Source organism: Exiguobacterium sp. s36 (genome assembly GCF_018618345.1).
GTDB classification, from domain to species: Bacteria; Bacillota; Bacilli; order Exiguobacteriales; family Exiguobacteriaceae; genus Exiguobacterium; species Exiguobacterium chiriqhucha.
Window position 1 is genome coordinate 114,873 of sequence record NZ_JACSLW010000002.1, and the last position, 56,352, is coordinate 171,224.

At 52.4% G+C, this 56,352-nt stretch carries 64 protein-coding genes and 1 pseudogene (2 of these 65 running past the window's edge); 13 read left to right on the plus strand and 52 right to left on the minus strand.

The window, feature by feature from the left end:
• From KNP95_RS06030 to KNP95_RS06080, 11 genes are all read right to left on the minus strand, one after another.
• Positions 1–321: the beginning of a S1C family serine protease gene (locus KNP95_RS06030; protein WP_214836118.1), read on the minus strand. Its footprint begins 942 nt before the window's first position; only the first 321 of its 1,263 coding nucleotides appear in the window; its start codon is at positions 319–321; its stop codon lies off the left edge, out of view.
• A gap of 122 nt (positions 322–443) precedes the next feature.
• Positions 444–1,262, minus strand: coding sequence for a fumarylacetoacetate hydrolase family protein (locus KNP95_RS06035; RefSeq protein WP_214836121.1), 819 nt, complete (start codon positions 1,260–1,262; stop codon positions 444–446).
• 54 nt (positions 1,263–1,316) lie between these two features.
• Positions 1,317–1,772 (minus strand): anaerobic ribonucleoside-triphosphate reductase activating protein, encoded by a 456-nt coding sequence (nrdG, locus tag KNP95_RS06040; RefSeq protein WP_214836123.1) that lies wholly within the window; start codon positions 1,770–1,772, stop codon positions 1,317–1,319.
• Positions 1,750–3,594 carry an anaerobic ribonucleoside triphosphate reductase gene (locus KNP95_RS06045; RefSeq protein ID WP_214836126.1) on the minus strand — a complete coding sequence of 615 codons (1,845 nt, stop codon included), beginning with the start codon at positions 3,592–3,594 and terminating at the stop codon, positions 1,750–1,752. Before KNP95_RS06045 ends, nrdG begins: the two co-directional genes overlap by 23 nt.
• Positions 3,595–3,783: 189 nt before the next feature.
• Complete coding sequence (locus KNP95_RS06050) at positions 3,784–4,626, minus strand: formate/nitrite transporter family protein (RefSeq protein WP_029595608.1); 843 nt, start codon at positions 4,624–4,626, stop codon at positions 3,784–3,786.
• Positions 4,627–4,834: 208 nt separating this feature from the next.
• Complete coding sequence (locus KNP95_RS06055; protein ID WP_214719712.1) at positions 4,835–5,503, minus strand: 50S ribosomal protein L25/general stress protein Ctc; 669 nt, start codon at positions 5,501–5,503, stop codon at positions 4,835–4,837.
• Between the two features lie 163 nt (positions 5,504–5,666).
• Positions 5,667–7,469: a DNA mismatch repair endonuclease MutL gene (gene mutL, locus KNP95_RS06060; protein ID WP_214836129.1), complete on the minus strand. Its 1,803-nt coding sequence runs from the start codon at positions 7,467–7,469 to the stop codon at positions 5,667–5,669.
• Between the two features lie 4 nt (positions 7,470–7,473).
• Entirely contained in the window at positions 7,474–9,999 is a 2,526-nt protein-coding gene (gene mutS, locus KNP95_RS06065; protein ID WP_214836132.1) for a DNA mismatch repair protein MutS, read from the minus strand.
• 54 nt (positions 10,000–10,053) lie between these two features.
• Positions 10,054–10,485 carry a YlbF/YmcA family competence regulator gene (locus tag KNP95_RS06070; RefSeq protein ID WP_214836134.1) on the minus strand — a complete coding sequence of 144 codons (432 nt, stop codon included), beginning with the start codon at positions 10,483–10,485 and terminating at the stop codon, positions 10,054–10,056.
• 101 nt (positions 10,486–10,586) lie between these two features.
• Positions 10,587–11,015, minus strand: a complete 429-nt coding sequence (locus KNP95_RS06075) for a GNAT family N-acetyltransferase (protein ID WP_214836137.1) — start codon at positions 11,013–11,015, stop codon at positions 10,587–10,589.
• 15 nt (positions 11,016–11,030) lie between these two features.
• On the minus strand, positions 11,031–12,494 hold the full coding sequence (locus tag KNP95_RS06080) for a phytoene desaturase family protein (protein ID WP_214836141.1): 1,464 nt from the start codon (positions 12,492–12,494) through the stop codon (positions 11,031–11,033).
• A gap of 141 nt (positions 12,495–12,635) precedes the next feature.
• Here KNP95_RS06080 and KNP95_RS06085 point away from each other — a divergent pair, with 141 nt between their 5' ends.
• The 8 genes from KNP95_RS06085 (at position 12,636) to KNP95_RS06120 (ending at position 17,747) form a co-directional block, all read left to right on the plus strand.
• Entirely contained in the window at positions 12,636–13,136 is a 501-nt protein-coding gene (locus tag KNP95_RS06085) for a hypothetical protein (RefSeq protein WP_214832777.1), read from the plus strand.
• 17 nt (positions 13,137–13,153) lie between these two features.
• The gene (locus KNP95_RS06090) at positions 13,154–13,600 is read left to right on the plus strand and encodes a GNAT family N-acetyltransferase (protein WP_214832779.1); all 447 of its coding nucleotides are present in this window, start codon (positions 13,154–13,156) and stop codon (positions 13,598–13,600) included.
• Positions 13,601–13,613: 13 nt separating this feature from the next.
• A complete protein-coding gene (locus KNP95_RS06095) occupies positions 13,614–14,114 on the plus strand; it encodes a DNA topology modulation protein (protein ID WP_214836143.1) in 501 nt (166 codons plus the stop codon).
• A gap of 14 nt (positions 14,115–14,128) precedes the next feature.
• The gene (locus KNP95_RS06100) at positions 14,129–14,479 is read left to right on the plus strand and encodes a VOC family protein (RefSeq protein WP_214719719.1); all 351 of its coding nucleotides are present in this window, start codon (positions 14,129–14,131) and stop codon (positions 14,477–14,479) included.
• A 123-nt stretch (positions 14,480–14,602) separates the two neighbouring features.
• Positions 14,603–15,325, plus strand: coding sequence for a nucleotidyltransferase domain-containing protein (locus KNP95_RS06105; RefSeq protein ID WP_214836146.1), 723 nt, complete (start codon positions 14,603–14,605; stop codon positions 15,323–15,325).
• 9 nt (positions 15,326–15,334) lie between these two features.
• The gene (locus KNP95_RS06110) at positions 15,335–15,889 is read left to right on the plus strand and encodes a P-loop nucleotide/nucleoside kinase family protein (RefSeq protein WP_214836149.1); all 555 of its coding nucleotides are present in this window, start codon (positions 15,335–15,337) and stop codon (positions 15,887–15,889) included.
• A 98-nt stretch (positions 15,890–15,987) separates the two neighbouring features.
• Positions 15,988–16,746, plus strand: a complete 759-nt coding sequence (locus tag KNP95_RS06115) for a transporter substrate-binding domain-containing protein (RefSeq protein ID WP_034777396.1) — start codon at positions 15,988–15,990, stop codon at positions 16,744–16,746.
• On the plus strand, positions 16,743–17,747 hold the full coding sequence (locus KNP95_RS06120; protein ID WP_214832787.1) for a pyridoxal phosphate-dependent aminotransferase: 1,005 nt from the start codon (positions 16,743–16,745) through the stop codon (positions 17,745–17,747). Before KNP95_RS06115 ends, KNP95_RS06120 begins: the two co-directional genes overlap by 4 nt.
• A 33-nt stretch (positions 17,748–17,780) precedes the next feature.
• On the opposite strand, the gene KNP95_RS06125 is transcribed toward KNP95_RS06120, so the two are convergent.
• A complete protein-coding gene (locus KNP95_RS06125; RefSeq protein ID WP_214832789.1) occupies positions 17,781–18,335 on the minus strand; it encodes a maltose acetyltransferase domain-containing protein in 555 nt (184 codons plus the stop codon).
• A gap of 90 nt (positions 18,336–18,425) precedes the next feature.
• On the opposite strand from KNP95_RS06125, the gene KNP95_RS06130 reads away from it, so the two are divergent.
• On the plus strand, positions 18,426–19,349 hold the full coding sequence (locus tag KNP95_RS06130; RefSeq protein ID WP_214836152.1) for a DUF7916 family protein: 924 nt from the start codon (positions 18,426–18,428) through the stop codon (positions 19,347–19,349).
• 41 nt (positions 19,350–19,390) lie between these two features.
• Here the strand turns inward: KNP95_RS06130 and hisE are convergent, their stop codons facing one another.
• The 10 genes from hisE to KNP95_RS06180 are packed head-to-tail and all read right to left on the minus strand — an operon-like array spanning position 19,391 to position 26,338.
• Positions 19,391–19,699 (minus strand): phosphoribosyl-ATP diphosphatase, encoded by a 309-nt coding sequence (hisE, locus tag KNP95_RS06135; RefSeq protein ID WP_214836155.1) that lies wholly within the window; start codon positions 19,697–19,699, stop codon positions 19,391–19,393.
• Positions 19,696–20,028, minus strand: coding sequence for a phosphoribosyl-AMP cyclohydrolase (gene hisI, locus KNP95_RS06140; protein WP_214719726.1), 333 nt, complete (start codon positions 20,026–20,028; stop codon positions 19,696–19,698). The genes hisE and hisI overlap by 4 nt, the downstream gene beginning before the upstream one ends.
• On the minus strand, positions 19,977–20,744 hold the full coding sequence (gene hisF, locus KNP95_RS06145; RefSeq protein ID WP_214836158.1) for an imidazole glycerol phosphate synthase subunit HisF: 768 nt from the start codon (positions 20,742–20,744) through the stop codon (positions 19,977–19,979). Before hisF ends, hisI begins: the two co-directional genes overlap by 52 nt.
• Complete coding sequence (gene hisA / locus KNP95_RS06150; RefSeq protein ID WP_214836161.1) at positions 20,737–21,450, minus strand: 1-(5-phosphoribosyl)-5-[(5-phosphoribosylamino)methylideneamino]imidazole-4-carboxamide isomerase; 714 nt, start codon at positions 21,448–21,450, stop codon at positions 20,737–20,739. Before hisA ends, hisF begins: the two co-directional genes overlap by 8 nt.
• A complete protein-coding gene (hisH, locus tag KNP95_RS06155; protein WP_214836164.1) occupies positions 21,428–22,015 on the minus strand; it encodes an imidazole glycerol phosphate synthase subunit HisH in 588 nt (195 codons plus the stop codon). Before hisH ends, hisA begins: the two co-directional genes overlap by 23 nt.
• On the minus strand, positions 22,012–22,599 hold the full coding sequence (hisB, locus tag KNP95_RS06160; protein ID WP_214836167.1) for an imidazoleglycerol-phosphate dehydratase HisB: 588 nt from the start codon (positions 22,597–22,599) through the stop codon (positions 22,012–22,014). Before hisB ends, hisH begins: the two co-directional genes overlap by 4 nt.
• Entirely contained in the window at positions 22,586–23,599 is a 1,014-nt protein-coding gene (locus KNP95_RS06165) for a pyridoxal phosphate-dependent aminotransferase (RefSeq protein ID WP_214836170.1), read from the minus strand. The genes hisB and KNP95_RS06165 overlap by 14 nt, the downstream gene beginning before the upstream one ends.
• Positions 23,596–24,813: a histidinol dehydrogenase gene (gene hisD / locus KNP95_RS06170; RefSeq protein WP_214836172.1), complete on the minus strand. Its 1,218-nt coding sequence runs from the start codon at positions 24,811–24,813 to the stop codon at positions 23,596–23,598. The genes KNP95_RS06165 and hisD overlap by 4 nt, the downstream gene beginning before the upstream one ends.
• On the minus strand, positions 24,810–25,418 hold the full coding sequence (gene hisG, locus KNP95_RS06175) for an ATP phosphoribosyltransferase (protein WP_214836175.1): 609 nt from the start codon (positions 25,416–25,418) through the stop codon (positions 24,810–24,812). The genes hisD and hisG overlap by 4 nt, the downstream gene beginning before the upstream one ends.
• On the minus strand, positions 25,415–26,338 hold the full coding sequence (locus tag KNP95_RS06180; protein ID WP_214833608.1) for an ATP phosphoribosyltransferase regulatory subunit: 924 nt from the start codon (positions 26,336–26,338) through the stop codon (positions 25,415–25,417). Before KNP95_RS06180 ends, hisG begins: the two co-directional genes overlap by 4 nt.
• Positions 26,339–26,447: 109 nt before the next feature.
• Here KNP95_RS06180 and hisJ point away from each other — a divergent pair, with 109 nt between their 5' ends.
• Positions 26,448–27,260 carry a histidinol-phosphatase HisJ gene (gene hisJ / locus KNP95_RS06185; protein ID WP_214836178.1) on the plus strand — a complete coding sequence of 271 codons (813 nt, stop codon included), beginning with the start codon at positions 26,448–26,450 and terminating at the stop codon, positions 27,258–27,260.
• Between the two features lie 163 nt (positions 27,261–27,423).
• Here hisJ and KNP95_RS06190 read toward each other — a convergent pair whose 3' ends face one another.
• From KNP95_RS06190 to KNP95_RS06250, 13 genes and pseudogenes are all read right to left on the minus strand, one after another.
• Positions 27,424–27,780, minus strand: a complete 357-nt coding sequence (locus KNP95_RS06190; RefSeq protein WP_029595627.1) for a hypothetical protein — start codon at positions 27,778–27,780, stop codon at positions 27,424–27,426.
• A 200-nt stretch (positions 27,781–27,980) separates the two neighbouring features.
• Entirely contained in the window at positions 27,981–28,556 is a 576-nt protein-coding gene (locus KNP95_RS06195; protein WP_029595628.1) for a deoxycytidylate deaminase, read from the minus strand.
• A gap of 52 nt (positions 28,557–28,608) precedes the next feature.
• Positions 28,609–29,838, minus strand: a complete 1,230-nt coding sequence (locus KNP95_RS06200; RefSeq protein ID WP_021067252.1) for a toxic anion resistance protein — start codon at positions 29,836–29,838, stop codon at positions 28,609–28,611.
• Positions 29,822–30,538 (minus strand): 5-bromo-4-chloroindolyl phosphate hydrolysis family protein, encoded by a 717-nt coding sequence (locus tag KNP95_RS06205; RefSeq protein WP_214836181.1) that lies wholly within the window; start codon positions 30,536–30,538, stop codon positions 29,822–29,824. Before KNP95_RS06205 ends, KNP95_RS06200 begins: the two co-directional genes overlap by 17 nt.
• Before the next feature lie 181 nt (positions 30,539–30,719).
• Complete coding sequence (locus KNP95_RS06210; protein ID WP_214836446.1) at positions 30,720–32,072, minus strand: sodium-dependent transporter; 1,353 nt, start codon at positions 32,070–32,072, stop codon at positions 30,720–30,722.
• Positions 32,073–32,205: 133 nt separating this feature from the next.
• The gene (locus KNP95_RS06215; RefSeq protein WP_214836183.1) at positions 32,206–33,084 is read right to left on the minus strand and encodes a diacylglycerol/lipid kinase family protein; all 879 of its coding nucleotides are present in this window, start codon (positions 33,082–33,084) and stop codon (positions 32,206–32,208) included.
• Entirely contained in the window at positions 33,081–34,586 is a 1,506-nt protein-coding gene (locus KNP95_RS06220) for an ABC transporter permease/substrate-binding protein (RefSeq protein WP_214833613.1), read from the minus strand. Before KNP95_RS06220 ends, KNP95_RS06215 begins: the two co-directional genes overlap by 4 nt.
• A 10-nt stretch (positions 34,587–34,596) precedes the next feature.
• Positions 34,597–35,313: pseudogene (locus tag KNP95_RS06225) on the minus strand (ABC transporter ATP-binding protein); the annotation flags it as partial.
• Positions 35,314–35,483: 170 nt separating this feature from the next.
• On the minus strand, positions 35,484–36,197 hold the full coding sequence (locus KNP95_RS06230; RefSeq protein WP_251138499.1) for a 3D domain-containing protein: 714 nt from the start codon (positions 36,195–36,197) through the stop codon (positions 35,484–35,486).
• A 262-nt stretch (positions 36,198–36,459) separates the two neighbouring features.
• Positions 36,460–36,924, minus strand: a complete 465-nt coding sequence (locus KNP95_RS06235; protein ID WP_214799546.1) for a GDYXXLXY domain-containing protein — start codon at positions 36,922–36,924, stop codon at positions 36,460–36,462.
• On the minus strand, positions 36,921–38,114 hold the full coding sequence (locus KNP95_RS06240; protein WP_214836186.1) for a DUF2157 domain-containing protein: 1,194 nt from the start codon (positions 38,112–38,114) through the stop codon (positions 36,921–36,923). Before KNP95_RS06240 ends, KNP95_RS06235 begins: the two co-directional genes overlap by 4 nt.
• A 17-nt stretch (positions 38,115–38,131) precedes the next feature.
• Positions 38,132–38,332 (minus strand): DUF2187 family protein, encoded by a 201-nt coding sequence (locus KNP95_RS06245; RefSeq protein WP_138859537.1) that lies wholly within the window; start codon positions 38,330–38,332, stop codon positions 38,132–38,134.
• 41 nt (positions 38,333–38,373) lie between these two features.
• Positions 38,374–38,952 carry an NUDIX hydrolase gene (locus KNP95_RS06250; RefSeq protein ID WP_483299317.1) on the minus strand — a complete coding sequence of 193 codons (579 nt, stop codon included), beginning with the start codon at positions 38,950–38,952 and terminating at the stop codon, positions 38,374–38,376.
• Between the two features lie 155 nt (positions 38,953–39,107).
• On the opposite strand from KNP95_RS06250, the gene KNP95_RS06255 reads away from it, so the two are divergent.
• Entirely contained in the window at positions 39,108–40,640 is a 1,533-nt protein-coding gene (locus tag KNP95_RS06255) for an FAD-dependent monooxygenase (RefSeq protein WP_353048983.1), read from the plus strand.
• A gap of 35 nt (positions 40,641–40,675) precedes the next feature.
• Here the strand turns inward: KNP95_RS06255 and KNP95_RS06260 are convergent, their stop codons facing one another.
• Complete coding sequence (locus KNP95_RS06260) at positions 40,676–40,924, minus strand: hypothetical protein (RefSeq protein ID WP_021067240.1); 249 nt, start codon at positions 40,922–40,924, stop codon at positions 40,676–40,678.
• A gap of 95 nt (positions 40,925–41,019) precedes the next feature.
• Between KNP95_RS06260 and KNP95_RS06265 the strand changes: the two genes are divergently transcribed.
• A complete protein-coding gene (locus tag KNP95_RS06265) occupies positions 41,020–41,313 on the plus strand; it encodes a hypothetical protein (protein ID WP_021067239.1) in 294 nt (97 codons plus the stop codon).
• Positions 41,314–41,431: 118 nt separating this feature from the next.
• Here KNP95_RS06265 and KNP95_RS06270 read toward each other — a convergent pair whose 3' ends face one another.
• The 9 genes from KNP95_RS06270 to recU form a co-directional block, all read right to left on the minus strand.
• A complete protein-coding gene (locus tag KNP95_RS06270; protein ID WP_214836192.1) occupies positions 41,432–41,704 on the minus strand; it encodes a hypothetical protein in 273 nt (90 codons plus the stop codon).
• Positions 41,705–41,753: 49 nt separating this feature from the next.
• A complete protein-coding gene (locus KNP95_RS06275; RefSeq protein WP_214719746.1) occupies positions 41,754–42,329 on the minus strand; it encodes an NERD domain-containing protein in 576 nt (191 codons plus the stop codon).
• 18 nt (positions 42,330–42,347) lie between these two features.
• Positions 42,348–42,647: a cell division regulator GpsB gene (gene gpsB, locus KNP95_RS06280; protein WP_021067237.1), complete on the minus strand. Its 300-nt coding sequence runs from the start codon at positions 42,645–42,647 to the stop codon at positions 42,348–42,350.
• Positions 42,648–42,652: 5 nt separating this feature from the next.
• Positions 42,653–43,198, minus strand: coding sequence for an SLOG family protein (locus KNP95_RS06285; protein WP_214719747.1), 546 nt, complete (start codon positions 43,196–43,198; stop codon positions 42,653–42,655).
• Positions 43,195–44,352 (minus strand): ribonuclease H-like domain-containing protein, encoded by a 1,158-nt coding sequence (locus KNP95_RS06290; RefSeq protein WP_214836194.1) that lies wholly within the window; start codon positions 44,350–44,352, stop codon positions 43,195–43,197. Before KNP95_RS06290 ends, KNP95_RS06285 begins: the two co-directional genes overlap by 4 nt.
• Entirely contained in the window at positions 44,349–46,598 is a 2,250-nt protein-coding gene (locus KNP95_RS06295; RefSeq protein ID WP_214836197.1) for a DEAD/DEAH box helicase, read from the minus strand. The genes KNP95_RS06290 and KNP95_RS06295 overlap by 4 nt, the downstream gene beginning before the upstream one ends.
• Positions 46,599–46,612: 14 nt before the next feature.
• The gene (locus KNP95_RS06300) at positions 46,613–47,173 is read right to left on the minus strand and encodes a hypothetical protein (RefSeq protein ID WP_251138500.1); all 561 of its coding nucleotides are present in this window, start codon (positions 47,171–47,173) and stop codon (positions 46,613–46,615) included.
• 90 nt (positions 47,174–47,263) lie between these two features.
• Complete coding sequence (locus KNP95_RS06305; RefSeq protein ID WP_214836200.1) at positions 47,264–49,909, minus strand: transglycosylase domain-containing protein; 2,646 nt, start codon at positions 49,907–49,909, stop codon at positions 47,264–47,266.
• Between the two features lie 21 nt (positions 49,910–49,930).
• Positions 49,931–50,527, minus strand: coding sequence for a Holliday junction resolvase RecU (gene recU / locus KNP95_RS06310; RefSeq protein ID WP_214836203.1), 597 nt, complete (start codon positions 50,525–50,527; stop codon positions 49,931–49,933).
• A 353-nt stretch (positions 50,528–50,880) separates the two neighbouring features.
• On the opposite strand from recU, the gene KNP95_RS06315 reads away from it, so the two are divergent.
• A complete protein-coding gene (locus tag KNP95_RS06315) occupies positions 50,881–51,732 on the plus strand; it encodes a DUF3800 domain-containing protein (RefSeq protein WP_021067230.1) in 852 nt (283 codons plus the stop codon).
• A gap of 40 nt (positions 51,733–51,772) precedes the next feature.
• Here the strand turns inward: KNP95_RS06315 and nth are convergent, their stop codons facing one another.
• The 7 genes from nth to dinG all read right to left on the minus strand — a co-directional run.
• Positions 51,773–52,435 carry an endonuclease III gene (gene nth / locus KNP95_RS06320; protein WP_214713755.1) on the minus strand — a complete coding sequence of 221 codons (663 nt, stop codon included), beginning with the start codon at positions 52,433–52,435 and terminating at the stop codon, positions 51,773–51,775.
• The gene (locus KNP95_RS06325; protein ID WP_214836206.1) at positions 52,435–53,022 is read right to left on the minus strand and encodes a DnaD domain-containing protein; all 588 of its coding nucleotides are present in this window, start codon (positions 53,020–53,022) and stop codon (positions 52,435–52,437) included. Before KNP95_RS06325 ends, nth begins: the two co-directional genes overlap by 1 nt.
• A 59-nt stretch (positions 53,023–53,081) precedes the next feature.
• A complete protein-coding gene (asnS, locus tag KNP95_RS06330) occupies positions 53,082–54,383 on the minus strand; it encodes an asparagine--tRNA ligase (RefSeq protein ID WP_214836209.1) in 1,302 nt (433 codons plus the stop codon).
• Between the two features lie 20 nt (positions 54,384–54,403).
• On the minus strand, positions 54,404–55,591 hold the full coding sequence (locus tag KNP95_RS06335) for a pyridoxal phosphate-dependent aminotransferase (protein WP_214832825.1): 1,188 nt from the start codon (positions 55,589–55,591) through the stop codon (positions 54,404–54,406).
• Between the two features lie 21 nt (positions 55,592–55,612).
• A complete protein-coding gene (locus KNP95_RS06340; RefSeq protein WP_235045185.1) occupies positions 55,613–56,056 on the minus strand; it encodes a hypothetical protein in 444 nt (147 codons plus the stop codon).
• Between the two features lie 29 nt (positions 56,057–56,085).
• Positions 56,086–56,271 carry a YpmA family protein gene (locus KNP95_RS06345; protein WP_021067223.1) on the minus strand — a complete coding sequence of 62 codons (186 nt, stop codon included), beginning with the start codon at positions 56,269–56,271 and terminating at the stop codon, positions 56,086–56,088.
• 66 nt (positions 56,272–56,337) lie between these two features.
• On the minus strand, positions 56,338–56,352 hold the 3' end of the coding sequence (gene dinG / locus KNP95_RS06350; protein WP_214836212.1) for an ATP-dependent DNA helicase DinG. The gene runs 2,796 nt beyond the window's last position; the window shows 15 of its 2,811 coding nt (coding positions 2,797–2,811); its start codon lies off the right edge, out of view; it ends in the stop codon at positions 56,338–56,340.

Sequence of the window (56,352 nt, forward strand, 5' to 3'; positions counted from 1 at the left end):
TGCGGTCGCGACCGCATCGGTGACCGAGCTGTCCGCCGTCGTCGATGTCGTCTGGACCGGTGACCCTTCCGACGTCACGTTCGTATCAGACACGTTCGTTGGGACTTGATCGATGAACGGGAAGGCGATGGCCCCAGTCAAGACAGCACCGATTACCCCACCGACAAACCCAGGGAACATCCGACCGACGAATGAAGGTCGGGCCGGTTGTGTTGCGCGCGACGGCTCTTGTCGTTGTTCGGACGAGCCAAGCTCGGTGTCGAGCCAATCCTCGCGGCGATTTGGTTCATTTGATTCTGTTGGACGATCGTTGCGTTCCATGTGTAATCATCTCCTATATGATGTTTCCTCTTTTGTTCTACCCTTAGTATAAGAGGCATAGTCATCGTTGTGCGGAAATGAGACATCGATTACAAGATTCTTCACAATTTGCGTCAATTGGATCAGACGATGACGTTTTTTAACGTCCCGAGTCCCGTGATGCTCACTTCGATCGTGTCCCCGGATTGGAGATAGACGGGCGGTTTCATCCCATGGCCGACCCCCGCCGGCGTACCGGTGGCGATGATATCACCAGCTTCTAGCGTCATCCCTTTCGACAACGTCCGAATCAACTCTTCAATTGGACGAATCATGTCCGCCGTCGACCCGTTTTGGCGTGTCTCACCGTTCACGACCGTTTGAATCGCGAGCGGGAATGAGAGCTCATCCGGTGTGACGATATACGGTCCGAGCGGACAGAACGTGTCGAACGATTTACCGCGGAAGAATTGGACGTGCTGTTTTTGAACGTCCCGGGCCGTGATGTCGTTCAAAATCGTATAGCCGAAAATATGGGCGTCGATGTCGTCGATGTCCCGCCCTGATTTTCCGATAATGACGGCTAGCTCGCCTTCGTAATCGAGTTGGTCGGTCAGTTCGGGATGACGTTCGACGACAGCCCCTGGTCCAACGACCGAAGTCGGTGCTTTCGTGAAGATGACGAGTTTGCCGGCTCCCGCCGTATCCATCTCTTTCACGTGTTCTTCATAGTTCTTGCCGATACAGATGACGTTTTTGAGTGGTCGGTATGGCGCGACGAGCGTGACGTCGGTCAATGCGGTCCGAGGTGCGACGTCCAAATCGACATCCGGTTCAAACTCTCGCGCGATGACCTCTAACAATGAAGTCGTATGTAATTGGTCACTGACGTCATAGACAAACTCCCCCGCCACGACACCGACCCTTTGCTCTCCTTCGACTTGAAAACTACACCATTTCATCAAAATTCCCCCTTTTTTGCTAGTATACAAAAAATCGGGACGCGACGGCCCCGATTACGCTTTGTTCAAGAAAATAATTCGCTGATTGCTCGACCCCCGAAATCGGAGCGACCGGTCCATGAGCGGCTGTTCGAAACGACCGTCGACAAGTACATCGGCACGATCGAGCACACTTGTGACGTACTCATCGTCCATACCTTGTAACTGTTCGAACGTATAGCCTGTATACACCCACACGTTTTTCTGAAGCGCCTTGCACCCGTCGACGAGCCGTGCCAGTGCTTCTGGTTGCAGGAACGGCTCTCCGCCCGAGACGGTAACACCGTCCCACCCGGATTGTTCGATTCGGGTGAGCAAGTCCTCGACTGGAACGTCTTCCCCACCTCGCGGGTTCCACGATTCCGGATTGTGACATCCAGGACAGCGATGAGGGCATCCTGCCGTAAAGATGACCGTGCGAATGCCTGGACCGTCGACGACCGATTCGTTAAGTACGGATAGGACGCGCATGATGCTTCACCCTCGCTCGTTCTTCTTCTCGTTTCGCCGAATTCCATCGGTCCATCGTACCGACCAGATAGCCGGTGATGCGACGAATCCGTTCAATTTGCTCTTCCTCGCCACACGTCGGGCACGCGGCATCAATCGTTCCCTCGAGGCCGCAGTTACCGCACCGGTCGACGGGATGGTTAATCGATCCGTAGCCGACGTTTTCGGTTCGCATGAGCCGGACGATCGCTTCGACCGCTTCCGGGTTATGGGCAAGCGACCCGTCGACTTCGACATAAGTGATATGACCCGCGTCACAGAGCGCATGGTACGGCGCCTCCAAGCGAATCTTGTCACGAATCGACACTGACTGGTACACCGGCACATGAAACGAGTTCGTATAAAAGGCGCGGTCGGTAACACCCTCAATCATCCCGAACGCCTGCTGGTCCTTCAATACGAACTTCCCAGACAATCCTTCGGCCGGCGTGGCCAAGAGCGAAAAATTTAAATCGTGCTGTTCTGCCGCCTGTCTCATCCGATCACGTAAATGTGTGACGATATCGAGTCCGAGACGTTCCGCTTCCCGTGAATCGGCATGCGTGCCGCCTGTGAGCACGCGTAGCGCTTCGGCGAGACCGATGAAACCGACGGACAACGTCCCTTGCTTCAGTACATCCCGTAGCTCTTCTTCCGCCTGGAGTCTCTCGCTGCCCCTCCAGACGTGTTGAGCGTAAAGGAAGCGGAATTCGTCGGCATGACGCTTCGCTTGATAGTCGTACCGTTCGAGCAATTGATCGATGGCGACGTCGACGTAGGCGTCGAGCGTCTCATAAAATGTATGGATGTCCGAAGCGACGAGTGCCATCTTGACCAAGTTCAAGGTCGAGAACGATAAATTACCTCGTCCAATCGATGTCTCGGCGCCGTGACGATTCCCCATCACTCGCGTCCGACACCCCATATAAGCGACTTCTGAGTCATGGCTCCCATCATAATATTGCAAGTTGAACGGGGCATCGACGAACGAGAAGTTCGGGAATAGACGCTTGCCCGTCACGCGACAGGCGAGTCGGAACAAGTCGACGTTCGGGTCGGTTTCATGAAAGTTGACGCCCTCTTTTACTTTAAAGATTTGAATCGGGAAAATTGGCGTCTCCCCGTTGCCGAGCCCCCGCTCGGTCGCATGCAACAACTCGCGGATGAAAATCCGGCCCCAACGGCTCGTGTCGGTCCCGTAGTTGATGGAGACGAATGGCACTTGGCCGCCTCCTCGCGAATGCATCGAATTGGCATTATGGATGAACGCTTCACACGCTTGATAGGTCGCTGTGATTGTCTCGGTCTCAGCGACTTCGAGAAGTTGCTCGGTCGACCATTCGACCGGAAGCTTCTTGAGACGCTCCAGTTGACGTTCATACGTCTTTTCGACGTATGGCGCTAAATCGACATCGAACATCGGGAACGCTTGACCCCCGTGTTGCATATTCTGGTTCGCTTGAAGAATGATCGAAGCGAGTGCCATCGCCGAACGGATGTCCTGGGGTGGTCGAATCGTCCCGTGACCGGTATGAAATCCGTTCGTCAACAACTCGCCGAGCGGGATTTGACAACACGTCGTCGATCCCGTCACGTAATAGTCGGCGTCGTGGATGTACAAAAAGTTGTCTGCGACGGCCTGACGTGTCCTCTCTGACAACAAATACGTTGTCGACAGCTGTTTCGATACTTCCGAGGATAATCGTGCCAGTTTGCCAAGTGGTGATTTCCCGTCAACGTTGGCGTTCTCTTGTACGAGATCTTGATCTGGGAGAACACAGACATCTTCATAAAGCTGGAGCATGTTCACTCCGCATCACCTCACTATATATTGATATGAATCGAGTTATGAACTCGATTCAATTCCATATATAGATTATGTCATGTTTGAGCATGGAGATGTGGAGTCTAAATTGTGAGCGTTGGTTGTGATATAAACGCAAAAACAGCCAAGCCCGCATATGGACTCGACCGTTCTTTCAAGTGACCCAACTTATAATTCTTTAGCTGGTTTCACGATTTTTAATTCAACTTCTTCTTTTTCCTCTGACTCTTGAGCTTCGCGCAAGCCTTTCGCGTTCAACCACGTATAGATCGCACCCATGAACAAGGCGCCGCCGATGATGTTACCGAACGTGGCCGGAATCAAGTTGTGGATGGCGCCGGCAAAGCTAATCGCCTCAGGGTGTGGGACGACGAGAGTGAGCGCAAATAAGACGAAGTTGGCGATGACGTGATCAAATCCTGACGCGAAGAAGACGGCGACGAGGAAAATCATCGAGAAGATTTGAGCGAACTCATTTTTCATCTGTTTTGGTAAGAAAATCGCGAGACAGACCATCCAGTTACAGAAGATGGCACGGAAGAAAATCTCGACCGTCGTATGATGCATCTTGCTCTCGACGACCGCGAACAACCAGTTATCCATCCCGAGTTCTTGGATGACGCCGGTCGGGGCGAGCAACAAGGCGAACAAGACACCACCGAGCGCGTTCCCGACGAAACAAAGTAACCAGACGAGCATCGTGTCACTGAGCGTCGTATAGCCGCGTAACGTCGACGTCGTGAAATACATTGTGTTCCCCGTGAACAATTCGGCTCCGCCGTAGATGATCATGACAAGCGCGATCCCGAATGAGAACCCACCGATGAGTGTCGTGAACGGTGAATCGATCAAGTACATCCCGTTGACGACTTTAAGTGTGAAGATTGAAGCGAATCCGATAAAGATCCCCGCGAGCATTGCCCGTAAAAAGTATTCCATTGGCCGATAATGAATCATTTGCGAAGATGCCTGAGCTTTTTTCCGTAATGATTCGAGTGCATGGATTTCCATTGATGCCATGTCACAAACCCTTCTTTCTGTTTGAATGAACCCATATAATAAGAACGAACATGTGAAATCATTAACAATATAAGCCCGAATCCAATAAATTGCAATCGACCTTGGAACGTGTTGACACATTTTTCACATCGTAATCGTTTACATTTGTCGGATTTGTGACGAAAAAAACGACCCTTCGCAAAGGGTCGTTCGATACAGCTTATTCTTTGTCTGCAGACTTCTCTTCAGACTCCTCAGAAGATGCCTCAGCCGACTCTTCTTCTGTTGCTTCAGCTTCACTTTCTGTCGTTGTGTCTGTGTCTGCTTCAAGTTCTTCAAGAGAGACCGGCTCGTTTACAGATGCGATTTGAAGCTCGCCATCCGAGACGATTTCATAATCTTTGTTCTCTGGAATGTCAGCTACCGTGACCGAATCACCGATACCGAGTTCAGAAACATCTAGTTCAATTCGTTCCGGAATGTTAGCCGGTGTCGCCGATACCGTTACTTTATAAAGCGTTTGCGCCAAGAAGCCGCCTTCTTTGACACCTTTCGCATCGCCGACGAGTGTGACGTCTGCTTCGACTTCCGTCGCTTCGTCCATCTTCACGGCCATGAACTCGACGTGCTTGTATTCGTTCGTGAACGGGTCAACTTCAGTCCCGTGAACGAGCGTGTTCACTTTCTTGCCGTCGATGTTCAACTCGATTAATGCGTTGTCACCGTGTTCGCGGAGAATCTTGCGAAGTGCCATCTCCTCGAATGCAACTGGTGTGCTCTCGACTTTATAGCCGTATACGACACCTAGTACTTTACCTTCTTTACGCAAGTTTGCGCGGACCGAACGTGGTCGTAATTCACGTTTCGTTACTTTAAGCGTGTCTGCCATAATCTTTTCCCCCTACTGGTTTATCGATCATGTCTACATCTTGAGGGTGAGGCAGTGAAAAAGCCACCTCTCAACCTCGATGCGTTGAGTGACATGTGTATATTGTTCCCATAGGCACCCGGACATAAACGTTACAGCCGGTTAAAAAAAGATTACAAGCGTGTCACATAACCCGTTTGAACAACTTCTCAAGTTCGTACGTGCTCCATTTCACCAAAATCGGTCGCCCGTGCGGACATGTATACGGGGACGTCGTCTGATTGAGGTCATTCAGCAATTGCCGCATCATTTCGTGGTTCAATGGATGGTTCGCTTTAATCGACCGCTTGCACGCCATCAAGATTGACGCGTCTTCCCGATATTTGGCGAGATTGACAGAGCGGTCCCGAATCGCCATCTCAATCAAATCGCGGACCGTTCCTTCTAAATCGTGTTGCGGGTACCACGTCGGAATCTCCCGGACGAGGAACGTGTTGCCACCGAACGGCTCCAATTCGAGACCCGCTTCTTTCAAGAGCGGAGCGACTTCTTCAATCGCGAGCGTCTCTTCTTGCGTGAACTCGAGCGTGAGCGGGAGCAGCAACAATTGATATTCCTTGTCCGGATTCCCGAGTTGCTCATAAAACAATTCGTATTTGATCCGTTCCTGAGCGGCGTGTTGGTCGATGACATACATGCCGTCTTCGGAACCGCAGACGATATAGCTCGCATGCAATTGGCCGATGACGTCGAGCGGCGGCAACCGCTCTCCTTTCGTCTCAATTTTGTCCGATTCGATAATCGGGTCGGTCGGTGCAGGCGCTTCATTGACGAGCGGGGTCGGCGACCATCGGCTTGGTGACGTGACAGGTTCACGGGGAATCGGATAGTTCCACGTCGGCGGTTCATCCGTGACAGGTGTCCGTTCGACCGTGAAATCAAGTCGTTCTTGTTCGGTCCGATTAACCGGTCGCTCTTTCGGTTTGACCGATGGGATTAAACGCTGTTCCCGGAGCGTCAGTTGGACCGTCTCGCGAATCAACTGGCACAGCTCTTTCTCTTTCGAGAGTCGGACTTCCCGTTTTGTCGGATGGACGTTAACGTCAATCAACATCGGGTCCATCTTCACTTCAAGGACGGCGATCGGATAACGACCAATCGGGAGTAGCGTGTGGTAGCCCTCGAGCACACTTTGGGTCAGCGCAAAGTTTTTGATGCTCCGTCCGTTCAAGATGAGCGTCACATACTGCTTGTTCGACCGGGTCACTTCCGGACGGACGAGATGGGCGCTCAAGCTATAGTCGTTCGTCTTGCTTGACGCGGTGACGATTTGCGCCGCGACTTGACGTCCGTAAATGGCGAGCATGACTTGCTTGATGTCGCCGTTGCCACTCGTCCGCAGGAGTTCCTTGTCTTCATGGAACGCCGTGAGGCGAACTTCCGGGTGGGATAAGGCGATCCGGTTCAACGTATCGGTGATGCTCGCGAGTTCGGTCGCCGACGTCTTCAAGTATTTAAGGCGGGCCGGTGTATTGTAGAACAATTGACTGACCGCTATCTCTGTTCCGACGTTGGCTGCGGCCGGTGTTTGCGCCGTAACGACACCCCCTTGGAGCGTCATCTCAAATCCGTCCTCTTCGGTCCGGCGTGACTTCAGCGTCACATGACTGACCGAGGCGATGGACGCTAAGGCCTCTCCACGGAAGCCGAGCGTGCGAATCCGGAACAAGTCGTGCTCGTCCCGAATTTTGCTCGTCGCATGACGCAAAAAGGCGCGCGGAGCATCCTCTTCATAAAACCCGTGCCCGTTATCCCGAACTTTAATGAGACGTATCCCCGCCTCCTCCAAGTCGACTTCGATTTTCGTGGCACCGGCATCAATCGCATTCTCGACGAGTTCTTTCACGACCGAGGCCGGGCGTTCGACGACCTCGCCGGCCGCGATTCGGTTGGCCAGTTGCTCCGGTAACTCTTGAATGATTCCCATCGACTCACCCCTTCTTCGCAGATTGTTGGAGCGCATAGAGCGCCTGCATCGCCTCAATCGGGTTCATCGCCAGTAAATCGAGGTCGAGCAGTTGTCGTTTGATATCGTCTTCCGCCTCAAATAGTGACAGTTGGGCCACAGGTTCGGCTGGCACCGGATGTTCCACGACTGTGCGGGCCGGTTTCGGTTCCGTCTCGAGCTCAGACAAAATCGTTCGCGCCCGTTCAATCAAATCAGGCGGCAAATCAGCGAGTTCGGCGACATGAATCCCGTACGACTTGTCGGCCCGTCCCGGGTGAACTTCATGCAGGAAGACGACGCGCCCGTCCCGTTCGATGGCACGGACGTGCACGTTCTCAAGGGCAGGAATCGTGTCCTCGAGCACGGTCAACTCGTGATAATGGGTCGAGAACAACGTCTTCGCGCCGATGGTGGCCGCGATATATTCGACGATGGCCTGCGCGAGCGCCATGCCGTCATACGTCGAGGTTCCTCGTCCAATCTCATCGAGGAGGATGAGACTATCTGCTGTTGCTTCCGTCACCGCCTGCCGTGTCTCCGTCATCTCGACCATGAACGTCGACTGACCGCTCACCAAATCATCGGCTGCCCCGATGCGGGTAAAGATGCGATCGAACAATGGAAGTTCGGCCGCTTCGGCCGGCACGAACGAACCGATTTGATGCAGGATGGCAATCAGTGCGAACTGGCGCATATACGTCGATTTACCGGACATGTTCGGTCCGGTGATCAACAGCATGCGCCGCGTGTCATCGAGCGTCAAGTCGTTGGCCACGTATTCACCACGAGGCAATACCGTTTCGATGACCGGATGGCGCCCACGATCGATTTGGACATTGTTTGACGTTGTCGGCCGGACATAGTCCCGTTTTTCGGCGACAATGGCGAGCGCGAGCAGGACATCTAGTTCACTTAATGAGCGGGCCAGTTGTTGGAGCGGTTTCGTCTCTTGTTTGACTTCTTCACGTAACGTGACGAACAAGTCATATTCAAGCGTACAGCTCTTCTCCTCGGCACCGAGGATGAGCGCTTCTTTTTCTTTTAACTCAGGCGTGACATAGCGTTCGGCGTTCGTAAGCGTCTGTTTCCGTTCATACCGCCCCTCTTCGAGTAAGCGCGCGTTCGCTTTCGTCACTTCCAAATAGTAGCCAAAGACTCGGTTATAGCCGATTTTCAGCGACTTGATGCCGGTCGCGAGCCGCTCTTGTTGCTCGAGATTGGCAATCCACGTCTTCCCGTTCGCTTTCGCCTCGAGCAGTTCATCGAGTTCTGTCGAATAGCCTGAACGAATCATGCCACCTTCTTTAATCGAGATGGGTGGTGTCTCGACGAGCGCCGCCTGAAGTCGTTCCGATAGCGCGTCGAACGTGTCGAGCGTCGCATCGATGTGATGCAATCGTGTTGCCGTGACATTCGCGAGCAACTCTCGTACCGCTGGAATGCGTTCAAGCGTGTTCCGCAACTGAACGAGGTCACGTGCGTTGGCCGTTCCGTATCCTACTTTCGCGACGAGCCGTTCGATATCGTAGACGTGACGTAACTGCTCCCGTAATTGATCGCGGAGCATGAAATCATCGACTAAATTTTCGACGGCATCTTGGCGTTCACGAATCGCCTGTTCCGTATAGAGCGGCTGTTCGAGCCAACGTTTCAATAGTCGTCCCCCCATCGCCGTCGTCGTCTCATCGAGCAGGGCGAGGAGTGATCCTTTCCGTTCCCCGGACCGGGCCGAACGGAACAGCTCCAAGTTCCGGGCCGTATTCGCATCGAGTTGCATATGGGCCTCAACCTCGTAGGCGACAGCGGGCTGCAGGTGATCGAGGGCTCGTTTTTGCGTCCGCGTCAAGTAGGCGAAAAGGAGTTCGAACGCACTTACTTGCGCCTCGTCGCGGGCACCGCTCGACAACGTGCTCGACAATCGCTCCGTCTGTACCGACAGCGGGATGCCGAGTGATGAGAGATGGTCTGCCAACTCGGCGTCATCAACGATGATCTCGCTCGGGACCAGTCCTTCGACTTCGCGTAGGACGGCCTCGCGCGACGGTAAGGTCGTCAACCATGATTCACCTGTCGTCACGTCGCCGCGGGCAATCCCAAAACGGCCTGCGACGTTCACGACCGATAGTAAATACCGGTTCTCTTTCTCACCGAGCGCGGCCATATATGTACCCGGCGTGATGACTTGAATGACTTCCCGTTTGACGAGTCCTTTCGTCGCTTTTGGATCTTCCATCTGCTCACAAATCGCCACGTTGAACCCTTTTTCAATAAGTTGCTCGATATAAATCGCAGCGGAATGATGCGGGACCCCGCACATCGGAATCGGGTGCTCGGCGTTCTTTCCGTTTTTCGCAGTCAATGTCAATTCGAGCTCTTTGGCGACGATTTGAGCATCTTCAAAAAACAGCTCGTAAAAGTCACCGAGCCGGTAGAAGAGAAAGGCGTCTGGATAATCGGCCTTGATTGAAAAGTATTGTTTCATCATCGGGGTTTGATGTATCGTTTCCATTCGTGTTCACCTCTAGAAATTAGAACAGCTGACCAAAGGCCAGCTGTCTGTTTGTTAGTATCCGCAGCCGCCGCGTGATTTCTCCGCTGCCATGCCGCTACCTGTTTTGCCGGCGAGAACGTCACCGTCCGTCGACTCGATAATGCGATCTGTCACCGAGTTGACGAGTGTGACCGTCACGTATTGAAGCAAATCGTTCACTTCGACTTGCGTCTCTTGGAACGCCTGGACGACCGGAATCGAATCGAGTTCGTCCATCGCTTTGTCGATTTTTAGCTCGACTTTGGCGAGTGCTTCCGTCTTTCCGTAGTGCTTGCAGTTGACGGCTTCTTTTTGTAAGTATTTGATACGCTTGATCAACGTTTGAACGCGCTCACTTTCGTTCACTTTCGTTTCCGCTTCTTTGAAGCGGGCCACTTCCGGCGTGCTCGCCAATAAGTCGGCTAATTCTCTCGCTTTTTGAATCACAGTTTGATCAGTCACCATCGTAAACCCCTTTGCTCTCTATGATTGAACGCACGATTTGACGCACGCAAGTATTCCTCATCATTCTACCACGAACTTATGGCAAACGGTACCGCATCGATTCACTTCGAGACGGTCGCCGTCCGAACCATATCGACGTGGGGAATCCCATCCTCTAAGTACTCCTCGCTCGTTCGTGTGAACCCAAAGCTTGCATAGAACGGCTCCACGTACGTTTGCGCTTGCAAATACAAATCGCGATCCCCAAAGTCGGCCACGGCTTCTTGCATCAAGCGCCGCGAATGGCCTTGTCCCCGATGCGTCGATTTTGTGACGACACGACCGATGGCGATTGGCGCTTCATTCTCGAGGACACGTAACGCCGCGATCGGGCGACCGTCTGCCTCAATCCAGTAATGGACGGCCGTCACATCTTTCCCATCGACTTCTTGGTACGGGCAATCTTGTTCCACGACGAAGATTTCAGTGCGGAGCGCCAATAACTCATAGAGCTCTCTCGTCGTCAATTCGTCAAACCGTTTTTTCTGCATCTCAACTTGTCCCCCTTATAACGTCGAACCGAGCGCTCTGGCGACGTGGAGCCCGCTCGTCATCGCCCCGATCGTCCCGGCACCTGGAAACACCGTGTCGCCGCAAACGTAAAAATTCGGTAGGTTCGCCCGATAGCTCGCCGCATGGAATAATGCTTGTTGCGGTGTTTGGGCATATCCACCGACCGCACCGTGCGGACGTTTCGTATATTTCACCCACGCCCCCGGTCCACCCGGAAGCAATACCGACGATGTGCCGGTCCAACTCGGGAACGCCCGTCGCACTGCCTTGACGAGGCGCTCGGTCCATTCTGCCTCTAGTTTCTCATAGGTTGCCTTGTCCTTCCAAGCCTGCCACTCCGACAAATCGATATGAGTCGAGACGGTCAAGGTTCGTTCCGGCAGTTCGGTCCGGCGTGTATCGTCCGCAGCCGACATTGAAATGAAGGCGTGACCTGACGGCAAATCGTCACTATACACTTGTTGGAAGAGCGGACGTCCCGTACACACCGCTTCCGGTAACGTGATATACAGACTGAACGTTCCCCATTGCATCCGTTTTAATTGACGGCCGTACTGTCTTTTAAACTGTCGTGCCGCTTGTCCCGTGACCAACTGAGCGGTCGCCTCGAGCGGGATTGCCGACACGACGACATCGACGAGGTCGAGCCGACCACGGCGATCGGTTAACAACCAGCCGTCCGCGACTTGCTCGACTTTCACGATTTGCCGGCCGAGGAGCGTCATCCCCCCGTCTTGCCGAATCGCTCGTTCCAAGGCGTGGCCGAGCGTATACAAGCCCCCATCGACGTAATACGCGCCCTCATGATAAATCGATAACGCGACGGCCGCGAGCAAGTGGCTCGCTTCACGGGCACCTGTCTGCAAGCTATCGAGCAAAATCCCATCGATGACCCGCTCGAACGTAGTTCCGTTTAATCGATGCCGTTTTAACGTTTTACCGAGCGGTCGATACAACTTCCGGAACGCCCGAAGTTGTTCCGGTCGAAACGCACGTATCGCGAGCGTGGCGTCACGAATCGTCCGAATCGGCAAGGCCGGTAGCGTCTCAAACAAAGGACGAATCGTCTCGAAATCGGCCCACACCTCATTCAAGAAGGCTCGAATCTGCGGAGCAAGCTCCGGAAACATCGTCTCGAGTTCTGCTAAAAATTGATTCCGGTCTTGATGATAGCGGACCGTCTTTCCATCTAGATGAATCTGCATCACCTCAGGTAATGGACGAACGTCAATCGTTTCACCTAAATAAGATAAGACCCGCTCATGCAGGCCCCCCGGTTCAAATCCCATCCCGAGCGTCGCCCCGGCCGGGAATCGATAGTCCCCCCGTTCGAATTTCCCGGCACAACCACCCCATTCTCGTGACGACTCGTATACGGTCACGTCATGGCCGATTCGGCTCGCGAGCGCACCCGCCGTCAATCCGGCAATTCCCCCACCGATAATCCCGATTCGCATAGTAATCCCCTCCTGCCTTCATCATACATGCCTTCCCGAAATCCGAGACATTTCAACCTGTCGTATGAACATATTTCATCCGCCAGGCAGGGTTCTGCCGGAAGATGGCGAAAAAAATCGATAAAGGACAGGTGAAACCATATGCGAAGTCGGGTCATCATTTATCTGCTCATTCCGATCTTGATTTTTATCGGTATTTTAATCACACCCCCATCCGAAGAATCACAAAAAGTCGCCACCATGACGGCTGTCAACATTCAAGAGATGATTCCGTATGAACGCGAGTACACAGCCCAAAAAGTGTTACTCGAGGAAGTGAATGATGGCCGGGAGGCAATCATTGAGGAATGGCGGCTCGAACGCGGGGCCCGCACAACATATAGTTATGTGCTCCGACTGCAAGGGTTCGAGACGGTGCTTCAAGTCGATGCCGGGGCGGCCAACACGCGCTCGGACGGCTATTATGCCATGCAGGCGCATAGCCCAGTCTTCGAAGCGGACGAACCGCTATCAATCGGTTATCCGATTGTGCTGTTCGCTAGCGAGCAACGGCTAGTCCTAAACCAGATGGAAGTACGCATCCTGTACGAAGAGGACGGTGTCATTGAGAAATGGCGAATCCTTGAATCGAAAGACTCCTAATTAAAGGCGGAATGGATATGAATCTCACGTTTCAACGAGCCACCGAATCACAACAAGCCGAAATTTATGCACTCGCGGGCACCAATCGCGAAGAAGCGACTGCTCACGTCTCGCCCGATAATCAGGAAAAGATGATCGAAGCGTACGAGCATTCCGCAAAGTTTGGCGCTTATTTTCTCTGTCTAGTTGATGGCGATACACTCATCGGCTGGACGCAAATCGACAAAGCATTTGATTATTTGACTGGCGAGGAGGTCGGCTGGATCAACGACCTGTATGTGAAACCGACATATCGGGGCCGCGGTTATTCGAAACAGTTAATGCGAGAAGCGCTCAATACGTTCAAACAAATGGGCTATACCGACGTACGCTTGAACGTATATGCCCACAATCAAACGGCGATGCACCTATATGAACAAATCGGCTTCACTGACGTCAGTAAATTTATGAAGATTACTCTATAAAAGGCGGTATTCGATGCAAAAAATACTTCTCATCGGTTCGGGTGGTTCAGGCAAATCGACGCTCGCCCGCGAGTTAGGAACTCGACTCGGCATCGACGTCCACCATTTGGCTGCCTTGTTATGGAAACCGAATTGGACACCTGCCACGAGACAAGAACAAATCGTCATTCAGTCCGAGTTGATTGAACGTGATTCGTGGATTATCGACGACAATTACGGCGGCACACTCGATTTGCGAGTAGATGCTTCCGATACGGTCGTATTTCTTGATTTGCCGCGCATCGTCTGCACGTATCGCGTCTTGAAGCGCATGCTGTCCTATCACAGCAAAACACGTCCGGACATGGGCCCTGCTTGTGAGGAACGGTTTGATCCGAAGTTCTTGAAGTGGGTATGGGATTATCCAAAGTCGCAGCGACCAGCGATTTTTCAACGTTTACACAAACTTGAATCCGAAAAAGACATCATTGTCCTGCGTTCACGGGCCGAAGTCCGTCGTTTCGTAGCGAATTAACTGGAGGCGAATAAATGAATCCAATTCTCGCAGAAATCGGGACCGTCTTTATTCCCGTCAGAGACGTTGCGACGTCACGGGACTGGTACTGTCAGCTATTCGATTTACCAGCAGATGGGCAGATTTTGTTCGGTCATCTCTATGTCGTTCCGCTCGACGGACCGAATCTCGTGCTGGATAGTAAGATATTTTCTGAAAGGAACGTCCTGAAAACTCCACTGTTTCATTTGAACACAACGGATATTCATCAGGCGTATGCGCACATGGAGCAACGACAAATTGACATTGTAACCCCGATTGAACACGACCATTGGTTTAATTTCAAAGACCCGGATGGAAACGTCCTGATGATGTGCCAATGCTGACGGGGGCTACGTAGGTTTCATGAATGGCTTGTCCGATGAGGAGGCGAATGCCTATTGGAACAGCGTGTTATCGCCGGACGTCCATTTGTTGATTGCCGCACTTCTACTTGAAAGGAGTCCATAATGCCTTCTAAAATTGACCCGCTCGAAGCGGCGCATCACTTTATCTCTACACATTTCCCCTACTGTCAGGCCGCGTTGCTCGCCGGGAGTGTCGTCCGTGGTGAGGCGACCGAGACGTCGGATTTAGACATCATCATCTTCGACGACACCCTCGTCTCGTCTTATCGAGAATCGTTCATCGAGTCCGGATGGCCCATCGAACTATTCGCCCATAACTTGACGTCGTATCGTACTTTCTTCGAACAGGATTGCCAGCGTGCCATTCCATCGTTACCGAGAATGGTCATCGAAGGCATCGTCTTGAAGGACATAGACATCGTCGAAGACATCAAACGTGAAGCGAGAGCGTTGCTCGACAGCGGGCCGGAGGCTTGGTCGGACGAGACGATTGAGTTGAAACGATACTTTCTGACCGATGCACTCGATGACTTGATTGGATGTACCCGTCGCTCGGAAGGACTGTTCATCGCCGCAAAAATCGGTGAGCTCACGGCTGAGTTCATATTGCGTACGAACAAAAAATGGATTGGTTCATCGAAATGGACTTATCGTTCGCTTGAACAATTTGATGTGTCAGCCGCACGTCAACTCACTGGCGCCCTTGAGGCGTATTATCAAACGAACGAAACCGACGCGCTCATCCGTTACGTCGATGAGACGCTCTCCCCGTTCAGCGGCCGGTTGTTCGCCGGATTCAGCCGCGGGAAATCAAACGAAACGTGAGGGGCCTCCATGTTCTATCTACAAATGTCCGGTTTTCCCGGATCAGGTAAGTCGACGCTGTCTCGGGAAATCGCCCGACGACTGGATGCGGTCATCGTCGATCACGATGTCACGAAGACGGCACTGCTCGAATCAACCGCACAACATTCGCTCGACCCGGAGCTGGCCGGAAGAGTCGCCTATAATCTCGACTGGGCGCTCGTCGAGTTCCATCTGTCTTTAGGACGGAATGTCATTCTAGATAGCCCCTGTCTGTATGGCGTAATGATTGACCGCGGCCTGGCGATGACGGCAAATAGCGGAGCCACGTATCGTTGCGTCGAGTGTCTCGTCGACGACGTCGATGAAATCAATCGTCGCTTGCGCGAGCGCGAGCGAAAGCTCAGTCAAATCAGGAGCGTGTCACCAGAAGATTTTTATCGGACTGTCACAGCCAGTAAAAGACCTGCACATATGCATACGCTTACAATCGATACGAATCGCCCCCTCGAGACGTACTTGCCTGACGTCATCGCCTATCTTCAAGGGATTGATAGACCACCTGATGCATCCTGCGACTTTTGACCGGATGCATTTTTTTAAACTTTTTTGTATTTTTATGCTTTACAATTAATAATCATACATATACACTTAGTCTCATATCTTGAAGGAGGAATTCATACATGAAAAAGTGGGTCATTACAGGGGGATTAGTGGCAAGTGCATTATTAGCAGGATGTAGCCAAGAGACGACGGGCGAAGAGAAAAAGACACTCGTCATGGGGACGAGCGCCGATTACTTCCCGTATGAGTTTGTCGATACGGCGAACGGGGACGAGATTGTCGGATTTGATATCGAGATTGCCGAAACGGTCACGGAACGCCTCGGCTACGAACTCAAAATTGAAGACATGGACTTCGGTAGCCTGCTCGGGGCACTAAACGCCGGACGTGTCGACTTCGTTATGGCCGGTATGACGCCGACCGAAGAGCGCAAAGAAAATGCCGCCTTCTCGGATATCTACTTGTCGGCGACGAACTTAGTCATGACGAAAGATGAGTCACTCGAATCGATCGAAGCGCTCGCCGGCAAGAAAATCGGTGTCCAAACGGCTTCGATTCAAGAAAACATCGCCAAAGACCAAGCTCCGGAGGCAGAGCTCGTCTCATTGAATAAGATTCCAGAGATCGTCCAAGAGTTGAATACGGGTCGGATCGACGCGATGGTCATCGAGGACACGGTCGCCCAAAAATACTTGGATCAAGACGCAGGGCTCTATACGTTCGCGCTTAAAGAAGATGGCGAGAAAGGTTCTGCAGCCGCCTTTAAATTGGAGGATGACCTTCGCGATCAGTTCAACGAGGAGTTGAACAAGATGATTGACTCAGGTGAAATCGACAAACTCGCCAAAAAATGGTTCTCGATGGAGCCGACGGAATGAGACCAGTCTCGTTGCCAATTTATCCAGTCACCTATCCAGAAGGTTACCGTTTGAATCAAAACGAGAGTCAGTTCCCGGTGCCGTCCCGCCTGTATGACCAGCTCGCGACGATCTCGTTCCAAGACTTACATGAGTATCCGGTCCAACCGATTGACGAGTTGTTCACCCGTTATGCAGCCTACGCCGGTGTCGAGCCGAATCAATTGCTAGTCGGTTGCGGCAGTGACGAGATGATTCACGTCGTCACCCAGGCGCTGTTGGCACCGGAAGACGTCGTCTTGTCACCGAGCCCGGATTTCGCACTCTATCCGATTTTCACAACGATCGCGCACGGTCGTCACGTGCAAGCCGATGACCTGTCGTATGACGCACTCGTCCAGGCGATCACGAAACACACACCGAAGCTGTTGCTGTTGTCGAACCCGAACAATCCGACCGGAAAATTGTGGAGCGTCGCTGAATTGACCGAACTAGCGGGACTCGTGCCGTACTTGATCGTCGATGAGGCGTATATCGACTTCACGCCGGCGTCGAGTATGGTGGCTCACCTTGATTCATTCACGAATGTGATCGTGTTGCGGACGTTATCGAAGGCGTTTGGCCTGGCCAACGTCCGCCTCGGTTTCATGGTGACGACGACTGAACTCGTCGCTTACTTCCGTCAGTTCGTCCCGCCGTTCAACATTAGCGGCGTCAGTGCGAAAATCGCCAACATGTTCTTACAAGATGTGACGTATCTCGATGAGGCCATCGCTTGGCACGCCGACATGCGTGGACAGTGGACCGACTTGTTCGCCACGATTGGACACGTCCATCCCGCCGAGGCGAACTTCATTTACGTCACGCTCGATGAGCCGGAAGCCGTTTGGGCTCACCTCGCCGCGCATGGGGTTCACACGTCCCGGCAACCGAATGGGATTCGCATCACCCTCGGCAGTGAATCTGCTCTTGAAGCAGCACGTCAGGCACTAGTCACCTACGCGTCACAACCGACAGTATAAACAAACGACCCGACATCACGACGGGTCGTTTCGTCATGGTATGAACTTGAGCACTTTTGCTGGATTCCCCCCGACGACGGCACGAGCTGGCACATCTTTCGTCACAATGGCGCCAGAGGCGATAACGGCATCGTCACCGACCGTCACCCCTGGATTCAAGATGGCTCCGCCGCCAATCCATACCCGATGTCCGACCGTTACCGGCTTCCCGTATTCAAGGCCCGAGATTCGTTCGATCGGGTCGAGCGGATGCGTCGCCGTATAGACGTGCACACCTGGACCAAGCATACAATCGTCACCGAATGTGATCGGACAGATGTCGAGGAATACGCAGTCAAAGTTGGCGAAGAACCGTTCTCCGAGATGAATGTTATAGCCGTAGTCGCATTTGAACGTCGGTTCCAGATAAAACGAACCTCCGGTCGACCCGAACAGCTCCGCTAACAAGGCTTTGCGGATATCCAGTTCATCGATGCCAGACCGATTGAACCGTTCCGTTAAACGTCTGGCCTGACGCCGGTCGGCGACGAGCTCGTCGTCCCCGGCCATATAAAGTTCGCCTCGAATCATCTTTTCTTTTTCTGTCATCTGCTTCTCCCCCTTTTCTTTTTTTAGTATAGAGGAATTTCTGACCAAATGGGGAATAGGAACATGACGAATTAGAGGAGGAATAGACAGATGAAACGAATTCTTGATTGCAGAGCCAGTGATTTCTTGACGTTCAATCGTTCGGATTTGATTGGATCGATTCGGAAAGCCGAGGGGCGGACCGTCCTCGCCGAGGTCATCCCGACCGTGCAGCCGCTCTATCCAGAAGTGACGAACGCCGAACTCGCTCGAGCGTTCGGAGCCGATATGATTCTATTGAATATGCTCGACGTGTTCCACCCGTACATAAAGGGTCTCGAAAGCCACGCCTTGTTCGGTAACGTACCGGGCGAGACAATGTCTGACAATCCGATAATGGAATTGAAGCGGCTCGTCGGTTTGCCGATTGGGGTCAACCTCGAACCAGTCGACTTCTCCGAGAAATCAGCGGACATGTATGACGTGAAACAAGGACGGCTCGCGACACGGGAAGCATTCGCCAGAGCGTCCGAGCTTGGCATCGACTTCATTTGCTTGACCGGAAACCCGAATACCGGGGTGACAAATGAGGCAATCGAGCAAGCCATCATCAACGCGCGCCAAGAGTTCGCTGGGGTCATCATCGCCGGCAAGATGCACCAAGCCGGTGTCGGCCGAGTGCTCGATCAAGAGGCGTATGTCCGCTTTGCTGAGGCCGGGGCCGACATTATCTTGATTCCAGCGCCCGGCACCGTTCCTGGCGTCCGCGAAAATGAATTCTATGAAGTCACGCGCGAGATTCAGGCGTTGGATAAACTCGTTCTCGCCGCCATCGGTACCTCGCAAGAAGGGTCAGATGAAGCGACGATTCGTGACATTGCCTTGTCCTCGAAACGCGGCGGGACCGATCTGTTCCATATCGGCGATGCCGGATTGTCCGGAATCGCCACGCCGGAGAACATTCAGGCGTTATCAATCGCCATCCGGGGACGGCGCCATACGTATATTCGCATGGCCGCCTCGGTCAACCGCTAATCAAAAGGAACGAAGCCGCTTGTGGCTTCGTTCCTTTTGTGTTACCAGTCCGTGACGTCACGGCGTGGTTTAGCCGGAGTCGTCGTCCCATGTCGTTTGGCGAGGATCGTCTCGACGTCTTGTAATGATACGCCTTTGGCGGCGAGCAAGACGAGCAAGTGGTACAAGAGATCGGCCGACTCTTCGACTAAATCTTCATCGTTCAGTGCCGCGATGACGACTTCGAACGACTCTTCCCCAAACTTCTTGGCAATCTTGTCGACACCTTGGTCGAATAGATAAGACGTATAAGACCCTTCTTTCGGTGACGCCTGTCGTTCTTGAATCAACTTCTCTAATTCGTGAATCATCCTTCCACCTCCGTGAAAAAGCAGCTTCGATTTCCCGTATGACACGTCGGTCCATTGGCACGGACACGGACCAAGAGTGCGTCTTGGTCACAATCGACGTGGATGCTTTCGAGCTCGAGCGTATTTCCGCTCGACTCCCCTTTCATCCAGAGTCGCCCTTTCGAACGTGACCAGAACGTGACTGTGTTCGTCTCGAGCGTCTTTTGAATCGCCTCATCGTTCATATAGCCTAACATGAGGACGGCGTCGTCCGCTGTCGACACGATGATGGCTGGAATCAATCCGTTTGCGTCGTAACGAACCGCATCGGCAAGTTGTGCTCGTTGCATACGTGCTTCACCTCTTCCACTGTCGTTTTCCGGTCATGCAAAATCGAGGCGAGTAGCGCCGCATCGACCTTCTCGAGCGCGTCGACGACATGATTCGCGTTCCCGGCACCGCCAGAGGCGATAATCGGAATATCGACGGCGTCCCGCAGCAAATCAAGGATTCGCAAATCGTACCCGCTCTGCTTTCCGTCCTGATTCATCGACGTGACGAGCAGTTCACCCGCCCCAAGTGCAGCCACTTGCTTTGCCCAATCGACGGCCCGCAACTCGGTCCGGTTCTTCCCACCATACGTATAGACGAAGTAATCGTCGTCTTCGAACTTGACGTCGATGGCGATGACGATACATTGTGACCCGAACCGCTCGGCCGCTCGTTTAATCAAATCAGGGGATTCGACGGCGAGCGTGTTGAGCGACACTTTATCGGCCCCGGCTTTTAAGAGCGAGGAAATATCCTCAAGCGACCGAATACCGCCACCGACTGTGAGCGGAATGAACACTTTCCGGGCGACGGCACTGACGACGTCGAGCATCGTCTGGCGGCGTTCCGTACTCGCGGTGATATCGAGAAACACAAGTTCATCGGCACCCGAGGCATCATAATATTTAGCAATCTCGACCGGATCGCCGATATCGCGGAGTGCCACGAACTCGATTCCTTTGACGACACGGCCGTCTTTCACATCAAGACAAGGGATAATGCGACGTTTAAGCATGGCGCGCCTCCCACTCAATCAAGTCATCGAGGCTGACTTGTCCGGAAAGTAGTGCCTTCCCGACGACCGCTTCGTCGATACCGGCCGCTTGAAGTGCTTCGACATCAGCCTCGGTCGTCACACCTCCCGAAGCGATAATCGTGACTGAAACAGCCTCGCGCAACGCCTTCATCCGCTCGAGATTAGGTCCGTTCAACTTCCCGTCCGACCCGATGTCCGTATAAAGAATCGTTTTGACACCACGGTCAACGAGCCCTTTCGCGGCATCGATATCTTTTAAGTCGGTCGCTTCTTGCCAGCCGTTGACGGCGACGATGCCATCATAGGCATCGAGGGCGACGGCGACACGATCCCCGTACTTCGCGAGCGCCCGGTTCAAGAAATCCGAGTCTGTGAACGCTTTCGTCCCGAGCAAGACCCGGTCCGCACCGGTCGCCATGACCGCATCGAGCGCTTCCTCGGAACGGATGCCCCCGCCAGTCTGAACGAAGAAACCGCACGTTTTGGCAAAGCGGACGACATCGAGATGTCTCGGTTCACCGGCTTTCGCCCCTTCGAGATCAATCAAGTGAAGCATCGGGACGCGCCCTTGCCACTCCTTCAATTTCTCATACGGGTCTCCGTACTGTTCTTCTGTATTGAAATCGCCTTCTGTCAAGCGGACGATTTTTCCGTCAATCAAATCAATGGCCGGTAGTAATCTCACGTTCGACCGCCTCCTTCCATTCTTTCAATAAACTGAGTCCAAACGCGCCGCTCTTCTCCGGGTGGAACTGCATCCCCGTGACGAGCCCTTTTTGCACGATGGCTGGCACGTCTTCACCCATATAATCGGCAGAGGCGATTACATTTACCGGGTCGGTCATGACGTGATACGAGTGAACGAAATAGACGTCCTCGTCTCGTAAAATCGAGTTCCAGCCGACGTGCGGCAGACGTTTCGCACGCATCCGTTCAACGCGGCCTTCAATCAAACCGAGTCCTTCTGTCGGGATCCCTTCCGTGCTCGACTCGAATAAGAGTTGCATGCCAAGGCAAATGCCAAGGAACGGCTTCTCCTGTGCCGAGTGCTTTAACAACGGAATCAGTCCCGTCTCGTTCAGCGATTGCATCGCCTGCGGGAATGCGCCGACGCCCGGAAGCAAGATGGCGTCAGCTGCCTCGATGTCGACAGGATCGTTCGTGATGGTAACGTAACAGCCGATGGCTTGGAGCGCCCGTTCGACATTGAATACGTTGCCCATTCCATAATCGATGACCGCGACCTTCATCCTTCGATCAGTCCTTTCGTCGATGGGAGTCGATTCGATCCGTCTTGCCCGATTGCTTCAGCGAGGGCGCGACCGAACGCTTTAAACAGCCCTTCAATCATATGGTGCGAGTTCGACCCGTAGAGCACCTCAAGATGAAGCGTTAAGCGGGCGTTCATCGCCACGGCCCGGAAAAACTCTTCGGCGAGCTCGGTATCAAAGTCCCCGAGTTTCGGATTTTTGATTTCGGTCCGGTAGACGAGAAACGGACGGCCGGACACGTCGACGACGGCACGCGCGAGCGTCTCATCCATCGGCAAATAACTCGTGCCGTAGCGGCGGATACCGATTTTGTCACCGAGCGCTTGATTGATCATCTGCCCGAGGGCGATTCCGACGTCTTCGACCGTATGGTGAGCGTCGACCCACGTATCCCCTTCGACATGGACCGTCAAATCGATTTGGCTGTGGAACGCGAACAGTGTCAGCATGTGGTCAAAGAAGCCGACGCCTGTCTTAACGTCACTCTGCCCCGTCCCGCTCAAATCAAGCTTGAGCTCAATGTTCGTCTCTTTTGTCTCTCGTTTCGTCTCAGCTGTTCTCAAGTGAAGTCACCTCTTCTATCGTTTGTTGAAGCAAGCGGTATGCCTCGTCCGTACCCGCACTGACACGAAGCCCGTCTGCGAACGCGCGAACGTGCACGTCTTTTTCAAGGAATCGGGCGGCCCAGGCTTCGCTGTCCGGTGTCTCGACGTATAGGAAATTAGCACGACTTGGCAAGACGTTCCCAATCGGTGCGAGCAACGTCTCAAGCTTTTGTCGCTGCGTTTGATGGAAGTTGATCGACTCATCGATATAAGCGGAGTCGTTCAAGACGACCGTCGCCACGGCCGCACTCAGCCCACTCACATTGAACGGCGAGCGGAACCGGTCAATCTTCTCGATTAAGCGCTCGTCGGCAATCATGAAGCCGATGCGCAGATTCGCGAGTCCGAACGCTTTCGATAACGTCCGGAGAATGATGACGTTCGCGTGATCCGCTAGGCGGTCTTTGAATGAATCTTCCATCGTGAAATCGATATACGCTTCGTCGACGACCAAATACGGGACTCGACTGGCAATCGTCTCAAGATCATCGATCGACCACATCTTTCCGGTCGGATTGTTCGGGTTCGATATGAGGACAAGTTTCGGCCGTTCCGCCTCAATCGTCTGCATGAGCGCCTCGAACGACAATCCGTCCGTATCCGGCTGTACGAAATTCCCGCGGGCGATGTGCGTATAAATTCCATACATCGAAAAGTCTGGAATCGGTGCGGCGACGACATCGTTGGCATCGAGAATGGCCTGACAGAGAATCGCGAGCAATTCATCGCTGCCACTGCCGACCATGAGTTGCTGCGGGCTCACACCGGCATACGCCGCATAGCTTTGTTTAAGCGCCGTCAACTCGTCGACCGGATAATGGCTCAAGTCGAGCGGAAGCTCTCGGATAGACGTCTTTAAGCGCTCTGGGAAGACATATTGGCTTTCGTTTTGATTCAACGCGTGCCCTTTGACCGCATGCGGAACGTAGCGTGGAATCGTCTCATAGTTCAGTCTCATACGTCCTCCAATCGGACCGCCATCGCCCGGGCGTGGCCGTCAAGTTGTTCTTGTTGCGCGATTCGAATCGCGGCACGCGTGATGCGCTCATCGAGTTCTGTCATTTGCAGGAACGTCTGGCGTCGGTAAAAATCATCGACCGAGAGACCGCTCGAGAAACGGGCCGTCCCGCTCGTCGGCAGGACGTGGTTCGGTCCAGCGATGTAATCCCCAAACGCCTCCGCCGCTTCATGACCGAGGAAGAACGATCCACCGTGACGGATGGCTTGCATGTAATCTTCCGGGTCGGCGACGGCGAGTTGGACGTGTTCAGCCGCCATCTCGTTCGCATAACGAATCGCCTCATGCTTCGTCTTCACGAGGACACCCCCGCGCTTCATCGCCTCTATCGCAATGTCACGCCGCGGTAATTCAGCCAATTGTCGCTCTAATTCTTGTCGAATCGCTACTGCCAATTCGTCAGTCGTGACGAGCGCAAGTGCCGTCGCTTCGACATCGTGTTCGGCTTGGGCGAGCAAATCAGCGGCGACCCATTTCGGGTTGGCCGTCTCATCGGCGATGATAAGCACCTCGGACGGTCCAGCGACCGAATCGATGCCGACGATGTGGGAGACGAGCGATTTTGCCGTCGCGACATAGGCATTCCCAGGCCCGACGATTTTATCGACCGGTTGAATTGTCTCGGTGCCGAACGCCAAGGCGGCCACGGCTTGCGCCCCGCCGACGAGATAACATTCATCCGCCCCTGCGATTTTTGCCGCAATCAATAACGACAAATCGATGCCGTCTTGTTTCGGCGGCGTCACCATGACGACTCGCTTCACGCCTGCCACTTTCGCGGGAATGATGTTCATCAACACGCTCGACGGATAGACGGCCGTCCCGCCTGGTACATACACACCGACCGAATCGAGCGCCATGAAACGACGTCCAAGCCTGAACATGCCGTCTTCGTACACGTCATCTTGACGTCGCTGGCGTTCGTGAAACGTGCGAATGCGTTCGGCGGCGAGCGTCAACGCCTCGGTCAGTTCGGCGTATGCTTCAGGCGGCGTAAAGGTCGTCAAATCGACCGTCTCAATTTTGTCGACGCCGTCAAATTTCTTCGTGAATGCGAGGAGCGCCTCGTCCCCGTTCGACTCCACGGCCTCGAGGATTGGTTTGACCACTTCAACCCAGCTTTCCCGCCGGGTCCGGTTCGTTTCAGTGCTCATTGGGCATCCTCCTTGCTCAAGCGACGAATCCACGCCTTCAATTCATCAGGATTGTTGGCGAGTGCCGCCTCACTCGTGATGAACTTGGCGTTCACCGTGAAAATCGTCTCGTATTCTTCAAGGTCGTTCGCGCGGAGCGTCGCCCCCGTCTCGACGATATCGACGATGCAATCGGCGAGACCTGTGAGCGGTGCGAGTTCGACCGATCCGTTCAATGCAATCACTTCGACGTTCTGTCGTTTCGAAGCGAAATGAGAGATGGCGATATTCGGATATTTGCTCGCGACTTTCAATTTTTTCGTTCCATTCTTCCGTTCTTTCGGTCCGCAGACCGCCATGCGGCAACGGCCGAACGGCAAGTCGACGACTTCAAGAACCCCCGGCGTTTTCTCTCGCAAGATGTCTCCGCCGACGACGCCGACATCAGCGGCGCCGTGAATGACATATTTGTAGACGTCATCCCCTTTAACGAAGATGAACTCATGCCCATCGACTTCGACCGTCAGTTCACGGCCGCGCTTTTCAGGCCAAACGGTAAGTCCGACTTGTTCGAAATAGTCTCGGGCCGCTTTTTCAATGCGCCCTTTTGCGATGGCTACCTTCATAAAATCACCTCACTTAACTGTTCTAAATCAAGGGACAGGCCGAACGCTCGTCGAGATTGTCCAAAATGTCCGTATAATGAATCATAACGACCACCCGAGAGGACGCGCCGTCCGTCGATGCTTCCTGTCACCGTCAATCCTGAATAGTAATCAAAATCACCAGTCTGACCAAAGTCGTACGAGACATTCAAACCGATGGACCGTAAATGTTCGACCGCCCGTTCGACTTCATCGATTGCAGCCGTCAAGCTTGACTCCGCGACTTCACGTAACTCATCAAGTGCAGAGTCACCAATCAAGAACGGTAATTTCGCGATTAACGGGTATTGATACGTATCGGCGAGTTCTCGAAGCGATTCCAAGTTACGGAGCGCCAAATATTGGCGTAACGTCCGTTCTGGGATACCGGCTTCGTCCGCCACTGCAGCGACCAAGGCAGCCGATCCAACTTGAATCCGGAGTCCGTCTTGCGGCAGGACACGCTCGGTCATACTGAGGAACGAGGCGATCAACTCCATATCAGGAGCGTCCCCGTCAATCCATTCGAGACCGAGCTGTTGACGTTCATGCGGCTGTCCCGAATGCTTCGGGGTACGTCGGTAGACGGCACCGGCATATGCGACACGCATCGGCTCATGACCGTCCGCGAGTTTCCGTGCAATTTGTAACGTATAGTCTGGACGCATGACGAGCAACTCTCCGTCATTCCCGAACAGACGATAATAGGCCGACTCATCAAACAAGGCCAAGTCTTGATAGTGCGAATAATATTCTACGAGTGGGGGTTCGATCACGCTGTAGCCGTTCGATTCGGCTCGTTCGAGAAATGATAACATCCACTGCTTCGGACGCAGAACGTCCTCCCCTTGCAATTCGTGCCATCCTTCCGGGATGGATCCTTTTGTATTGAACCAAATCATCGATATCACCCTTTATCTTATTATCACTTTACCAAACTAAAGTAGTGTGTTAAATTTATCAAACCAAGCCGGTGCTGTCAACCGGCGAACTCGAAAGGAATGTCGCCTGATGATTGACTTTACCCGTGATGGTCACCTTCACACCCCATTTTGCCCACATGGCTCGACAGACCCGCTCCAGGCGTACGTCGAGCAGGCGTTAGCCCGTGGTATCAAGACACTCACGTTCACCGAACACGCTCCGCTCCCGGCCAGGTTTCAAGACCCGACACCAGACAAAGACTCGGCGATGGCGTTCGAGTTGCTTCCGGATTATATCGAGGCCTTGCAGTCGTTAAAACGGAAGTATCCGGCACTCGACCTTCGCCTCGGTTTAGAGATCGACTACTTGCCCGGCTATGAAGCTGAGACGTTGGCGTTGCTCGAGCCCTATGCCGACGTATTAGATGAAACAATCTTGTCTCAACACTTTATACTCGTTGACGGTGAGCTCCTGCCTGTCGACTTCTCGCTCGAGACGTTTCATGTCCTCGTCGAACGTATCGGCTCGTTCGAGGCCGTGATGAAACAATATTATACGGCGCTTGCTGCCGGCCTCGCATTCCCATGGGAGCGCCTGAAAGTGGACCGCATCGGGCATATCGATTTACCAATCAAATATCAGTCCAACTATGTATGGGACCGGTCCAACGTCCAGGCCGAACAGTCGCGCCTGCTCCAGACGATGGCTGCCCGTGGCTTCGGGATCGATTTGAATACGGCCGGACTCCGCAAACCCGAATGCGGACAGCCGTATGCGATCGAGGTCGCGTCTGATGCGGCCGGACTCGGCATCCCGTTCGTGCTCGGTTCGGACGCCCATATTGCCAAAGATGTGGGTGCCGGATTCGAAAGCATACAAAAAAAAGCCACGTTCCTATGAACGTGGCTTTTTCACAGCGATCTAGCTATCTAGATCCCCATTTTTGGTTGTCGATAACGATATGGCGTTCCATTTCTTCATCTATTGACAATAATACCATACTGATTCGGCAATGCAACCTGAAAATGAAAAAAAGGATGACGGAGTTGTCATCCTTTGTTATTTAGACCGCCATTTCAGCGTATAAACCTTTTAATTCCTCTGTAGACGCCTCGTCCATCTGTAACGCCACGAGTTCGACGAACTGAAGTGCAGGATCTTTGTCGCCAGACATACGAACGATTTCGGCTGCCGCATCATCGAGCGCGAGCAAGATGCCCGATACACCTAGCGTCGGATAGTAACGGAGTAGCGCGCGGACGTGCTTCATTTCTGAAATATCATTTCCATTGATCTTAAGTGCTTTGACTGCCAACTCTTTATGCGTTCCAATCGCGAACTTATCTTCCCACACCTCTTCGAGTGTGATCAACGCTTCCACATCATAGGCACCATCTGTGAAACGAACTTGTTTTTCCATGTAACATTTCCCCTCTCGTTAATCTACTTTCATTATAAGAAAGAAACCCCCGAAAAGATTGTGAAATGTTGAACATTTTGTGGAATTTTTGTCTCACCTAGTTGTGAACATAAAAAAAGGTCCCTCCGAGGAGAGACAAATAATGGAAGAGTAAAACACCATTGGCAGTACATTAATAATATAACACCGAATGTAAACGTTTACAATGTGTTTTTAAAACTTTTTTCAAGTGGCATATGTACCACGTCAATTCCGCTCTCGCGCATCAAATCGAGACCGTCGCCATGTTCATAACCAACCGCATAGACGACACGAGCGACGCGGGAGGCGATCAAAGCGAGCGAGCAGGCGTGGCACGGCGAATGGGTCACATAAGCCGTCGCCCCGAAAGCGTTCGTCGAATCGGCGGCGAGCTTTCCGATTGCGTTGATTTCAGCATGAATCTCATGTTGTTTCGACCAATTGTGATGATCGTACGGGTCAGAGCATTTGATATAAGTCACACCGTCATGAATGAACGAGACCGGCGTCTCAAGCAAGTCGACCGCATTCGCGGATACGTATTCAGCACGCTTATAAAATCCATCATCCCGCTTTAAGAAGATTTCATTGCAGTTCGTATGCCCCGGCGGCGTGCCGTTCAGGCCAATCGAAATCGGCTTCTCATCTTTGACGATGACGCAAGCGACACTTTTAGAAGCACACTTCGAATGACGTACCGCCATCATATCGGCAAACTGTAACCACGTCTCGTCCCATAGGTGTTGTTTATCCATTGTTGATCCTCCTCGAAGAAAAGGAAAGTCTGAATGCTCAGACTTTCCCCGTTCAATATCCAGTCTCTTTTGGCAACTCTTTGTTTTTCGAAGCAATCTCGATGACTTTTTCTTTCAACTCGTGCTCCATCCGATCGAGTTCACGTTCCGCCTCACGACGCTTCTGACGTCCCTCTTGTTGAATCCGGAGCGTCTCATCGAGCGTCGAAAGCAAGTTCTCGTGTGCCACTTTGAGCGACTCGACCGAGACGATGCCTTTCTCGTTCTCCGTGGCAATCTCGATTGACGAGTCTTTCAACATCTTCGAGTTCTGCTCGAGCAAAGTATTCGTCGTCTTCGTGACGTCTTGCTGCATCCGGAGCGCAGTCTTTTGCCGCGTCAAGCTGAGCGCGAGCACGACTTGGTTTTTCCAGAGTGGAATCGTATTGACGACCGCCGACTCGATTTTCTCGGCTAGAATCTGGTTGTTCTGCTGGATGACCCGGATTTGCGGGGCCATCTGTAGGCTGATCGTCCGGCTCAGTTTCAAGTCGTGCAACTTCTTCTCAAACCGGTCTGCGAGTTGAATCATGTCGTTCAACTGTTGCAGTTTGACCTGGTCTTTCGACATCTCGACTTCTTGACGAAGCGGGGCAATCTCATAGCTCCGTACGTGATCAAGCTTCGTCTCCCCAGCGGCGATATAGACGTTTAGTTCTTCGAAGTAGCGTTTGTTTTTGTCGTACATTTGATCGAGCATCGTGATATCCTTCATCAAACCGAACTTGGCTCGGTCTAGATTATGGATGACCTCTTCTAAATAGACGCTCATCTTTTCAAACTGTAACTTATAGTTCTCGGCTTTCTTTTTGGCCCGGCCAATGAGCGGCAGGTTGTCCATGAAGCTCTTCTTTTCCGGTTGCAACATGTCCGGGTCCATCTTGCGAACGTTCTGCATCAAGTCGGACAACAGCTTGCCGGCGTCTCCGCCATCTTTCATCCGGACCTCAGTCAAGATTTGGTCCGAGAATTGCGATAGTTCACGTTGTACGTTCGAACCGAACAGCATGACGGAATCCGTCTTTTTAATATCAATCGACTCCGCGATGCGCGTGATGCGTTCCCGGTGCGCTTGTGGGACGTCGGCATTCACTTGAATGGCCGGCACCTCATGTTTCTCGGTCATCGCTGACCAGTCCACGGACGGGTCCGAAATCGCATCGGTTTCCGTCTTCGTTTTCGTTTGGGAAGTAAGTTCTTCTTCTGGCCATGACTGCCAGTTCGTTTCATTCGATGAAGTCATGCTTTTTTCTCCCTTCTGGTTGATCGGCCAATACTCTCTCCATCATGATCAACTCTCGTTCAAAATCGACCGCGTCATCTTCGAGGAGACGACTGCGCTGTTGTTTGAACTTGTCGACGATGAGCCGCATATTGGTCATCAACTGTTCACGTGTCTCTTCTTGAATGACGACCCGTTTTCCTTCTAGTTCTTTGAATTTCAATACGACCGATACGAGCGAGTCCAAATAGAACGTGAACAAGTCACGGACATGCTTGGCATCTTGAGGATTCTCGAACAGCTCAGCGAACAGTTCGTGTGCCTCTTTCGAGACCGCCTTCATCTCACGCCGCACCTCGATGTCATTAATCTCAGGCAAGACGCGGTCAATCTGTTGTAACTTCTCATAGCCTTGTTCAATCGTCCGCTGTAAAAATTGAAGCTCTAAATCATCTGTCGCTTCAAATTGGCGCACCGGTGCCGCTTCTTCGAGCGGTTTCAAGATGCGTGAACCGACGAACGGTTCGTCCTCATCGAGCAACAATTTCTTTTTGGCCCGCTTGGCGACGGGCGCCGGTGAGCGCTTCCGACGTTTGCTGTTCGACCACACTTCGTTCAATACGAGCGCCCCGACGATGATAAACAACCAAGAGAAATCAAAAACGCTTATGGCAAAATATAGGATTGCCCCGGTCAGGGCCCATTTCATCCATGTTTTCATCCGTTTCACCTCGTCTCATGATACTTCTATTGTACCTTACGTGACCCTTCAAAAAAAGTTTCGTCATCTTTATAAGCTTAGCATAACGTTCCCGCGCGCTCTCTCGGTCGCAAGAACGAAAAGTATTGCCGATAACTATACAAAAAACCTCCTGATTCAACGAATCAGGAGGTTGCTTCCGTTATAATCTGACCCACGTCGTCACCATAACTACGGCGACCGTCACCGGAATGACGTACCGGATCAAGAAGTGCCAGATCGGGTACAACTTCACACCGATGTCTGACGTTTGAATCTCTTCTTTCAAAATGCGTTGATCGACGATATATCCGACGAAAATCGACGTCAAGAGCGCACCGACCGGCATTAATACGTAGCTGACGATGTAATCCATCGAATCGAAGAACGTGCGACCGTCTAAGAACTGCATCTCGCTCATGACACCGAACGAGAGTGCCGATGGAATCCCGACTGCGAAGACGATGGCCGCTGACAACAGGGTGACGTAACGCTTCGATATCGTTTGTTTCTTCTCGTTCAACTTGTCCGTCACACCTGCTACGACGACTTCGAGCATCGCAATCGACGATGTGACCGAGGCGAATGTGAACAATAAGAAGAACAACACCATGAAGAATCCACCGAGCGGTACTTGGTTGAAGACGGCCGGCAAGACGACGAAGAGAAGCGCCGGTCCCTCTGCCGGGTCAAGACCCGAAGCGAATACGGCCGGGAAAATCGCGAGGCCTGCCAATAGCGAGACGGCGATATTCAAGAGAACGATCATGTTCGCTGAACGATTAAGCGTACCTTTCGTCTGAATGTACGAGGCGTACGTCAACATGGCCGCGACACCGAGCGATAGCGAGAAGAACGCTTGACCGAGGGCGAACAAAACCGATTCACCGGTCAAGGCCGAGAAGTCAGGCTGCAAGAAGAAGCGAACCCCTTCCATCGCACCGTCGAGCGTCAACGAACGGATGACGAGCACGATGAAACTGACGAACAAGAGCGGCATTAAAATCTTACTCATGCGCTCGATGCCAGCCTCGACACCTTTCAAGACGATTAAAAGCGTAATCAATAAGAACAAGAACTGACCGAACACGGCGATGCCTGGAGATGAGACGACATCTCCGAAAACGACACCGAACTCGTCGGGAGAACGTCCGTTCAATGTCCCGCTCAATCCGAGCCCGACATAGATTAAAACCCAACCGCCGATGACACTGTAGAATGAGAGCAATAAGAAACATGCGATGACGCCGAGGTAGCCGACGAGTGTCCAACGCCCGTGGCCTAATTTTTTGAAAGCGAGCAGTGCCGTCTTTTGTGTCGAGCGTCCGACGATGAATTCACCAATCAATAGCGGTAACCCGAGTAAGAGCGTGAACGCTAAAAACATGAGCAAAAAGGCGCCGCCTCCACTTGTGCCGGTGACATACGGAAATTTCCAGATTGCACCGAGACCAATCGCAGACCCTGCGGCCGCTAAGATGAATCCAATTTTTGAGGCGAACGAATTTTGCGCCATTACCATCCCTACTTCCTGTTTTCATATCTTTTTTCATAATAATAGTGAAATACTAACACGGTTCAGAAATGAGAACAACTAAAAACAGAGAAAAGTCTGAATTCTTTTCTCTGTCAGCAATTTTTATAGATTTTTAGTGTGACGGGACAAGAAATGACAACTCGCCCGGCAAGACATCGATATCCAACCGTTCAGCCTCGAAGTGCTCCCCATCGACGTCGATGATTTGAGATTCACTCAAATGGACGGTCAGTTGAGACATCTGTAGATGCACCCATTCCGGAGACGACTGTTCGAGCCCGAGCTGTTGGGTCAACAATTGACGAATCATCGGGAAGCCGATGGCGGAACTATGGACGACCTCGACGAGTCCGTCCGTGAACGATTGGGTCGGGAGCTTCGTCGGTACTGTCCCGAGATAAGCCCCGTTCCCTACATATAAGAAGCTGACTGGTCCATCGTGGACGACTTCCCCTCCGTGTTCGATGCGAACGTCGAACGGATCGAGTTCACGAAACTGCCGGATTGTCGCTAAAAAGTAACCGATTGACCCGAGTGATTCTTTTTGGAGCGGATCGATTTGTCTCGACGCGTCTGCGATCAGGCCGACCCCGATGAAGTTGAGCCCGTACCGTTCGTTGACTCGCATCACATCGACCTTTTGCGCGTAACTCATCTTGAACAAACGGGCCGCCTCGATCGGTTCGACCGGTAGAGCGAGGGCACGGGCGAAATCATTACACGTGCCGGCCGGAATCAGACCGATTGTCGGCCGTTCATCCCGCGGAAGCTTCATCAAGCCATTGACGACCTCGTGAAGCGTCCCGTCCCCGCCGATGACAATCAAGTGCTCGTAAGCCCCGCTCTCTTCGGCGAAACGACCGGCGTCTCCTTGCGCGAGCGTCTTCCGAATCAAAATCTCATCGTATAACGATTCAATCGTCCCGACTACCTCACCGAGCATCGTCTCGTTCCCGCCAGACGTGGGATTGGAGATAATCAATGCTCTCATAATAAGCCCGCCTGCTCCAAGAAATCTTTCGCGACGTCATACGCCCGTTCATTCCCGTACGCGACGCGACGGTTCAATTCAGACATCTCTTCGTCAGTAATTTTACCACCCAATTGGTTGAGGGCATCCTCGATTTCCGGATGTTCATCGAGCGTCTCTTGTTTCACCAACGGAGCTCCTTGATAAGGTGGGAAGAACTGTTGATCGTCCTCGAGGACAAGCAATTCGTTCTCAGCGATATCCGGGTCGGTCGCATACGCATCGACGAGGTTGACGTCTCCACGTGCGATAGCACGATAGCGCAACTTTTGTTCCATCGAGACGACCGACGGGAAATCGAGTCCATACGCTTGTTGCAGTCCCGGGTATCCGTCTTCACGGTCCGTGAACTCGAGCGTGAATCCGGCTTTAATATCCGATTGAACGTTTCGTAAATCCGAGATGGTCGTGATGTCTTCTTGCTCGGCATAGTCGCGTGGGATCGCGATGGCGTACGTGTTGTTGAACTGCATCGGTTCAAGCAACGCATAGCCGTCATCGGCGAGCGCGTCCCGAGCCTGTTCATACACTTCACGGGCATCGTTCGAGTTCGGTGTCTCTTTCACGAGACTCGCGAGCACCGTTCCTGTGAATTCTGGATAGATGTCGACATCACCAGATTGTAACGCGCCCCAGACGAACGTCGTCTCTCCGAAGTTCGGACGGACGGATACAGACAAGTCAGTCTGATCTTCAATCAACAGCTTATACATGTTCATTAAAATCTCAGGCTCTGGCCCGAGTTTCCCCGCGATGACAAGGTCGGTCTGTTGCGTCCGACCGAAGGCGAGCGGGGCCGCGACGATGAGTGCCAACACGGTCGAGACGGCAATCAATTTCGTCTTGTTCCGGGTTGCCGTCGCCCCTTCCATTTGGCGAAGCAAGAAATCAAACAACAAGGCAAGGATGGCGGCCGGGATTGCCCCGAGCAGAATTAAGTAATTGTCGTTTCGGTTGATCCCGAGAAGGATTAACGTCCCGAGCCCACCAGCGCCGACAAGGGCGGCGAGCGTCGCCGTTCCGACAATCAGCACCATCGCCGTTCGAATCCCGGCCATGATGACCGGTAGCGCGAGCGGGAGTTCGACTTTCATCAAACTTTGGTTCGGTTTCATCCCACAAGCCCGGGCCGCTTCGATGAGAGATTTATCGACCTCGTTCAGCCCGGTGAATGTATTTCGTAAAATCGGGAGCAAGGCATATAGCACGAGGGCAATCGTCGCCGGTAAGGCACCAATCCCGACGAGCGGAATCATAAGACCGAGTAACGCCAAAGAAGGAATCGTTTGAATGATGGCGGTAACGCCTATTGCGGTCTCGGCCACTTTCTTGCGACGCGTCAACCAAATCCCGAGCGGAACGGCGATTAAGACGGCTATCAAGAGTGATACGACGGAGAGCTGCAAGTGCTCAATCAGCGCCTCGACGAGTTCGCCACGCCGGTTTTGAAATGTCTCAAGCATCTACCTCACCTCTTCCACGTTGGGTAAAGTCGAGGACGAACGGATCCGTACTCGCTCTGATTTCATCTGGAGTACCGATGACGACCAATTCGCCATCACGCATCAAGGCGATGCGATCCCCTAGTTTCATCGCTTCTTGCATGTCATGGGTCACGAACAGAATCGTCTTCCCGAGCTCATCGTTCAAGCGTTTAATATCATCTTGAAGCTGACCTCGGCTAATCGGATCGAGCGCCGAGAACGGTTCATCCATCAAGATGACTTCTGGGTCGGCTGCAAGCGCCCGCAATACGCCGACGCGTTGTTGCTGTCCACCGGATAGTTCCGTTGGCTTTTTCACTCGCAAGACCGGATCCAGCCCTGCAATGTTCATGAGTTCGGTCACGCGGTCCTTCGTCTTCTGTTTCGGCCATTTCAATAATTCGGGAACGACAGAAATATTTTCCTCGACCGTTAAATGAGGGAATAAGGCAATTTGTTGGAGCACATAACCGATGTTGCGTCGCAACTCGTATATATCGAATTGATAAATCTCTTTCCCGTCGATGAGGATTTTTCCATCTGTATGGTCAATCAGTCGATTCACCATCTTCATCGTCGTAGTCTTCCCGCACCCCGATGGCCCGATTAAGACAAAAATCTCTCCTTTACGGACTGTCAAATCCAAGTCTTTGACGGCTAGCGTCCCGTCTTCGTAGCGCTTGGACACATTTTGAAATTCTATCAACTCTACCCCTCCTCGGCTCGTAACTTTTTCATGAAAGTCAAATATTAGTTTGCCCGTTTCCAACGTTTGTTAAACAATCGGACGTGCTATCTGGTGCGTATGACCACTGCCGATAAGTAAAATCATGAAACAAGGCACAAAAAAAGGTCCTCCTGAAGGAGAACCTGCTGTTATGGAAGTGTAATCGTGATGTGGCGACGACCCCAGTTGATGGCCTCGTCTTTCGTATCGACGAGCAAGTCGACGATATTTCCTTTGATGCGTCCACCCGTATCCAAGGCGATCGCTTGACCGACACCTTCGATTTGAACAATCGTTCCAAGTGGAATGACAGCTGGATCGACGGCGATGATACGCATGCCGTTATAGAAAATCGAATCCGTGACATCATGACCGGTTGCCGTCAAGACGCGGCCCCCGTATGAGCCGTTATCGGCTGCATCGTTCGTGTACGCCGTCGACTCGGCTTGAATGGAGCGTCCTGTCGTCGAGACTGGAGTTGCAGTCGTTGTCGACACCGTCGATTGCTTTTTCGAAGTTGCGGCTTGACGTTTCGCTTCTTCTTGTCGTGCCTGCTCGGTAGCGACACGTTTTTCTTCGGCCAAACGTTCTGCTTTTGCTTCACGCTCTGCCTGCTCTCGCTCGGCTTTCTCTTCGGCGGCACGTTTTTCTTCCGCAATCCGTTTCGCTTCAGCCACACGTTTTTCTTCCGCGATCCGTTTCTGTTCGGCTAGTCGTTTTTCTCGTGCAATCTTTTGTTGGCGTTCTTGCTCGATCGCTTTTCGTTCCAATTCAAGTGGGTTTTGGACAATTTTTTGTTCCGTCCCAATCCCGATTTGGGCGGCATCCGCCGTCGCGGCAAACGCGAACGTTCCCACCGCCATAAGTAGGACAGTCATCATATATTTTAAGGAATGCATAATCAATAGGTCAGCACCTTTCTCGTCATCTAACGAACAGGAGTTAATTTACCATGTCCGTCCGACCCCGAGAAGGGATTTTGATGAAGTGAAATATTTCTGACACATCGACTCTCTATCGGTTACAATCTGTAACATTTACGTGGAACATAGCTCTACCAAGCGTTTTAATAAAAAATTACAGATTCGTTACAACATATAGTGTAACAAATCTGTAATCTGATTGTCATTCTGTTTCAGCTTCGGTCGAGCGCAAATCGTGAGGTCTTACCATGCCCCAAGGTGCCACGTCGACGTCCACTTCGAACGTCTTCGCTCCTTCGATTGCTGATGTCTCTTCCTCAGCGACACGATACGAACTCATATCATCAATATATACTTGGCGGTCGTAATAGTTGGCCCGAGTGCCTCCGAAAAACGGCCGTGAACTGACCCGGTCAATGGTCGCATATCCATCGTCCCCCGTTTTGAATGAGACGTATACTGTCCCTGACTCGACATCTTGTCTTCCTTCGAACGAGTCATACTCCAAATAGACGAAGTCTCCGAAAAACGGGTCGTACGGTTCGTAGGAAGTCGCTTTGAACGTATATGTCTCACCGAACCAGGAGACCGCATAGACGAGCAGTATAAACCCGACGGCTATCAACACTTGCACAATCGGTACTAGCCAAGGCGTCAATCGTTTCATGTCTGAGCATCCCCTCTCGTAGTACGACTACGGCTGCGCCACCACAAGGCGAGCGACAATGCGAAGACGATCAATGCTCCGATGAGGAAGAAAAGTGAAATATCGAGTTTATCCCAAACATAGATGAAGTAGATCGTCATTTGAACGAGCAAGAAATAGATGAAGGCGAGCACGATCGGTTTGCGATTATGGTCTTGATAGACGAGATAAGCGAGGGCGACCGCTTCAAGCAGGATGGCCAGCAAGATGCCCGAATCCTCGAACAATGAGAAGGGGATGACGGCGAGCAGGCTGACCCACATCAAATCTGGACGTCGGTGCAACAAATAGACGGCGACGAGGACGACCGAAAGGATTGTCGCCTCGATGACCGACGGCGTTCGTTGCGACAACCAGCCTTCCGTCGCATTAATCAAATAGCCGATTGATAGGACGGCTGCGACGAACAGGTACAGATAGTTCCATTGGGCCCGCTCCTGATAAACGAGAAACAAGACGTGTAGCGCAGCGAGTGTCCATAGCGGCCAAAAGCGGCCTTCATAGTCGGCGTACTGACCAATCGTGATCAATAGGCCGTAGAAGCCGAACCAGGCGAAAATGCGATCGAGCTCGTTGTCCCCATAATGGAACCAGACCCACGTCACGATCAATCCGAACGCAATCAACGTGATGCCGATGCCTTGAAAACTATTCGTGATTGCCAAAAAAGCAGCGAGTGCGGCCAAGAACGTGAAAATCGGATGTTTGAAAATCAATTTGTGCATGACGGCGACGGCAAGGAATAACCAGAATAAGAACGGAATTTGCGAGGAAAGATTATACGTCGAGAAAATGACGATCATCGTGGCGACGAAAAAGGCGACGCCTAACAGTCGGAATAGCGTGACATAGCGTGACGCTTTCACTTGCAGGCGTTCGGCGGTCACATACATCCCGACCATAAACACGAGGAAAATGGCGACTTTCACAAGATCAGGAATCGCTTGCCAATTGGCCGCGACAAAACTGAATAGACTAAGTGCGAGCAAAATCGATCCGATAATCACAAGAATAGGCGGTTTGTGCTCACGTTTGTCACCGACCGCCAACTTCTTATGTTCATACTCGACCAAGCGCTGACCGGTCACTTCATCCAGTAAACCGGCCTCTTCCCATTCACGAACTTTTTTGTCAATGGACACCTGAATCATCCCTTTCGATTAAAAGGTCAGCTGGCGCGTTCGATCAATTCCAAATCTTTTTTCAGTAAAACTTGCTTCTCGAATTCGAGACCAAGCTGTTGAAATTCTTCCATGATGGAAACGTCCCCGATGACCGTATTGGTCAATACGGCAGTCACTTCTGCGACCCAACCTTCACGAGTTGACTTGACGATATCACCCACAACGAATTCTACAGACACAACCATTCACTTCCAATCTTAAATTTGTTTCTATCATTATAACGAAATTATATCGGTTTGAATACGTTTTCTTTAAGCCGTTTAATAAATTGTGTCAAAATTTTCCCAGTCAATCCCCAAATAATGTAGTGTTCATGTTCATAAAAAGGTTCTCTCATTTTAATTACCCGTTTTTCGTACGCTTTAGCATTCGCCATCCGGTCAAACGGAATATTTTGATCAGGATTCATCGTCCATTCCATTTCGCCGTGGAACGGGTCGAGCAACAGCAACGTCTCGACCGGGATTGAGAACAGATGGTCGACTTCATCGGTGTGACGGACGTCAGGGATTGTCGGAATCACCCCCACGAACGGATAGATCAGTTGCCGATGTGGCGTCGCGAGAGGTTGCAGGCGACCGATCACTTCAATCTCTTCCATCGCGAGCAATAGCTCCTCACTCGTCTCACGAATAGCCGCTTCGACCGGGGTCTCGCCAGGATCGAGACGGCCGCCCGGGAATGAGATTTCTCCAGGCTGGCGCCGCATCGTATGGGCGCGCACTTCAAAGATGACATGCCACGCTCCATCGACCTCGACCAAAGGAATCAACACGGCAGCCGTCTGTTCATAATTCTCTTCCATCGAAAAACTGTCACGCAATTGTTGTTCCGTGATCCACGATTGTTTCATGTTCTCCACCTCATTCTCTATGTTTCTACAGTTCCACCGTTGTCTCCTCGTTTAAACGCATCAAATGTCGGAAATATCATTATTAATGATAGGAGATGGTAGATGTGGTGGACAAACAAGTTGATGTATTGATTGTCGGGGCGGGCCCGACCGGACTCACGCTCGCGCTGACGTTAGCCAGATATGGAATCTCATTTGAAATCATCGATCGCAAGACGACACCGTCGAACAACTCCCGCGCCATCGGGATTCAACCTCGGACGATTGAAGTCTTCTCTCGTCTCGATGTCGCCAAAGAAGTGCTCGACCGGGCGCGGACCATCGAGAAAGGAAATCTATATTTTTCAGGACAATGGACGGCCAAGCTCGAATTCTCCCGTCTCGTCACGCCCTATCCGTTCGTGACGTTGCTCCGTCAAAACGAGACCGAAGCAATTCTCGAGGCGGCGTTAAACGAGCACGGGCATTACGTACAGCGTGGCGAAGCGCTCGTGTCACTGACTCATTACCCGTCTCGTGTGCTCGCACATTTGGAGTCAGACTCAAACCGGACAATCGAGGCCAAATATGTCGTGGCGGCCGACGGAGCGAACAGTTCGATTCGACGCATGCTCGCTCTGCCGTTCAGCGGAAAATCGTTCAAGGAATCGTGGGTGCTCGCCGACATGAAAGCCAAATGGAACATCTCGCGTGAAGAGGTGCATATTTTCTTTTCGGACCGCGGTGTATTGGAAGTCTTCCCGCTCACGGACGACACGATTCGCATCACCGGCAATCTCGCGAGCGATGAGTCGTTCAGCGAGGCGGAATTGCGTGAGTTGATCGAACAGCGCAGCCATATGGATGTCGAAATCGACGAGGTCGAATGGTTCTCATTGTTCCGGGTCCATAACCGCATGGTTGACTCATTCATTCACAATCGCGTCATTCTCATGGGTGACGCCGCCCATATCAATTCACCTGTCGGCGGACAAGGGATGAATACCGGCATCGCCGATTCGTTCAACCTCGGCTGGAAGCTGTGGCTTCATTTGAAGGCGGGTGCCCCGTTCCGCGTCGTCGATTCGTATCGCGATGAGCGCGAGCATGTGGCCCGTAACGTCCTGCAGACGACGAACGTGGCGACCGAAGTGTTACAGACAACGCTCCCAGTCCTCCTGCCGTTCCAAGCACTCGGCGCCGACGTCTTCACGCGCGTCAATCTCATCAACCAAAAAATCACGGAACGGATTGCCCAGCTACACTTGTCGTATCCTGGACATTCCCGCGTCCCGTTTTTACGCGTCACCGAAGGCAAGATCTTCCCGGAGATCGAGATTATCCGGACGGACGACGGACTCCGCACGAAGATTTCAGAAGTCGCCGACGGTCGCTTCCAAGTGCTCGTGCTCGACGACGATAAACGGGATGCGAGCGCGTTGTATGACTATTTGAACGATTATCAATCGTTCTTCCAAATCATCACGCTGTCGAAGACGAGCCGTCCCTTCTTCGATCAAGGCAACGAGCTCGCGAAATCGCTGTTCATGAAACGCGGCGTCCTCGTCATCCGTCCGGACGGTTATCTGCTCCACAAGCAGCGGCATCTTCGCCCGGAAGCGCTACAAGCGACAATGGCAGCATGGTTGCCGTCCCTATGACAAAAGCTCCACTCGGATTTGAGTGGAGCTTTTGTTTACGCTTGATTGTAATAAAGCGTCCCTGGTTTCGACAGCGTCAAGTCATAAAACGCCTCGAACGCTTCGATATCTTCCAACTTGCGAAAATCAACTTTGTCCGTCTCTTCATTCGGGATTGCGACGATGATGCCATCATCGGTTTGTTTGATCATCCCGGTCTGTCCATTATGGATGCGAATGTAGAGCACGTGCTTGTCTTCTAGCAGCGTCACGGCTTCGCGACGCGATTGAATCGTTGTTTTCATAGTCATCCCCCACTTTCTTTTGAGTATACCGGTCCATCGTTGTTGCTTTCAAGCGGTTGCGCCCTTAAAATTATGTAAAGAAGGGGTTGAACGCTTTGAATTTGGAAACTATTTTAATTATCGTCTTAGGCATCACATTCGTTGTGCTCGTCTCAATCCGCGCCGTCCGCAACTTGCAGTGGGTCCGCTTCGGTGAGGCGTTTGGCAAACAAGGCGAGGCGCTGTTGGACGACTATACGTACTTAACAGAACAAGGCATCACGTGTCGCGTCGAGCACGGTTTGCCGACCGGCCGCCTGTTCCGCCCGCTCGCCAAAAACTTGGACGACCGGGTCGCCTTGTTCGTCCATCGCAAAGACGAACAGAAGGCTCGACAATTATTGAAATGAAAACGACGCTGAAACTACAGCGCCGTTTTGTCAGGCTGTAGACATAAACATCGTCTGCAGCCTTTGTATTTGTCCGACCGGGCACAAGGAGTTTGTATTTTTACCACTTTCTCGCTTCCTATAACTTTTTGTTGTCGGCTTTGTCCCCCAGTAATCGTTCTAAAATTAATACGTAGACCAAAGCAACCAGGATTCCCAACGTACCTGGCAGAACAGCAATAATGGAGTCAGCTAGATATGCTACTGGGATTAAGGAAGTCAATAGAGATTTCACACCGAACAGCACCATCAGGGACGTAAGCAGAACAAGGGTCACCGTTCTCTTCTGCGTGCTCCCAAAAAATTGACGTCCCTTCTTCTCTCCCTTCGTCATCCCCAGCCAAGATAACATTCAGAAAACCTCCTACAATGAAAACGGCGCTGACTCTTCAGCGCCATTTTCATTTATGTACTTGCCGCTCCGAGCAATAGTAGGCGATGTGTTTAATCGTCGCCTCAGACAACAGCTCGAGCTTCGTCTTCGTGATGACGTCGTCAATCACATCGAATGTCTCGGCACAGTTCGCTTTGATGCGTTCCACTTTGAGACGTGGTGTCTCCGGGAATATTAAAAATGACGTGACGGGGACAGCTTGTCCGCATTGCCTCTTCAAGACGCTCCGGGCATGCTTCGTCATCCGCTCAAGCTCTTCCATCGGATGCGGATAGATGTTTTTCCAACCGAGCGGTGTCTCGAGACGACAATCCCGGTTCGTCATATGGACGGCCGACGTCGTCCGGTTGATGCGGACTAAAAAGACGCCTTTCGGTCCGACCAACACATAATCGAGAACGTCATCGCCGAGCTGGACGTGTTCAATCATCATCCAATCAAAGCGACACGTATGACGAATGATCTCAACGATCTCGTCCGTGTACGATTTCGGTGGTGCGATGACTTCTTCTTTCGTGCGGAACAAGCCTTTCGTCTGTCGTTTCTCAGGTTCTTTCTTGACGGCCGTCAATACTTGTAACATCTTCTCCACCTCCTCCCTTTATTCGCTTGGACCGACCTGTTTTCCGAAGACGGCCTTTTCTAAATTCGAGATGCGTCGCAACATGTCATAGTTCGACGCGACAGGCTGGGCCGGTTTGACCGGTTCTGCTGCTTGTTCGTTCGAACCGCGACGAAGCGACTCGTTCTCTTGGCGCAACCGTTCGATTTCTTTCGTCATCTTCTCGTAATCGCGGATGACGACGTCCAAAAACTGGTCGACTTCTTCTTGTGAGTAGCCACGGAGGGCTGTCTTGAATTCTTGTTTATAAATGGCTTCAGCTGTTAGTTCGGTCTGCATGATTTTCACTCCCAATGTTGTTCCCATTGTTTTTCTTCTTCGATTACACGTAACTCTTCCGGCGTAATCAAGAATAACTCCATCTGGTGTTTTCGTTTAGCCCCTTCGACGAGAAAACGAGGGCTTCCCCCCGTCTCTTCGTCATACAGCGTGATTAATCCTGCTGCTTTGTCCAAAAAGAAGGCGGTTTTTGCGCGCAATTGGCTCGGGTCCTCGTACGGACGTTGGGTCAGCGGTTCAAAAAAGTCAGCCTCGAGCTGCAAGCGGATGAACAGTTCTTGTTCAAACGGCTTGTACTTCTCTTCCATCTGTAAAAAAGGTGGAAACACGGCAATTTTGATTGGATAAGATTCTCTTAACTCTAACAATACTTCTCCAGCCCACAATTCACAACCGTTCGTGCCACTAAAGATGAACCATTCGGCCCCACGCTCGATTGCTTCCATTATTTTTCGCTCGTAAGCTTCTTTGATGATATCGATGCCAGGATGGTCGGCTTTGAAGATGCCGAGCTCATGTGGACGATATCCTGTGATGGCGACAACTTTCATGACCGCTTCCTTTCTAACCGATTCATCCGATGACGGAGTGCCCGCATCTCGGTAAAGGCGGTCTGTCGAAGTACCGTCTCTTTCCGTTCCGAGAGCGTCAGCGCCTGCTCGGTGAACGTGATGGCTCGGTTGATGTCTTTTTGATGATGTTCGGCATATTTCGCGAGCTCGACGAATGCCTCGACCGTACCGACCTGTTCGAACAGCGGCAACGCCTGCTCCATCTGGCCGGTCCGTTTCAACAGCAGGGCTTGACGCATCAAGGCACGTTTCGTCGGCTGTTCAAGCCGCTCATATTCTTGAAGCGCCGCCTCGGCATTACCGAGATCGTTCAACCAGTGGGCCCGCTCTTCCCCGAACGGCGTCTCATCAGCTTCGACGAGATGACAGAGCCGTTTATAGAGCGAGACGAGACTCAAACAGTCGGCATGGTGGTGTTCGATGACGGGCTGGATGATATCCGGTTCCCGTTCTTTCACGTATTGAAAATAGTGCATCGGCGCCAAAAAGCCGGGCATGTCGTCCGTCCGGGCATGACCGAAATGGGCCTCGACCGCTTTGAGCGAGACCGATTCAAGCGTCGGTTTCAACAGACGACGTGAGGCATGCAACAAATCGACGTGGCCGACGGCCGGGAGCGCCTTCACTTTCGAACGGACGAACGTATGCCTTGTTTTGATTTGGGGCCAGTCGAACGACTTGCCGTTATACGTCACGAAACGAACCTCGTCGCCGATGTCATTCAAGAAGTGATAGTAGAACGCGGTCTCGAATGCCGGGTGCGGCAACACGTACTGAATCATCTCCAGATGATCGTCTTGGAAGCGCGCGAAGCCGATTAAAAAGATTGAGGTGCCGGAGCCGCGAAGCCCGGTCGTCTCGGTGTCCATGAACAATACCTGTTCGGATGGCACATCGACTTGAAAGAACGGATGGGTCGATGTCGCGAGCGAGGCTTTCGCCTCTCCGAACGTATAATCATGATACGTCTCATCGAGTGGATAAATCTGTTTCAAGCGGACGCACCACTCTTGTTCGAACGTCAAAATCTCTCCGCCTCGGGCCCGCCATTTCGCTTGCTCGACGTCGTCCGGCGTCACGGTCACCTGTTTCGGTTCATTCGTTTTAATGAGTCGTGATAGTTTTGCTTTCATATCGTTCCTTTCAATGCTTGCAACTGTCTGACGACCTGCTGTTTAAAGTCACCGTAGCCAATCATTCCGACACAGCGCGGACAACCGCTCTCGCACGGACAATCGTCGACCGTTCGAATGGCCGCATCCAAGACCTCATCGGCGTCGCGATAAAGTGCTTCGCTCAGCCCGATGCCGCCCGGATAACGGTCATATAAATAAACGGTCGGTTTATTCGTATGGGTCGCTTTCATTTGAATCGTCGTGAACAGATCAAGCGTGTCACACATCAAATAGAGCGGGGCCAGGCGTCGCAACAGATCGCTGACCGCCTCGAGCTGGTCTTCCATGTCGGCCTCTGAATAGGCGAACCGTTCGTCGAGCGTAAACCATGTCGCGGTCGTATGAAGTTCCCGCTCCGGCAAGTGAATCGGTCCGGAACCGATATTCTCATGCGTCCCGAACTTGATTTTCTTGAACAGGGTCGCCATCGCGATGACCGACACTTCCCCAAACGTCTTCACGCCGGTCGTCTTGTTCTCTTCCAACACTTTCAGTTCGACTGCCAAATTGGCGTCCGTATAGTAGTCGACGTCGACGCGTCGGACGTACGCTTTCTTCTCTTCGAAGTCGAGACGTTCGACTTGATACTGCTCGGCGCCATGTAAATAGATGGCTTCGTCGTGGAGCAATGTCATCGCGCTGAACGTATCCATCTCACCGATGACTTGGTTCTTCGCGGTTTGATCGACGATGACGACGTTCTCTTGGTCACTCGTCCGAAGCGAGATGTCATGGGCGGGGAACGCATCGGTCATCCAATAATATTTATCGGCCCGTTCGTGCAAAATGTGGGCGTCCGTCAAAAAATCGAGAATCTCTTCCGTCTCGACTGTGCCGAACCGCTCCCCTTTCTGGAAAGGCAGTTCGAAGGCGGCACATTTCATATGGTCGACGAGGATGATTAAATTGTTCGGGTCGAGACGAGCCGCTTCCGGAGACCGGTCTAAAATCAAATCGGGTTGTTCGACGACGAGTTGGTCGAGCGATGACGATGAGGCGACGAAGATGACGAGCGCCTCGGAATGACGGCGTCCGGCCCGGCCGGCTTGTTGCCACATCGAGGCGACCGTGCCCGGATAACCGTTCAACACACACGCTTGCAATTGGCCGATATCGACGCCGAGTTCAAGCGCATTCGTCGAGACGACGGCCTTAATCTCCCCGTTACGGAGCCGGCGTTCGATTTCGCGACGCTCCGATGGCAAATAACCACCCCGGTATCCGACAATCGATTTAGGACCAAGCTCGCGCCGCGTCAATTCTTGTAAATACGTCAACAACACTTCGACCCTGACGCGTGAGCGGGCGAAGACGATCGTCTGGATGTCCGCCTCGACCAGTTTGGAAGCGATACGCTTCGTCTCGAGCGTGGCACTCCGGCGAATACCGAGCGCTTCATTGACGACGGGCGGGTTATAGAAAATCAAATGCTTCTTGCCTTGTGGCGCCCCGTTATTGTCGACGAGGACGACGTCTTCTTCCGTCAACAGTTCAGCCAGCTCGACCGGGTTGGCAATCGTCGCCGACGTCATAATCCATTTCGGATGACTCCCGTAATAGGCGCAAATCCGTTTCAGGCGGCGGAAGACGTTGGCGACATGGCTGCCGAACACGCCGCGATACGTATGAAGCTCATCGACAACGATATACTCTAAATTCTCGAACAAGCGAATCCATTTCGTATGGTGCGGCAAGATGCCGGAATGTAGCATATCTGGATTCGTGATGACGATATTGCCGGCGTCCCGTACTTTCGTTCGGGCTGCCGGTGCCGTGTCGCCATCATAGGTGAAGCAACGCAAGTCGCCCTCGAGCGCTTCGACCATCTCCATCAAATCGCTGTTTTGGTCTTGCGCGAGCGCCTTCGTCGGATACAAATAGAGCGCCCGGGCGTTCGGTTGTTCAATCATTTTCGACAGGACGGGCAGGTTGTAACAGAGCGTCTTCCCGGATGCGGTCGGTGTGACGATGACCGTCGAGTTCCTACGCGACGTCTGCTCGATTGCTTCGGCTTGATGAGTGTACAGTTGTTCAATTCCCCGGCCATGCAGCACCCGGACGAGATCTGGCGGCAGACTCGACGGAATCGGTGCGTAGCGGGCCGGTTTCGCCTCGACCGTATGCCAATGTGTCACGTTTTGAGAAAAGCCCGGGTCGGTCTTGAGCGTATGGATCATTTCTTCCACGGAACGTTTTTTCCGCATGAGGTTCACCTTCTTTACGATTTCGAAGGTGCGAGTCGCTCCACGATAGCTTTCACTTCGCCGATTCGTTCATCGCGTACGAGCCGATGGACAGCAGGTAAGCGCAGCACAGCCATTTCTTTGAAGGCGTCGGCGACATGTCCATTCTCTTCTTCGAGACGAATGATCGCATCGTCATACAACCGTTGCGTCGACCGTCCGAACAAGACGATGGTATGTAGCTTTGTGCATTTCGAATGGACGGCTTGCAAATGTTTCGTGTAACGCTGCACCGCTTTATGGTAGTCTTCATGCGTTGCGAGCGCTTGACGCTTGCCCCGCAGAAGTTCTGGATAGAATGGTTCGTCGCCGAGGAACATCGTCTCGACGCCGATTCGTTTCAAATAAGGATGGCCACTGGCCTCGGCTATCGCTTGATCATCAATCAAACGTCCGAACGGAATCGACTCCTCGACGAGCAATCGGCTCATTTTCAAGCCGTTGATACCGTGTAACGGAAAACCTAAATCATCGTCTTGCAGTCGGTCGATCACAAACAACACTTTCATCTTGCGTTTCAGTGAGAGTTGTACCATGTGTCACCATCCTATTCGCTTTCTTTTCATTATAGCAAACGAAACAGAAAAACAGGGCGCTGATGTCGCCCTGTTTCCTGTGAATCTGTTTTAGTCACGACCACCGTTGCCATTCCCGTTGCCGTTACCTCGGCCATTCGAGTCTGTCGATTGACGGCTGACGTCTCCGTTCGAATCCGTTTCGCCATCAGTCTCGTCTGCTGGCGGTTCTTCTTCGGTCGGTGGTTCCGTGTTCTCGTCTTCGGTGTTCGTGTCGTTCCCGTTATTCTCATTGTTACCATTATTGTTATTACCGTTATTGCCATTATTATCGTTGTTCTCATTATTTTGACCATCGGTTTGATCGCCTTCTTCTTCAGGCGACGTCTCTTCCGTGGCTGGCTCTTCTTCCTCTTCGGCCGGAGGCTCCTCGCTTCGTTCGACGGTATACGTAGTCTGAAGCGGGCTCGATTGTTGATCTCCGACGAGCGCGTTCGTCGCGTTGGCGACAATCGTGAACGTCGTCTGCCCTGAAGCGAGATCAGCGATGGCGATGCTCGTGTCCTCGGTTGTCCCGACGACACGCTCGCTTCCGTCCGGACGTTTTTCGGTCACCGTGAACGAAAGTCCTTGGTAACCTGCAGCCTGCACCCCTTGAGTGTCATACGACCACGAGAGTGTACCCGTTCCAGTAGGCACATCATAGTCAATCGATGCGCCGGTCGGAGCGGCCAATTTATCCGGCTGTAAGTCTTTCGGTTTCGTTCCTTTGACGTACAGCTCGTTGCCGAGCGAGAGCACCGACTCCGGTTGCTGGAAGCGGTCCGGTTGACCCGTCGCGTTCGTCACTTGCTGCATCATATACTCGAAGTAGTACTGGGCGTAGTTCGGTTTAAACAACGATACTGGTACGTCATTTGCACGGCCCGTCCATACCGAAATCGAGTAATCAGTCGTATAGCCGGTGAACCATTTATCCTTCTCGTCGCCTTTATCATCGTTCGTCGTTCCGGTCTTACCGGCGACGTCCCATGGGAACGCGCCAGGCTCATACGTCCCGTTCGAACCGCTGACGACGTCACGGAGCATGTCCGTCAACATATACGCCGTATAGTCTTCCATCGCCTGCTTCGCCTTGATCGGCGAATTGATCGTCGAGCCGTCGTTGAACTCGATTTTTTGAATCAAGTGCGGCTTCGTGTACATCCCGTTCGTGCCGAGCGCAGCGTAAGCGGCTGCCATTTGCGTCGTACTTGCTTCCGCCGTTCCGAGTGCGTTCGAGGCGTTCATCTCGTCGCCTGACATCGATGGCTCGATGCCGACGTTCTCGACGAACGATTGAATCGCTTCTTGACCGAACTCGTCCCGCACTTCATAGAAGGCACGGACGGCCGGTGTGTTACCGGAAATCGTCAAGTAGTAGCGCATCGTATTGGCACCGCGGAATCCTGTGTAATAGTTTATAGGTTTATAGTTATCGCTGTCGTCAAACGCTTTATCGATTAACACTTTCCCGGTCGACCATTGTGCGTTCTCGATCCCTGGACCGTAATCGAAGAACGGCTTCGCCGTCGAACCGATTTGGCGTTTCTCCCGTGAATAATCGCGGTAGGTTTTATCGCCTTGTTTCGCTTGTTCACTGTCGATGACGGCGACGATTTCACCCGTCTTCGTGTTCAACACCGTCGCCCCCATGCGGAGATCTTCTGGGAACGCACCATTCGGAAGGTTTACGTTATCGTTCTTAATGTCGCTATTGAACTTCGTGTGCAAGTCTTTATTGATTGACGTGTACACTTTCAAGCCAGTCCCGTAAATATCTGCCTGCTCGAGACCGTAGTCTTCTTCGAGCTCGGCTTGGACGCGGGCGTAAATCGAACGAGTATACGTCTCTTCTTCTGTTTCTTCACCAGGCGAGATGACGTCGGCGATCTCGACGTCAAGCGCCTGGTTGTATTGTTCTTCCGTGATGTGACCGTCACGCTTCATCGCCGAGAGCACTTGCTCTTGACGGTAACGCGTGAGCTCCTGGTCCCCGTTAATCGGGTCGTAGGCACTCGGACGTTGCGGGAGACCGGCCAAAATGGCCGCCTCTTGATAGTTCACTTCCGATACCGGTTTATTGAAGTATCGTTTCGAAGCCGTTTGGACCCCATATCCACCTGAACCGTAGTAGTTCTTATTCAAGTACATCTCTAAAATCTGTTCTTTCGTGTACTCGCGTTCAAGCTTGATGGCGAGCCACTGCTCTTGCAGCTTGCGCTTCAATTTCTTGTCGGTCGACAAGAACGATTGTTTGACGAGCTGTTGCGTGATCGTCGAACCACCTTCGGCCCCGAAGCCGTCGGTCACGTTCGCGAGCACGGCGCCACCGATGCGACGCAAGTCGACCCCGTTATGCTCATAGAAACGACGGTCCTCAATCGAGATGACCGCTTGTTGCATCACTTCCGAGATATCGTCAATCGAGACGTACTCACGAATTTGACCGCTGCCTTCAAGCGGCTCACCTTCAGCCGATAACAGCTGAATCGGGTACGTATCGACCAATTTCTCTTCATCGAGCGGTGGTGCTGTCGCAATCGCATACGCGGTGTATGCGCCGCCGGCGATGACGCCGATGATGAATAAAATCCCTAAAATCGTTATGATGCGTCGAAACTTCGACTTCTTCGCTTTTGGTTTCGGCTTTTTAGCCGCTGGTTTACGTTTATTGCTCGTCGTGTCTTGCCGACGTGCCATCCGACTTCGTTCCATTCATGCTTCACTCCTTCTATTTCAATCGAGCCATGCTTCAATCGCCGTCAAATAATCGATGGCCGGCATCGCTCGGGTTGGAACTTCAATTGCTTCTTGCTCGATATAGGAGAGCGGAATCGACTTGCGTCCCGATTCGCGCTGTTCCCACCAAACTAATAATTGCTCCGTCGATAACACATATTGCGTATTATAGCGGCTAAACCGAATGATGACAAAACAAATCCCTCCATGCCGCTCACACTCACGCATGTGGTGGATTTGGTGGTCGTGGAAGTTTCCGAGCGGAAACGACGTCTTATTGTTCGTCTCTTTTGCCTCGAAATCGATATACTTGCCGCGATACACCCCATTATAATCGGTCGTCGATGCTTGCTTGAAATACGCCTCGGTCACTTTCGCCGCGCTCCGTTTCGGATAATCGACTTTCACGATTTGCAGCGGCGTCGGTTTCTTATGGATGACCGCCCGACTGTGGAGCCGATAAAACTCGTTCGTGTCGTTCAGCAGCGTCTCGAGGTTCATGCCTCGGTTCGCATACGTCTGCGGATTCGATCGGGCCGGCCCAGCCGCAGGTTGCGGCTTTTTTCCGTTTGGATAATGGAACAATGTCGTCACCCCTAATATCTAGTTTAACAGGTTCGCCCAGCCGTTCCTTCCGTCTGAAGTCTGATTGTCGAGTTCTGTCGCTCGACTCCTGTGTGGATTTTCCGCAACCCATATCGTACCAAACTCCCGTATGTTAAACTAGTATGTAGTGCATTGTGTAGTCAAATTGACACGACCTTGTTACGGAGAAGCTATTTATTTTTCTGAAATAAGTCTTCTACTTATTAGCCATAATCAGGGCGGAGTAAACGCAGATTGACGGAAGTTTCTAAAAAGTGTGCAATAAATAGTGTAAACCAAGGTTGATAAACAATTAGCAGGCCCGCTTTTATAAGCAGTAGAGCCATGGTTGGAGGAGTAAGATGGAAACACAAAAGAAGTATGTCATGTTCGTCGACGAGACGGGGACGCCAAAGGGAAACACGCAATTCAACCTGACCGGTGTATTGATGGAATATAAATATGCGATTGATGCCGACGAGGCCGGCATGCCTTGCGAATTGAAGCGTCGGTTACACGCCTTCAAACGCGACGTGTTCAAGACAGAAAATATCCCGCTCCATTTAAAAGAGATTTTAAAGGCTGAGCACCCTTACGGGAAAGAGGATGGCATCACAATCGATATGCTCCGTGATTTCTGGAACAAGTTGCCTGATTTCTTGCGCGATATCGACTGCACGATCGTCAGCGTCGAGGTCGATAAACAAAAACTTCATGACTTCTACTCGACACCGAAAGACCCGTACGTCGTCGCGTTCGCTCACTTGATGAAATCGTTCTATGCGTTTTTGGAAGAGACGGAAGCCGTCAGCGCCCGCGTCGTCTTGGAGTCACGGGATGACTATCAGAACTTGCTCATCCAAAAAGCGTTCTTCGATATCTTCAATTCGGGGACGGTCCATCTCGACGTCGAGAAGAGCCGTCAAAAAATCAAAGGCTTCATCTTTTCAGAGAAGCAGAACACGGTGTATCAGTCGGGTCTCGAAATCGCTGACCTCGTCTGCCTCCCGCTCTCGCGCGTGCGCCGCGGCGTCATCGAAGTAAAACCACGGTTCGTCCATTATGGGGATGAGAACCGCATCTTCAAAGCCATCAAGGACAAGATTTACATTCGTAAAGAAAGTCCTGACCAAGATTTCCGCAACTGGGGATTCAAAAAAGTACCGATCACGAAAAAGCGCCGCGAATGGAGCGACCATCCGTGGAACCACTAAAAACTGCCTTGCCGATTATTCGGCAAGGCAGTTTTTTCGTTCATTGTCCGGTCGCTTGCTTGGACTTCATTCGTTTTTTCCCTTCGCGGCACATATCGAGCAGCGGACATGTCTCGCAAGCAGGACGTTGCGCTTTGCAGTGATACCGGCCGAAGAAGATGAACTGGTGATGGAGCTGTGACCATTCTTCGCGCGGGAACTTCTTCATGAGCGTGTCCTCGACTTGACGGACGTTATCTTTCCAACGACAGATACCGAGACGTTTCGAGACACGCTCGACGTGCGTGTCGACGGCGAATGCCGGTTCGTGAAATGCGACGGACAAGACGACGTTCGCCGTCTTCCGTCCGACGCCAGGCAACGCCTCGAGCGATTCGCGATCCGACGGGACGATCCCGTCGTGACGTTCCACGATTTGCATCGAGAGCGCCTTCACGTTTTTCGCCTTGTTCCGATATAGACCGATGCGCTTGATTAACGCCTCAATGTCGGCGACGTCAGCAGCGGCCATCGATTCGACGGTCGGATACGCCTCGAACAGACCAGGCGTCACTTTGTTGACGAGTGCATCGGTCGCCTGCGCCGATAACGCCACGGCCACGACAAGCTCGAACGGATTACGGTGCGTCAACTCACAGTGGGCGTCCGGGAACATGCGACGCATCGTGTCAGACACTTCGGTCAATTGGGCTCTCGTCAACATCACTTTTTCCTCCGTTGATAATCGACGAGGTCCTCGAGTGACTCGACGTTGTGGTCTTGCCACACTCTGAGAATCTTGTCCATATATTTAAAGTTGCGTACGTTGCGAAGCTTTGCTTCCCGAAGCGCGGCCATAATCAGCTCTTCACTGAAGCCGTCCTCGGTCAACCAACCGACAATCTGTTCGATCTCGAACGGAGTGATCGTCCCGAATTCGCGCTCAAACGTATGAATGATGCTCTCATTCAACGAATGGGTCGACGTTTCCGATGTCGTCCCGCTCTCGAGCGCAAGGAACAACGGGAGCAGACTGTATCGTTCAACCTCGGTCGACGCATCGATGGCGATCAACTCTTTTTGGAGCAAGCCGAGCAAAACGGAACGAGCCTCGCTTTCGGCCACGTTCATTCGGTCTCCGAGTTCGCTCGGAAGCGGCATCTCAATACCTTCCCCTGTCATCTCAAGCAAGTGGATGACGAGATTGAACTCGACCGGACTCAAGTTGAGGCGACGCGCCTCCGTGAACAGTTTTCTCGGAACGACGACTGGATTTTGTTCGAACAGCTTGATTAGATTATGTGCATCCATGTCGCACATCCTTTCTAGACAAATCAATCGGGGAAGACGAAGTCATCCCCGATTGGCGATTATGGGTGAATGCGGTTCAAGAGGCGTGGGAACGGAATCGCTTCGCGGATATGCTCGATACCGCTAATCCAGGCGACCGTACGCTCAAGGCCAAGACCGAAGCCAGAGTGCGGGACCGACCCGTATTTGCGGAGTTCGAGGTACCAGTCGTACGCGTCCGTCTCATCGAGACCTTCTTTGATGATTTCTTCTTTCAACCGGTCGTAATCGTCTTCACGTTGCGAACCGCCGATAATCTCGCCGTAGCCTTCCGGTGCGATCAAGTCGGCACAGAGGACGAGTTCCGGGTTTTCCGGATCGACTTTCATATAGAACGGCTTGATGTCTTTCGGCCAATGTGTGATGAACACCGGGAGGTCATGCGCGTTGGCGATGGCCGTCTCGTGCGGGGCACCGAAATCGTCGCCGTACTCGATGTCGTCGAAGCCTTCGTCTTTTAAGAACTTGATCGCATCGGTGTAACGGACACGCGGGAACGGTGCTTGGACTTTCTCAAGTTTCGACAAGTCGCGTCCGAGCAGTTCCAATTCGTTGCGGCAGTTTTCGAGCGCCGATTTGGCGATATACGAGACGTAGCGCTCTTGGAGCTCGAGGCTCATGTCGTGGTCGAAGAATGCCATCTCCGGCTCGATCATCCAGAACTCGATCAAGTGGCGGCGCGTCTTCGATTTCTCGGCCCGGAACGTCGGTCCGAACGAGAAAACTTTGCCAAGTGCCATCGCGGCAGCTTCCATGTATAGCTGGCCCGTTTGTGACAAGTAGGCCGGTTGTCCGAAGTAATCTGTCTCGAACAACTCAGTCGTTCCTTCCGGTGCACTCGACGTGATGATTGGTGGATCGATTTTCACGAAACCTTCTTGGTTGTAGAACTCATACGTCGCCCGAATCAATTCGTTACGAACTTTCATGATCGCGTGCTGGCGACGCGAACGGAGCCAAAGGTGACGGTTGTCCATCAAGAACTCGGTACCGTGCTCTTTCGGTGTGATCGGATAGTCGATTGATTCTGCAATCACTTCCATCGCCGTCACTTCGAGCTCGAAGCCGAGCGGCGTGCGCCCGCCGTCCGATTTGACCGTACCGGTGACCCAGACCGAAGTTTCTTGCGTCACGCCTTTAGCGAGCGCGAACAACGCTTCGGCTACATCGGCTTTGACGACGACGGCTTGAGCGAAACCGCTCCCGTCACGAAGTTGAAGGAAAGCGATCTTTCCACTCGAACGTTTGTTGGCGATCCAGGCTCCGACGCGGACCGTCTGGCCTTCGTAATCTTTAAATTGGCTGATTGAAATAGTTGTCATATCCATATCCATCCTTTCGCTTATCGAGCTTTACGTGTAATGAAGTCTTCTACTCGATCGAGCGCTTCTAATACCCGTTTCAATTCTGTTGCATAAGACAAGCGGACGTAGTCGTCCTGTCCGAAACCTGAGCCTGGAACGAGGGCGACAAACGCTTCGCCGAGTACGGCCTCACACCATGCGTCGACCGAGTCATATCCGCTCATCAATGCCGCCTCTTTGGCGTTGGCATATAAGTAAAATGCGCCTTGCGGCTTCAAGCATGTGATGCCTGGGATGGCAATCAAACGCTCATAAACGATCTCGAGTCGTTCCGCGAATGAGACACGCATCATCTCGACGTCGTCTTGTGGTCCGTTATACGCTTCGACCGCCGCCGCTTGGGCGATTGACGTCGGGTTCGATGTCGAGTGCGATGCGAGGTTCGTCATCGCCTCAATAATCGTCTTATCGCCGACCGCATAACCGATGCGCCATCCGGTCATCGCGTGTGACTTCGAGACGCCATTGATGATGATTGTCCGCTCCAACATCCCTGGAAGCGTCGCGATTGAGACGAACTCCGCATCGCCGTAGACGAGTTTCTCATAAATCTCGTCACTGACGACGAGCAAATCGTGTCGTTTGATGACGTCCGCGAGTGCCGACAGTTCGGCCTCGGTATAAATCATACCGGTCGGGTTCGACGGACTGTTCAAGATGACCGCTTTCGTCCGTTCCGTGATGGCCGCCTCGAGCAACTCTGGCGTCAATTTGAACATCGTCGACTCATTCGTATCGACGTACACCGGGACACCGTCCGCGAGCTTCACTTGCTCCGGATAGCTGACCCAGTACGGTACCGGGATGATGACTTCGTCGCCTTCATCTAAAATCGCTTGGAACAATGTATAGAGGGCATGCTTCGCACCTGAGGCGACCATGACCTCCGCACGCGTGAACGTCAAGTTGCTGTCGCGCTTCGTCTTCTCGATGATCGCGTCTTTCAATTCGACCGTCCCGCCTGATGGCGTATACTTCGTGTCACCATCGCGCGCGGCCTGACAGGCTGCCTCGATAATGCGTTCCGGCGTATTGAAGTCCGGTTCCCCGGCGCCGAGGCCGATGACGTCTTGTCCCGAAGCCTTTAACGCTTTCGCTTTCGCTGTGATGGCGAGTGTCGTTGAAGGTGTCAACTGCTTTACACGTTGTGCCAATAGATGTTCCACAAAAACTCCCCCTTGGTTTCGTTACGAGTCCGTCAATTGGACCCGTCGAATAAATTCGCCCGCTTGGAGCGTATAATACGAATACGTATACGATGCGCCCGATTTCGTCACGACCTCAATCAAGGCCCGTTCGTCAAACCCGTATTTACAGCTGACGAGTGACCCGCCCGTTTCTGCGACCGATTCGGCACAGACTTGATCTAAGTCGACCGACGCGATGTCACGCGTCACAATCGGCAACTTGTCATCGACTGGCACGAACTGGACTTGATCCGTCTCCTCGAAGACGACGTACGGTTCCGTCCCGTTATACAGCTCGGCCCGTTCGATGTTGACGGACGGTTGCTCGGTCTCGAGACGCTCGCGTGCCGCCTCGATCATCTTGTCTTTCGTGCGCTCGGTATGACCGACCGTGAACCAATAGATGCCACTAAATACGATGACGACACCGATGAGTGCCGTCATGAACGCAACCACTACTTTGGTCTTCCGTGTCATTCCGTCCGATAGATGGTGAACACCATCTCTTCTTTCTTCGGATCATTCACTTTTTTCTCTAAAGCAAGACCGAACATTAAATCTTGGCCCTTCAACGTGCGGTTTAACAAGTCGACAATTTTGTATACATCTGCCGTCGGCTCGATTCGAACCGTCGCCAACGTCTCGATATTCGAATTCATGATTACTCCTCCTTCAAAAAACACTATACCCATTATTATAAAACGATAATATCACGATGCCTAGCGTTATCTCTGATTTCC

Coding starts and splice junctions, on each gene's coding strand:
- KNP95_RS06260 (WP_021067240.1), bottom strand. CDS start 40,924: ATGAAAACAACGATTCAATCGCGTCGCGAAGCCGTGACGCTGCTAGAA.
- hisE (WP_214836155.1), bottom strand. CDS start 19,699: ATGATTCACGAATTAGAGAAGTTGATTCAAGAACGACAGGCGTCACCG.
- KNP95_RS06105 (WP_214836146.1), top strand. CDS start 14,603: ATGCCTTCTAAAATTGACCCGCTCGAAGCGGCGCATCACTTTATCTCT.
- KNP95_RS06115 (WP_034777396.1), top strand. CDS start 15,988: ATGAAAAAGTGGGTCATTACAGGGGGATTAGTGGCAAGTGCATTATTA.
- KNP95_RS06345 (WP_021067223.1), bottom strand. CDS start 56,271: ATGAATTCGAATATCGAGACGTTGGCGACGGTTCGAATCGAGCCGACG.
- hisJ (WP_214836178.1), top strand. CDS start 26,448: ATGATTGACTTTACCCGTGATGGTCACCTTCACACCCCATTTTGCCCA.
- KNP95_RS06180 (WP_214833608.1), bottom strand. CDS start 26,338: ATGATTTGGTTCAATACAAAAGGATCCATCCCGGAAGGATGGCACGAA.
- KNP95_RS06215 (WP_214836183.1), bottom strand. CDS start 33,084: ATGAGAGCATTGATTATCTCCAATCCCACGTCTGGCGGGAACGAGACG.
- KNP95_RS06240 (WP_214836186.1), bottom strand. CDS start 38,114: ATGATTCAGGTGTCCATTGACAAAAAAGTTCGTGAATGGGAAGAGGCC.
- KNP95_RS06325 (WP_214836206.1), bottom strand. CDS start 53,022: ATGGATGCACATAATCTAATCAAGCTGTTCGAACAAAATCCAGTCGTC.
- KNP95_RS06250 (WP_483299317.1), bottom strand. CDS start 38,952: ATGGAAGAGAATTATGAACAGACGGCTGCCGTGTTGATTCCTTTGGTC.
- KNP95_RS06110 (WP_214836149.1), top strand. CDS start 15,335: ATGTTCTATCTACAAATGTCCGGTTTTCCCGGATCAGGTAAGTCGACG.
- KNP95_RS06220 (WP_214833613.1), bottom strand. CDS start 34,586: ATGCTTGAGACATTTCAAAACCGGCGTGGCGAACTCGTCGAGGCGCTG.
- KNP95_RS06285 (WP_214719747.1), bottom strand. CDS start 43,198: ATGAAAGTTGTCGCCATCACAGGATATCGTCCACATGAGCTCGGCATC.
- KNP95_RS06340 (WP_235045185.1), bottom strand. CDS start 56,056: ATGACGGCACTCATCGGTGTCGTCATCGTATTTAGTGGCATCTATTGG.
- KNP95_RS06190 (WP_029595627.1), bottom strand. CDS start 27,780: ATGGAAAAACAAGTTCGTTTCACAGATGGTGCCTATGATGTGGAAGCG.
- KNP95_RS06070 (WP_214836134.1), bottom strand. CDS start 10,485: ATGGTGACTGATCAAACTGTGATTCAAAAAGCGAGAGAATTAGCCGAC.
- KNP95_RS06045 (WP_214836126.1), bottom strand. CDS start 3,594: ATGCTCCAGCTTTATGAAGATGTCTGTGTTCTCCCAGATCAAGATCTC.
- KNP95_RS06210 (WP_214836446.1), bottom strand. CDS start 32,072: ATGGCGCAAAATTCGTTCGCCTCAAAAATTGGATTCATCTTAGCGGCC.
- hisI (WP_214719726.1), bottom strand. CDS start 20,028: ATGCAACGAGCACAACTTGCCGATGCGGTTCGTTACGACGCAAACGGA.
- KNP95_RS06230 (WP_251138499.1), bottom strand. CDS start 36,197: ATGGCGGTGGGAACGTTCGCGTTTGCCGCGACGGCGGATGCCGCCCAA.
- KNP95_RS06200 (WP_021067252.1), bottom strand. CDS start 29,838: ATGACTTCATCGAATGAAACGAACTGGCAGTCATGGCCAGAAGAAGAA.
- KNP95_RS06300 (WP_251138500.1), bottom strand. CDS start 47,173: ATGGTACAACTCTCACTGAAACGCAAGATGAAAGTGTTGTTTGTGATC.
- gpsB (WP_021067237.1), bottom strand. CDS start 42,647: ATGCAGACCGAACTAACAGCTGAAGCCATTTATAAACAAGAATTCAAG.
- KNP95_RS06195 (WP_029595628.1), bottom strand. CDS start 28,556: ATGGATAAACAACACCTATGGGACGAGACGTGGTTACAGTTTGCCGAT.
- KNP95_RS06090 (WP_214832779.1), top strand. CDS start 13,154: ATGAATCTCACGTTTCAACGAGCCACCGAATCACAACAAGCCGAAATT.
- KNP95_RS06095 (WP_214836143.1), top strand. CDS start 13,614: ATGCAAAAAATACTTCTCATCGGTTCGGGTGGTTCAGGCAAATCGACG.
- KNP95_RS06050 (WP_029595608.1), bottom strand. CDS start 4,626: ATGGAAATCCATGCACTCGAATCATTACGGAAAAAAGCTCAGGCATCT.
- KNP95_RS06085 (WP_214832777.1), top strand. CDS start 12,636: ATGCGAAGTCGGGTCATCATTTATCTGCTCATTCCGATCTTGATTTTT.
- nth (WP_214713755.1), bottom strand. CDS start 52,435: ATGTTGACGAGAGCCCAATTGACCGAAGTGTCTGACACGATGCGTCGC.
- KNP95_RS06075 (WP_214836137.1), bottom strand. CDS start 11,015: ATGCAGAAAAAACGGTTTGACGAATTGACGACGAGAGAGCTCTATGAG.
- KNP95_RS06125 (WP_214832789.1), bottom strand. CDS start 18,335: ATGACAGAAAAAGAAAAGATGATTCGAGGCGAACTTTATATGGCCGGG.
- mutS (WP_214836132.1), bottom strand. CDS start 9,999: ATGGAAACGATACATCAAACCCCGATGATGAAACAATACTTTTCAATC.
- KNP95_RS06120 (WP_214832787.1), top strand. CDS start 16,743: ATGAGACCAGTCTCGTTGCCAATTTATCCAGTCACCTATCCAGAAGGT.
- hisH (WP_214836164.1), bottom strand. CDS start 22,015: ATGAAGGTCGCGGTCATCGATTATGGAATGGGCAACGTATTCAATGTC.
- KNP95_RS06275 (WP_214719746.1), bottom strand. CDS start 42,329: ATGTTACAAGTATTGACGGCCGTCAAGAAAGAACCTGAGAAACGACAG.
- KNP95_RS06165 (WP_214836170.1), bottom strand. CDS start 23,599: ATGAGACTGAACTATGAGACGATTCCACGCTACGTTCCGCATGCGGTC.
- hisG (WP_214836175.1), bottom strand. CDS start 25,418: ATGAAGGTAGCCATCGCAAAAGGGCGCATTGAAAAAGCGGCCCGAGAC.
- KNP95_RS06305 (WP_214836200.1), bottom strand. CDS start 49,909: ATGGAACGAAGTCGGATGGCACGTCGGCAAGACACGACGAGCAATAAA.
- hisF (WP_214836158.1), bottom strand. CDS start 20,744: ATGCTTAAACGTCGCATTATCCCTTGTCTTGATGTGAAAGACGGCCGT.
- KNP95_RS06055 (WP_214719712.1), bottom strand. CDS start 5,503: ATGGCAGACACGCTTAAAGTAACGAAACGTGAATTACGACCACGTTCG.
- KNP95_RS06295 (WP_214836197.1), bottom strand. CDS start 46,598: ATGCGGAAAAAACGTTCCGTGGAAGAAATGATCCATACGCTCAAGACC.
- KNP95_RS06290 (WP_214836194.1), bottom strand. CDS start 44,352: ATGAAAGCAAAACTATCACGACTCATTAAAACGAATGAACCGAAACAG.
- KNP95_RS06205 (WP_214836181.1), bottom strand. CDS start 30,538: ATGAAAACATGGATGAAATGGGCCCTGACCGGGGCAATCCTATATTTT.
- KNP95_RS06035 (WP_214836121.1), bottom strand. CDS start 1,262: ATGAAATGGTGTAGTTTTCAAGTCGAAGGAGAGCAAAGGGTCGGTGTC.
- KNP95_RS06080 (WP_214836141.1), bottom strand. CDS start 12,494: ATGCGAATCGGGATTATCGGTGGGGGAATTGCCGGATTGACGGCGGGT.
- KNP95_RS06235 (WP_214799546.1), bottom strand. CDS start 36,924: ATGAAACGATTGACGCCTTGGCTAGTACCGATTGTGCAAGTGTTGATA.
- asnS (WP_214836209.1), bottom strand. CDS start 54,383: ATGACAACTATTTCAATCAGCCAATTTAAAGATTACGAAGGCCAGACG.
- KNP95_RS06315 (WP_021067230.1), top strand. CDS start 50,881: ATGGAAACACAAAAGAAGTATGTCATGTTCGTCGACGAGACGGGGACG.
- KNP95_RS06100 (WP_214719719.1), top strand. CDS start 14,129: ATGAATCCAATTCTCGCAGAAATCGGGACCGTCTTTATTCCCGTCAGA.
- hisD (WP_214836172.1), bottom strand. CDS start 24,813: ATGAGCACTGAAACGAACCGGACCCGGCGGGAAAGCTGGGTTGAAGTG.
- nrdG (WP_214836123.1), bottom strand. CDS start 1,772: ATGCGCGTCCTATCCGTACTTAACGAATCGGTCGTCGACGGTCCAGGC.
- KNP95_RS06245 (WP_138859537.1), bottom strand. CDS start 38,332: ATGGTTGTGTCTGTAGAATTCGTTGTGGGTGATATCGTCAAGTCAACT.
- KNP95_RS06130 (WP_214836152.1), top strand. CDS start 18,426: ATGAAACGAATTCTTGATTGCAGAGCCAGTGATTTCTTGACGTTCAAT.
- KNP95_RS06270 (WP_214836192.1), bottom strand. CDS start 41,704: ATGTTATCTTGGCTGGGGATGACGAAGGGAGAGAAGAAGGGACGTCAA.
- mutL (WP_214836129.1), bottom strand. CDS start 7,469: ATGGGAATCATTCAAGAGTTACCGGAGCAACTGGCCAACCGAATCGCG.